The sequence below is a fragment of the Pedobacter sp. UBA5917 genome (assembly GCF_002432345.1).
GTDB lineage: Bacteria > Bacteroidota > Bacteroidia > Sphingobacteriales > Sphingobacteriaceae > Pedobacter.
The window spans coordinates 1-45,841 of record NZ_DJDT01000288.1; the positions used below are offsets into that span (position 1 = coordinate 1).

24 protein-coding genes are annotated in these 45,841 nt (G+C 42.5%); 8 read left to right on the forward strand and 16 right to left on the reverse strand.

Annotated features, from left to right (window positions below):
• Together B2V92_RS19975 and B2V92_RS19980 are read right to left on the reverse strand one after the other, a co-directional pair.
• The coding region (locus B2V92_RS19975; protein ID WP_293311543.1) for a TonB-dependent receptor at positions 1–3,028 on the reverse strand (3,028 nt) is incomplete at its 3' end.
• 200 nt (positions 3,029–3,228) lie between these two features.
• A complete protein-coding gene (locus B2V92_RS19980) occupies positions 3,229–4,383 on the reverse strand; it encodes a FecR family protein (protein ID WP_293311545.1) in 1,155 nt (384 codons plus the stop codon).
• 134 nt (positions 4,384–4,517) lie between these two features.
• Between B2V92_RS19980 and B2V92_RS19985 the strand changes: the two genes are divergently transcribed.
• Positions 4,518–5,096, forward strand: coding sequence for an RNA polymerase sigma-70 factor (locus B2V92_RS19985; RefSeq protein WP_293311547.1), 579 nt, complete (start codon positions 4,518–4,520; stop codon positions 5,094–5,096).
• Between the two features lie 58 nt (positions 5,097–5,154).
• Here the strand turns inward: B2V92_RS19985 and B2V92_RS19990 are convergent, their stop codons facing one another.
• Together B2V92_RS19990 and B2V92_RS19995 are read right to left on the reverse strand one after the other, a co-directional pair.
• Positions 5,155–6,129 carry a metallophosphoesterase gene (locus B2V92_RS19990; protein ID WP_293311549.1) on the reverse strand — a complete coding sequence of 325 codons (975 nt, stop codon included), beginning with the start codon at positions 6,127–6,129 and terminating at the stop codon, positions 5,155–5,157.
• Between the two features lie 359 nt (positions 6,130–6,488).
• Entirely contained in the window at positions 6,489–7,364 is an 876-nt protein-coding gene (locus B2V92_RS19995; RefSeq protein ID WP_293311551.1) for a transglutaminase-like domain-containing protein, read from the reverse strand.
• A 189-nt stretch (positions 7,365–7,553) separates the two neighbouring features.
• Here B2V92_RS19995 and B2V92_RS20000 point away from each other — a divergent pair, with 189 nt between their 5' ends.
• The 6 genes from B2V92_RS20000 (at position 7,554) to B2V92_RS20025 (ending at position 18,187) form a co-directional block, all read left to right on the forward strand.
• Positions 7,554–8,606, forward strand: coding sequence for a sensor histidine kinase (locus B2V92_RS20000; RefSeq protein WP_293311553.1), 1,053 nt, complete (start codon positions 7,554–7,556; stop codon positions 8,604–8,606).
• Positions 8,603–9,316 (forward strand): LytR/AlgR family response regulator transcription factor, encoded by a 714-nt coding sequence (locus tag B2V92_RS20005; RefSeq protein WP_293311555.1) that lies wholly within the window; start codon positions 8,603–8,605, stop codon positions 9,314–9,316. The genes B2V92_RS20000 and B2V92_RS20005 overlap by 4 nt, the downstream gene beginning before the upstream one ends.
• A 783-nt stretch (positions 9,317–10,099) precedes the next feature.
• Positions 10,100–13,336, forward strand: a complete 3,237-nt coding sequence (locus B2V92_RS20010) for a SusC/RagA family TonB-linked outer membrane protein (protein WP_293311557.1) — start codon at positions 10,100–10,102, stop codon at positions 13,334–13,336.
• A gap of 10 nt (positions 13,337–13,346) precedes the next feature.
• Positions 13,347–15,362 carry a SusD/RagB family nutrient-binding outer membrane lipoprotein gene (locus B2V92_RS20015; protein WP_293311559.1) on the forward strand — a complete coding sequence of 672 codons (2,016 nt, stop codon included), beginning with the start codon at positions 13,347–13,349 and terminating at the stop codon, positions 15,360–15,362.
• Positions 15,363–15,397: 35 nt separating this feature from the next.
• The gene (locus tag B2V92_RS20020; RefSeq protein WP_293311561.1) at positions 15,398–16,669 is read left to right on the forward strand and encodes a glycoside hydrolase family 99-like domain-containing protein; all 1,272 of its coding nucleotides are present in this window, start codon (positions 15,398–15,400) and stop codon (positions 16,667–16,669) included.
• Positions 16,670–16,723: 54 nt separating this feature from the next.
• The gene (locus tag B2V92_RS20025; RefSeq protein ID WP_293311563.1) at positions 16,724–18,187 is read left to right on the forward strand and encodes a BACON domain-containing protein; all 1,464 of its coding nucleotides are present in this window, start codon (positions 16,724–16,726) and stop codon (positions 18,185–18,187) included.
• A gap of 165 nt (positions 18,188–18,352) precedes the next feature.
• On the opposite strand, the gene B2V92_RS20030 is transcribed toward B2V92_RS20025, so the two are convergent.
• The 8 genes from B2V92_RS20030 to B2V92_RS20065 all read right to left on the reverse strand — a co-directional run bounded on the left by B2V92_RS20030 (position 18,353) and on the right by B2V92_RS20065 (position 36,291).
• Positions 18,353–19,897: an SGNH/GDSL hydrolase family protein gene (locus B2V92_RS20030; RefSeq protein WP_293311565.1), complete on the reverse strand. Its 1,545-nt coding sequence runs from the start codon at positions 19,895–19,897 to the stop codon at positions 18,353–18,355.
• 194 nt (positions 19,898–20,091) lie between these two features.
• Complete coding sequence (locus B2V92_RS20035) at positions 20,092–21,366, reverse strand: glycoside hydrolase family 71/99-like protein (protein ID WP_293311567.1); 1,275 nt, start codon at positions 21,364–21,366, stop codon at positions 20,092–20,094.
• 254 nt (positions 21,367–21,620) lie between these two features.
• On the reverse strand, positions 21,621–22,607 hold the full coding sequence (locus tag B2V92_RS20040) for a BT_3987 domain-containing protein (RefSeq protein ID WP_293311569.1): 987 nt from the start codon (positions 22,605–22,607) through the stop codon (positions 21,621–21,623).
• Positions 22,608–22,636: 29 nt separating this feature from the next.
• Positions 22,637–24,427: a RagB/SusD family nutrient uptake outer membrane protein gene (locus B2V92_RS20045; RefSeq protein ID WP_293311571.1), complete on the reverse strand. Its 1,791-nt coding sequence runs from the start codon at positions 24,425–24,427 to the stop codon at positions 22,637–22,639.
• Between the two features lie 20 nt (positions 24,428–24,447).
• Entirely contained in the window at positions 24,448–27,555 is a 3,108-nt protein-coding gene (locus tag B2V92_RS20050; RefSeq protein ID WP_293311573.1) for a SusC/RagA family TonB-linked outer membrane protein, read from the reverse strand.
• Positions 27,556–28,946: 1,391 nt separating this feature from the next.
• Complete coding sequence (locus tag B2V92_RS20055) at positions 28,947–30,185, reverse strand: PQQ-dependent sugar dehydrogenase (protein WP_293311575.1); 1,239 nt, start codon at positions 30,183–30,185, stop codon at positions 28,947–28,949.
• A 13-nt stretch (positions 30,186–30,198) separates the two neighbouring features.
• Complete coding sequence (locus tag B2V92_RS20060; protein WP_293311577.1) at positions 30,199–32,952, reverse strand: glycoside hydrolase family 2 protein; 2,754 nt, start codon at positions 32,950–32,952, stop codon at positions 30,199–30,201.
• A gap of 147 nt (positions 32,953–33,099) precedes the next feature.
• The gene (locus B2V92_RS20065) at positions 33,100–36,291 is read right to left on the reverse strand and encodes a glycoside hydrolase family 2 TIM barrel-domain containing protein (protein WP_293311578.1); all 3,192 of its coding nucleotides are present in this window, start codon (positions 36,289–36,291) and stop codon (positions 33,100–33,102) included.
• A gap of 225 nt (positions 36,292–36,516) precedes the next feature.
• Between B2V92_RS20065 and B2V92_RS20070 the strand changes: the two genes are divergently transcribed.
• Entirely contained in the window at positions 36,517–40,644 is a 4,128-nt protein-coding gene (locus B2V92_RS20070; protein ID WP_293311580.1) for a hybrid sensor histidine kinase/response regulator transcription factor, read from the forward strand.
• Between the two features lie 81 nt (positions 40,645–40,725).
• Here the strand turns inward: B2V92_RS20070 and B2V92_RS20075 are convergent, their stop codons facing one another.
• The 4 genes from B2V92_RS20075 to B2V92_RS20090 all read right to left on the reverse strand — a co-directional run.
• On the reverse strand, positions 40,726–41,610 hold the full coding sequence (locus tag B2V92_RS20075) for a helix-turn-helix transcriptional regulator (RefSeq protein ID WP_293311582.1): 885 nt from the start codon (positions 41,608–41,610) through the stop codon (positions 40,726–40,728).
• A 285-nt stretch (positions 41,611–41,895) separates the two neighbouring features.
• On the reverse strand, positions 41,896–43,113 hold the full coding sequence (locus B2V92_RS20080; protein ID WP_293311584.1) for a basic secretory protein-like protein: 1,218 nt from the start codon (positions 43,111–43,113) through the stop codon (positions 41,896–41,898).
• A 229-nt stretch (positions 43,114–43,342) separates the two neighbouring features.
• A complete protein-coding gene (locus tag B2V92_RS20085; protein ID WP_293311586.1) occupies positions 43,343–44,089 on the reverse strand; it encodes a succinate dehydrogenase/fumarate reductase iron-sulfur subunit in 747 nt (248 codons plus the stop codon).
• Between the two features lie 16 nt (positions 44,090–44,105).
• Positions 44,106–45,841 (reverse strand): fumarate reductase/succinate dehydrogenase flavoprotein subunit (locus tag B2V92_RS20090; protein WP_293311588.1); only part of this gene is annotated, 1,736 nt, incomplete at its 5' end.

Consider the following 45,841-nt stretch of genomic DNA (forward strand, 5'->3'; position numbering starts at 1 on the left):
CGCTCTGCAGGTAAAAACTCGATACCCTTGAGTTATTGTTCGGATCGCTCGCAATCAGGCGCGGCAGGGTATTACTGGTACCCGGACCGGTCCACCGGCCCAATGCTTCTGTTTCCATATTGTAGTTGGAAATAAAGAAACCATCGGTATAATATTTATAGGCGGCATTTATTTTATTGCCATAAACGCCAGAGAAAAAGGCTTTAAAATCAAAACCTTTATAAGTTGCGCCAACATTAAAGCCATAGGTTAATTTAGGTATCGGAGAACCGAGAAAAGTCTGGTCGTTCTGGTCGATCACGCCGTCGCCGTTCAGGTCTCTGAAACGGATATCGCCAGGGGCGGTGCCGCTCTGCTGCGTCGCATGGCTATTCACTTCTTGTTGGGTCTGGAAAATGCCATCGGCCACATAACCATAAAAAGAAGCCACCGACTGACCTACCTGTGTAAGCTCTGTTTGACCAGGTTTAATATTACCACTATATAGTTTTATACCGGTTTGGTTCAATTCGAGTACCCTGTTTTTAATCGTTGCGAAGTGGAAACCGGCGTCGAGGTTAAAATCATCATTAACCTTACCGGTATAATCCATCGAAAATTCGACACCCGAATTCTGCATTGCACCTGCATTACGCAGAGGGCTTTGGGTAAAACCCGAAACAGATAATATGTTCAGGTTTAACAGCATATCCCTGGTTGTTTTATTATAAAAATCGAACGAACCGCTCACATGATCGCCAAATAAACGGTAATCGAAACCGGCATTCCATTGTTTCACCTGCTCCCACTTCAGATCAGGATTTTCCAAACTTCCGGGACCTGCAGTAGGTTGCGAAGTAGCCGGTACCCCAAATGCATAATAACCGGTATTTATCCTGGCCGAATAATCGTAGTAGCCAACAGGCGCCTGATTTCCTACAACGCCCCATCCTCCCCTAATTTTCAGGTAAGCCAGCACATTGTTTTTCGGAAAAAAGGATTCGTTGGTTAAAAGCCAGCCTACCGAACCGGATGGGAAATTACCATATTTGTTGTTGGCCCCGAATTTCGAAGAACCATCGCGGCGGAAAGTAGCGGTTAAGAAATATTTTCCTTTGTAATTGTAATTTAAACGGCTTAAATAAGAAAGCAGATCCCAACGCTGTTGGTTGCCACCAACTACCTGGTTGCTGATCCCGCCATCAAGGTATTGCAGATAAGGATCGTTGCCTGGTTGGCCCTGGTTTGATCCGTTGAGGTAATTATAGGTAAACTGCTGTGCCGAAATACCCGCAAGCACATCAAAATGATGATCGTTATTTACGCTAAACTCATAAGCTATCGTGTTGTCCCATGTCCAGTTTGTAGCCTGGTCTTTCTGCTGGTAAACGCTCGGGTTGGGATTATTAAAGTTTGGCGCCACATTAAAACTCGGGGTAAACCTTTTGTTATCGCTGAATTTCAGATCTACACTGTATGATGATTTCAATGTTAAACCTTTTACAGGCTTATATTGAGCATAAACATTGCCCAATAAGCCCCACTGGTTGTAAGGATTATTATCGGATATGTAATGGATCCTGGCCAGGGGATTAATGATATCCGAATATTTGGTTGCGGTAAAATTGCCGTTCTGATCTTTCACAGGTATTGTAGGATCGAGTGCAAGTGCATCATTGATGATATTCCCTCCAAAATCGGTTGCCACATTATGCGATCTCGATTTATTAAAAGCCAGGCTCTCTCCAAATTCGAGCCCTTTTTTAGGCGTAAAAGTGAGGTTATTAGATAAATTAACCCTCTTGTAATCAGAACCTATAATGGTTCCATCCTGATCTAAATAACCACCACTTACACGATAGGTAGAGGTTTTACTGCCGCCGCTGATCGATACATTATAATTTTGCATACGGGCGGTACGGAACAGTTCTTTCTGCCAATCGGTGGTTGAAGTATAACTCGAAGGCGGTCCCGCAAAAGGTGATGTACGGCCGGCATTGGTATAAGCTTCGTTATTGAGCATCACATAATCAGCAGCACTTACCATATCAAGGGTTTTACGCACCTCTGTTGCGCCCTGATAAGTACTTAAAGTAATTACCGCTTCGCCATCGCTGCCTTTTTTCGTTTTCACCAAAATTACCCCGTTTGCACCCCTCGAACCGTAAATGGCCTGTGCAGAGGCATCTTTTAAAATATCGATGGATTCGATGTTTGCAGGATCGATAATATTGATATCGTTCGAAGTAAGCGGAATTCCATCTACCACATATAAAGGATCCGAATTATTGATCGAAGTTAAACCGCGTATACGTACCTGGGCAACCGAACCCGGAGCGCCTGAATTTTGGGTAATCTGAACGCCTGCGGTTTTTCCCTGTAAGGCACCCTGAAGGTTAACCACCGACTGATCTTTTAATTTATCGGCTGATACCGAAGATATGGCTCCGGTAATGTCGCCTTTACGCTGTGTTCCATAGCCGATAACCACCACTTCATCAAGTGCAGATGGTTTGGTGAGCATTACAATAGTAAGCTCTGAACGTCCGTTCAGTTCTACTTCCTGACTGGCAAATCCGAGATAGCTAAAAATCAATACCGAATTTGGATCGCTTACCTTTAAGGAGAACGAACCGTCGGGATTGCTTACCGCCCCGCTATTGGTTCCCTTTACTTTAATGGTAACACCCGGCAAACCAACACCGGCCTGATCGTTTACCTTTCCTTTTACAATCACTTCGCGGACTACAGAAACAGGCTTTAATTTCACCACTACCGTATTCTGATTGATGGTATAGGTAAGCACCTGGTTTTCGAAACACTTTGCCAAAACTTCCTCTACGCGGGCATTCTGGAGCGAAAGGCTAACCGGTTTGGCCCGCTCGAGCATATCGCTATCGTAGAGAAAGTTGTAATTGCTTTGCTTTCTCAATTTCTTAAAAATGCTCTTCAAGGGGGCATCTTTTACCGAAATATTGATACTTTGTGCGAAACCAGACGCACTAACCTGCAAAAATGAAGCAGTCAACAATATGACTATCAATTTCATAATGAGCAATAATTTATAGAATGACCGGAAATTCCGTGTGCATGCAAATGCACCAATATTTTTATACATTTGGTTAAGGTTAAATTAATAATTGATTGTACGAACTCTTGATTATGTTGCCTTATGCCGAAAGGCTTTAAACCGGATGCACTCCACTGCATTCGGTTTTATTTTTAAGGACAACATGATAACCCGTATTTTTATGGTTTCACGATGATCCTCCTTTCCTTGATTTCAAAGTGGACAGAACCGGTTAATTCAAGTGATTTTAATACCTGCGCTACATCTTTAAAGCGCGAAACAGTACCTCCAAAATTGGCCCTTTTAAAGTTTGGCGGAAATACGACCTCCACATCGTACCACCTCGAAATGCGTTTCATAATGGTATGGATATCTTCGTTATCGAAAACAAAATAACCCTCTTTCCAGGCTACAGCTTCTTCGGCATCAACTTGGGTAACATCAATTGTCTCCGATCCATAACCCAATTTGCCCTGTTCGCCGGGTTTTAACATTACCTTTTTATTGTGTGCAGTTAACTGAACAGAACCTTCTAATAAGGTCGTTTTAATGGCATTTTCATCTTTATAGGCCATGATATTAAAATGCGTACCCAAAACCTTAACATCAAGATCGTTTACATTTACCCTGAATGGCTTTGTTCTATCTTTTGCTACCTCGAAATAGGCCTCGCCGGTAAGCTGTACCATACGCTCATTTTTGGTAAAATTGACAGGGTACCGCAGTGTTGAAGATGAATTTAGCCATACTTTGGTTCCATCAGAAAGTACCAGCTGATACTGCCCGCCACGCGGAATGGTAATGGTATGGTAATCTACAGCATTGTTATTGGCACCTAAATCAGCTATTTTACTGTATTGTAGCAGGCCATCTTTCACTTTATTGATATCTATGCCATTCTGCGCAGAAAGACGGCCGTTTTTTAAACCGTCAAGCGTGATTACATTACCATCGGCCGTTGTTAAATAGGCTTTATTACCACCAGGAATGATTTTTGAAGTTTTGGTTTTAACCACATCTACAGGTTTTGTAACCGCAGTTTTTTGTAGGAACACAACATATATTGCGGCAGATAGGATAACCAGAAAGATTGCAGCAATTTTTAACCAATGCAGACTGCGTTTTTTGGCAAAAACCTCCTGATCGGGAATACTGTTTCTCAGTTTTTCCTTTAAAACAAGGTAAAGTCTTTTCGTATCAGCAGGATCCGGAAGCGCTTCTGCAAACCGGATTTCTTCGTCATGATGCGATTGCAGCATTTCGATTTCTTCTGCTGTACAGTTCCCTTCCAAAAACTTTTCGTACAGCGTTACAAACTCTTCTTTGTTCATCATTCAGATAAAATATTTGGTCTATATGATATAAGTACCAAAACCAGCCGCCTACACCCATACTTTTGTAACATTTTTTTAAAAATCTTTATTGGGCCTTTATTTTCAAATATTTTTATAGTTTTAGCCGACCAAATATGCATCCATCCCATCAAAGCGATTCCGAACTCTGGTTATCCGTCAGAAACAATGATGGGAAGGCATTTAATGTGCTTTTCGACCGGTATTGGCTAAAACTTTATAAAGTAGCACTGCAGCAGTTAAAAGATGAGGATGCCAGTTTAGAAATCGTACACAATGTTTTTGTGAGTTTATGGAGCAGACGCAAAGAACTGGAAATAAATTCGCTGCAGAATTTCCTGTTTATTTCGATTAAATACCAGATATATAAAAGTTTGAGGCCGGGTAAACTTTCAATCGTTTATAAGGCAGATGTAAGTGAAGACAGTTTTTCGACAGCTGTTAACCTGGGGGATTTAAAAATCCAGGACAGCGAACTTCAGCAAAAACTCAATCGCTCGCTTAACGAGTTACCGGGCCGCTGCCACCAGATATTCCGCCTGAGCAGAATAGAACATTTTTCGAATAAAGAGATCGCAGAACGTTTGGGGATCAGCCAAAAATCAGTAGAAAATCAGCTAACCGTTGCCCTGAAACACCTCAGGCATGCTTTTAAGGACATTGCTTTTTTGATGTTTATCATCCACCGCCTGTAATTGATGTTTCGTTAAGAAATCAGGCTAAAAAACACTTCACCTATTTCAGAACCGCCCGTTATTTGGTGAGTTCGGTTTCGTACAGTACTTTCCCATCTTCATTTATCGCTTTCACGTTTAATTTGTTATGGGCCACAGAAAAGTACATAAAACCATGTGTTGAAGCTTCGAATTTACTGTATTCTACACCAGAAGTAACCGAGGTTAACTCAGATCCTGCACCGGTAATAAACTGATGGGTAAACCCCTGTGGTTTAATGTGCTGTAGCGAATGATCGTGTCCCGATAAATAAACATCTACCTTATGCTCCTCAAAAATATCAGCCATGGTTTTCCTGAGCGTTAAAGTATCGTAGTTTTTAATGCGCGGTCCAACGGTATAATAAGGATGGTGCCCTACTATTATTTTCCATTTTACATCAGCCGAAGCATTTTTAAGGGTATCGTTAATCCAGTTTAACTGTTTTGCTACATAATCTTTCTTTTCTTCGAACAACATTGGGTCGGTATCGATCATTAAAAAAAGTACCTTACCCATGCCTTTTTTCAGGACCATTTCCTTAGCATAATAAGTGGCGGGCATATTCCACCGGCGGCTTACCTTGCTGTAACGCACCTGAGCCTCGGGGTCGGATAAATGATCGTGATTGCCCAGAACCGGGTACCAATCGCATTGCAAAGAATGGGCAGTATATACATTTTCGAAAGAATAATGCCAAAGGGGATCATTTTCGCTCACTACACCTTTTGGATAAAAGTTGTCTCCTGCCGAAATCACAAAATTATTCGGATGCTCCTTAGCCCATACGCCCATCTGTGTAGCCACTTTATCCTGATCGTATTCGCCGTTCCGTCCCCAATCGCCAATGGCCATAAAGTGCATCTGGTAGCCATCTGCCTGGTCTGCCCCAGCAGCAACATCATCGCTTGTTAAATGGGTTACCTGGCTTTCGGCAATTGCGGCTATAGGTTGGATCAAAGTTGCACCTAAAGCGGTGAGGGTGGTATTACGGACGAAATCTCTACGTTTCATGAATGTTTGTATGGAACGCAAAATTAGCTATCCACACATTTCGGCCATGATATGAAATGATTAAGGAATTGTAAAGTGGCACCAGGCTTTTTTGCTAGTCATCGGCCCGGGATGATAATTTCCAAAAGAAAACGTCATCTCGACTGAAGCGTCCCGAATATTCGGGAGAGAGATCTGCTTTGATAGATCTCTCGACTACGTTGCACTCCGCTCGAGATGACGGTAACCTAGGTAATGGTCTTCTTAAACGACTCTGTTAATTATATTGATTTTTATACAATAAATTATTCCTCGAAATGACGATGTTTTTTTGAGGTTGTACGCAAGACAAATCGAAAAACTTAATTAATACCTCATCCTCAAGGCTTTTTCCAAAACAAATTAGCATTGGCCGTATGGTAACAAACCACACTATCTTTACCCGTTTGCTGGGTTTCGATAAATGTAAATGGCGGCTCTACGCTTTTATAGGGAAGTAACTCCACATATTCCAATTTACGGCCATCGCGCGTTTGCGAGTTATATTCGCTGTTTAAAGGGCATATCATGCGGTACAGATGGGTGCCCATAAACTGATCGAGATATTCCTCTTTTTTGGTTGGGATATCATGGTAATTTGCCGTTGGGTTCATTATAATCGGTTGGTGCTTAACCAAACGTTCGCGTACTTCGGCAATGCTGAGCAGGTTTCCCTTTTCATCTTTCAGGTAAACATTATCCTGCGGATCTACATAAATCCATTTTTGTAGCGATGGCATATAAACCGTATTGATTACGTGTCCGCCCTGCGGCTGAGGATAGCTATTGGAGAAACAAATTACCACACGCGAGGCATAACCCATGCTCAACAATATCTCGTTCATAGAAATTGCCAGTCCATAGCAACCCTGCGCATAATGTTTGGTTTGGTAAGTTTCGATAATATTATCGGCATTCAATACTTTTAAATTCCTTACATCCTCATGCGGAACAAGTTTGTGGAACCAGGCCAGCAGTCGGATTACCCGATCTACATCACTACCTTTACCGGCAATAGAATCAAGACGGTATTTTAAACGCAATTGGGTTAATGGCTCGGCATCGGCTTTGTGATAGGTAAAATCCGGAAAGGTTTGCGGTAAATCATCATTGTAAGGCAAGGTACGCTGCAGGGCAGTGAGGGTATCGACCGGTGTTTGCGCATAGGCAACTATCTTTAACGAAACCAATATCAATAGGATCAAAATCTTTTTCATAATACATTTTTTTCAGACAAAAAAAGGGGTAAAACCAATACGTATTTTTCTTTTTAGACCAGGACCAAATTTTCGGGCTTCGATAGGTGGTTTAATGCCTTAAAGCCTTTATATACCGGTTTCACGGTAACCGATTGCCTGTTGACGGTTGTTAGCGGTAATTACGGACTGAATTAATTAAATTTGTACATGCCCCATCAACGCCGCTTTCCACTTAAAACTGTTTTAGCACATCTGCTGTTCTGGCTGGCCTATATTATTTACCAGGGTGTTGTTTCCGATTGGCAGAATACCGACGAATTTAAATTTTCCCTTACCTGGCATGTGGGCGGGCTTCCTATTGCCGTTGCCATACTGCTCACCTATTTTAACCTTTATGTGCTGTTACCTGCATTTTATTACAGGCAAAGATACCTGTTATACGCACTGGCGCTTTTGGCTACGCTGTTTTTTGGTGCTTTGTTAACACGGCTAATTACCCACCTTTTTATATTATCGTGGGAGGAAGTTCACGATCCGGAGCGTTATGCGAAAGAGGTAAAGCAATTTTGGATTCCCAGCCGTATTTTACGTTTGGCTATTCAATATTATCCGGTTGTTGCCGTGATGATGGTTTTTGAACTGATGCAAAGATTGATCAACCGGGAAAGGAAATTACGTGCCATTGAAACAGAAAAATTAACGGCCGAAATGGGTTTCCTCAAAGCGCAGATTAATCCCCATTTCTTTTTTAATACGATGAACAGCCTTTACGGGCTAACACTTACACAGCCACAGGAAGCCAATAAACTGGTATTGCGTTTATCGCAGATGATGCGCTACCTGCTCGATCAAACCAGGGCCAGCCAAACTGAGTTAAGCTCCGAAATTGTTGAACTTGAAAATTACCTGCAGATTGAACAGATACGTTTTGCCGACAGGCTCGAATTATCTTTTCAATCGTCGGGCGATATTGCAGGCAAAAAGATCATGCCTCTGGCATTGCTTCCCTTTACAGAAAACGCTTTTAAACATGGTATTGAGCAAGGGAAGGACTGGATATCCATCAATATAAAAGTAACCGGAAATACCCTGTATTACCATGTACAGAACAACAAACCATTCCATAAACATGGTAACAGTACCGGCATTGGTCTGAATAATTTACGCCGCAGGCTCGAACTCACCTATCCCGGTAGGTTTGAACTGAATATTAACGATGATAACGATCTGTTCGAAGCATCGCTGAAAATTGAGCTATGAAAAAGATAAACTGTCTGATTATTGACGACGAAAAACTGGCGCGTGATATTTTGCAGGAGTATGTATCGCGGGTGGATCAATTGAACCTGATTGCCACCTGTGCTGATGGAATGGAAGCGTTTAACATCCTGCAGAAACAAAAAATAGATCTGCTTTTCCTTGATATCAACATGCCTAATCTGGGTGGTTTCGAACTGCTTAAAACAGTTGCCAATATACCTCCTGTTATCCTTACCACGGCCTATCGCGAATATGCACTGGATAGCTATCAGTTTAACGTAATCGATTACCTGCTAAAGCCTATCCCTTTTGATCGGTTTCTGAAAGCCATAACCAAGCTTAATAAATTAGCTGTATTGGCCGAGCCGGTAACAAAAGAAGAAAGTATTGTTACACCGGCACCGTTTATCTATGTACGGTCGGAAAAGAAAATGATTAAAATACCACTTCATGATCTGTTATATATCGAGGGATTAAAAGACTACGTGCAGCTCCATTTAAGTGATAAAACCATTATTACCTATCAAACCCTCACCTCTTTCGAAGAACAATTATCGAATGAATTGTTTTTACGCGTGCACCGTTCCTATATTGTAGGTTTGCGGCACATCAGTGCATTTACGTCGCGGAATATTGAAATTGGTAAGCGCGAAATACCTGTAGGCGAATCGTATGTGCTGCAAGTAGGGCAAGCGTTAAAATCCGGGTAACAGCGGTTTTAATTTCGCAGTACCACATCAAATCTGCATAGGATAATTATTATACTTTCTTTTATATCCTCTCCAAATGCTACCTGTTCGGGCTGCAGGAAAAAACATATTCCTGAATACAGGTGATGCTTTACTGCCCTAACCCTTTCAGGTCTTCCAAAAAACACAGCTATCCGATCGAGACAAAAGAGTTTTTTTCTAAAAAAACAAAAATCTCATATCAATCTTGATTTTAATGGAGCCAAACCCTCCAAATTAATATTTTATTAGTGTTTAATTAATTATCTGCCGCGTAATTTATAAAAGATTAAAGCGTGCCTATGCGCTGATCTCAACAAATTAACCAAATATTTAACCTGCTAAACCACACGCTGTATGATGAAATGATACTTTCTCTCCGGGCCAACCTATCTATCTTCATAACCAATATTTAAAGATAGTTCGCCGGAATTACAAAAATAATAACCGCAGCCCCCGCGACGTAACCACACGGGAAACCCTGCATTTAACCAGATAAACTAACCTTTATGAGCATTACCAAAGCATTCATTTTAAAGCGGCATGCCTGCTTTTCACCGGCATTTTTATTTTCGGGATTAAACCCGGGAATGAACTGCCAGATCACACAAAATTTACCTCTTGCCTCCTTTCAGGCCCCTGAGTTATCGGCTACACCACCTATCGCGGCACTGGCGCCCCTTAATCCGAGCACTTTTAAGAATCAATGAGATGAACATAAAAATTTACAAGTATAACCTGATGGTGCTGCTAATCCTATTTTTCATGGCAGCACGCGCACAGAACAAGCAACTCAACATTACCGGTACGGTATTGGACAATACCAACCAACCTATTGTTGGCGTTTCGGTAAGTGCCGTTGGCGTAACCAATTCGAAAACTACCCAAACCGATCAAAAGGGAAAATTTAAAATATCAGTACCTGCAAATACCACTTTAAGAATAAGTTACATTGGTTTTATTACCCAACAGATTGTAGCCAGATCAGAAACAGAATTAAGGATTGTTTTACTCGACGATTCAAAAAACCTGAGTGATGTAGTGGTTACCGCTATGGGCATTAAACAGGAAGCCAAATCGCTCGCCTATGCCCGGCAGAGCATCGATGTATCTTCGATGACCGAGGCCAGGGGAAGCAGTTTACTGGATATGTTATCGGGAAAGGCCGCAGGTATGCAGATTGTACCGGGCGGTGGTCCGGGCGCTTCAACCAGGGTGGTAATAAGGGGCAACAATTCCCTTACCGGTAATAACCAACCCCTGTTTGTGATCGACGGTATTCCGGTGCTGAATAATTCGGGAGAAAACGGCGACCTCGATTTTGGCAGTCCGGTAAACAGTATCAACCCGGATGAAATCGAAAATGTGGAGATTTTAAAAGGCGCCAATGCCTCTGCACTTTACGGATCGGATGCGGCAAACGGTGTGGTGCTGATTACCACAAAAAAGGCCGGCCGGAAGCAGGGTCTTGGAATCAGCTACGGATTTAATGCCATGCTTGGCAACCTGTACAATTTCCCAACCCTGCAGAACATTTACGGGGCCGGGCAAACCGGTCAGTTTAAAAGAGAAGGGATAAATTACTATAGCAATTCGGGTAATGGCGTAAGCTTTAATCCCGATCTTCCTTACGGAATATGGAACCCCAATATGGGTAACCAGGATCAGCGCTCGTGGGGAATGCCCATGCTCGGATTTAATGTGGTGGGCCGGAACGGACTTGTAAAAAGCTATATCCCCCAGCCTCAAACCATTGAGAGCATGTACAAAACCTCCAATTCGATCACCAACAGTTTTTCTATTGATAAACTCACGGATGCCATGAGTTTCAGGCTTTCGTATACCGGCCAGAGCGCAGACGACATCCTGGAGAAATTCAATTTATTCGACAGGCATAACCTTAACGTTAGGAGTACGGCCAAAATTACCGATTACCTCGATCTGGATGCCAACATCAGGTATACTTATGAGAATATGGACAACAGGGGTTTCCGTAACAGTTCGAACAGGAATCCACTGTATGTAATTGCCAACCTGCCAAGGGATGCCTCTTATCAGGAACTTGTTCCATGGAAACAAAATGGCGGTACGCCGTTCAACTTTAATGGTTTTACAAACCCCTACTGGCTTTTAAATGAAACATCGAACCAAGACAGTAAGAACTTTTTAAATGCCAGTCTTACGGCAAACATCAGGCTTAACCAGTTGTTCAGGCTCAGGCTTACCGCAGCTACCGATTTACAGCAGTCGAAAGGATGGGATTTTACCAACCTCTACACGCCTTTTGATATCGATGGCGAATATTATAAGTGGAACAGGCTTTCAACAAACAATAACTACAATGCGTTACTTTCCTTCAATAAAAAACTCAATAAGGATTTTAACATCAATTCAAATGTTGGGGCCTCAATACAGACCATCAAAGCCGACCGGATGTCATCAAGGGCATTTATGCTGATTACCCCCGATCTGGCAAGTTTGGCCAATGCAAAGGGCATTATCGGCTCAGTTGAAGAACCAGAGGCAAAAAACAAACAGGCCGTTTTCGGCATGGGCAATTTAGGGTATAAAAACTGGGCATTCCTCGAAGCAACTGTACGTAACGAATGGTCTAGTGCCCTGCCTTCAAACAATAATTCCTATTTCTACTATTCACTTGGTAGTAGTGTAGTGCTAACGGATGCATTTAAAATCAACAAAAAAGTATTATCATACCTGAAATTAAGGGGCTCTTTTGCGCAGGTGGGTAACGATACCGGTTTCGACAGGCTTTATAGCGGTTATTTCAGAAATGAAAACGGTTCTTTTCTGGGTATTCCTTTTTTTACCGGAGAAGAAGTACTTAAAAATAACAGGCTTAAACCCGAGCAAACACAATCGTGGGAGTTTGGATCAGAGCTTAAACTCTGGAACGGACGTGTAAATGCAGATGTTACCTATTATAGCAAAAGCACAAAAAACCAGATTGTAGAAGCCGATGCCATATCAGCAAGCGGTTACCGCAGGGAAATCCTTAATGCAGGCGAAATCCAAAATTCGGGTGTTGAGGTAAGCCTTAACATCAGTCCGGTTAAAACAAAATTTTTCAGTTGGACCACTACATTAAACTGGGCGCAGAACAGATCGAAAGTTATTTCGCTGGTTGACGGCATCAGCAGGTATGAGATGGGCAGCGGCGACAACATCAGGCTTTATGCAGAAGTGGGAAAACCTTATGGCGTATTTTATGGCAACGATTATAAACGGAATGCCGATGGGGCCATATATGTTGGCGTAGATGGAAAACCAAAGTTTTTACCCGATCAGTATTTAGGTTCCATACAGCCAAACTGGATCGGGGGATGGCAAAATACCTTCAGGGTAGGTCCGGTTGATATGGGATTTATGATCGACTTCCAGTCTGGCGGCAAAGTATGGTCGTATACCGCTTTCAGGGGTGGTATTGATGGAAATACGGTACAATCATTGGACGGGCGTTACGACGACCTGATCTCGCAGCTGATTTTAGGTGAAAACGGCGATGAGCGAAGAGGTTTCCTTCAACCGGGAAATACCGTTAAACCGGGAGCCGATTACCTGCAGAACTATGTACGTTACCCTGATGGTTCGCGCCCGAAAGGCGTTCAGCTCGGCAACACCGTTTACGATCCTTCTGTTGGCGCATTCTGGGCGGATAAACCTTCGATGGCCTGGGTATCGCCAATGGACCACTGGACGCATAACAGTGCTTCGAGCGCGGCAAGATACATTTATGATGCTTCCTACATTAAATTAAGGGAGGTTACCATTGGTTACACTTTAAAAAGCTCATGGTTTAGAAAAACCCCTGTTAAAAGTGCGAGGGTAGCGCTGGTAGGCCGTAATCTGGCCATATTATTCCAGAATACACCAAAAGGCCTCGATCCACAGGCTACATCCACAACAGGTAACGCACAGGGTTTTGAGCGGGGTTTCAGTTTACCAATGTCGACCTGGGGATTTGATGCTAAACTATCATTTTAAAAATATTACGATGAAAAAAATACTTTATATACTGGCTTTCGTTTCCTTATGTGCCGCTTTTCAAAGCTGTACCAAGGATTTTGAAGAGATCAACACGAATAAAAACAAAGTTTACAACGTAGATGTGAACGATATTTTTGCGGGCACGGTTTCGCGTACGATGAGGCTGATCCAGGATGTTAACTACAATAAACTGATCAATTTTTCGAGGTATGCGGTGGTGGGTTTCGCCACCAACCCCTCGCAGGATATGGGTGATAATTATTTTAACCAGTTTTATGTTGGCATTATCCGTGATATACTTAAAATGGAAAAAGACTATACCGGGAAACCTGAATTTGCCAATCGTTTGGCCATGGTAAAAACCTGGAAATCTTATCTCTTTTATATGATGGCCTCTATGTACGGCAGTATTCCGATGAGCCAGGCGCTTGCCGATAGCGAGCAGAGCAAAAGGGAATATACTTATGATACCGAACTCGAAATATATACCCAGATACTGAAAGATTTAAAGGATGCAAGCGCAATGTATAGGGTATCATCAAGCTATCCGAACGATGTTTTGATGCGCGACCCGGTATTTGGCGGAACTGCTTTCGGCAAATCAGACATTTCAAAATGGCAGAAATTTACCAATACGCTCAGGTTAAATATCGCGCTGCATGCGCAGAACCTATCTATGGATCTGGCCAGAACCCATGCAACGGAAGCAATGGCCGACGACTCAAAATTAATTTCTTCGCTCGATGATATGGTAAAACTGCAGTGGGGATCAGACGAATCGATGAGTGCATCGTATTACTACACCAGGTTTATCAAAAACGCGACGAATTTCAGTGAGATGACCTACCCTGCCCTGGGAGAATATTTTGCTATATACCTGTTTTCGTACAAAGATCCCCGTTTGGGTGCCTATAGCCTTAAAGGTAACCAGCTCTCTCCGATTAAAGTAAAACCCTTTCTCTACACAGATACGCTTACCAGAAAACACCTCAACTTTTGTACAAAAACCGATTGTCCCAATTTCGCACTGCACCAGGCAGATGGTCTGAACCCGCTCAGAAGCGATTCTATCCTGGTTGATTACTCAATGCCTTATGTTCCGCTTACCGAACTGAACAGCTTGGCAGCGGGCTGGGAATGGGCTTTTATTCCAGGTAAAGATTTCCGCTATAACGATCCATTGGCCAGCAGGAACAGTCCGTACAACCTCTCGTTTGTACAAACCGATTTTGTAAAAGAAAATGCCAGCATGATCTTACTGAACTGGGCCGACAGCTATTTTCTGAAAGCAGAGGCCGAAATGCTTTTTGGTTCGGAAGGTAAGGCCATGCAAAATTATGAACTGGGTGTACGTGCCTCTTTTGCACAATATAACCTGCCAGGTGCAGATGAATACCTGGGCCAGAACGGTGTAAAATGGAATACCGATGGAAAAGGTTATGCAGACAGAAGGTTGTTATACCGCGCAAATATCCGTGGTAAGGGTGGCCGCGACAACCACCTTGAGCAGATTTACAAACAAAGGTACATTGCCGATTATTTAAACTGCCTGGAGGGCTGGAACCTGGAGCGCAGAACAAGGGTATTACGCTTTCCTCCTTTTTTTGCCAATGGTGGCGCCAGCGATGTAGAAGGCTATAACTCGGCCTACAATTACTGGACAGAGCGTTTTATCTATCCGATTGTTGAGCAGAGTAAAAACAGAGATGCCTATTACAAAGGGATCGAAAACCTTAAAGCAATTAGCCCGTATTACCGGGGCGATAGATGGGGCGACAACGTGTATACAACTTTAGGTTTCGCAAAACTAAACCCCGACCTGATTTTTGCCGAGCAGCTTTATGGCGGTAATAAAAAGATCAGGCCAAATTGCGAGTATTTTAATAAAAAATATGGCAAAACCTACGAAGAAGTAGTTGCGACAGCAAAAAGCATGACAGGCGAACCGAACGATAACCTGGCCCTGACCAAAGCTTTTGATTACTCGTTCAGGCAGCTTCTGATCACCTACATCCCTAAGTAAAAACAAAGAATAAGATTATCCATATCGAAATAATCATGAAGAAAATAATGACTTCAATCCCCCTACTGGGATTACTATTAGTGACTTTGGCCGTTTCCTGTAAAAAAGATACAGGGCCATCGATAGACGATTACCCACTGAACTACGAGATCCCGAAAGTTGCGGTTACCAGCAATATACCTGTAGGTGCCTACATTTACGAGCCATCGGGCATTTTGATCACCGATGAGATTAAATGGACAAGGATTACTGAAAAATATGATGCTGCAGCCGGAAAAATAGGGCCTTATGTAAAACCTGAACTCGGCCGCTATGACCTGAGGCCAACAGAAACCGGAGCACTGAACATGTCGAAAATTGTTGAATGGGCAAAGTCGGCAAAAATAGATTTCCTGATCAGTCCTGCAGTAAAGGAAAACCCGGGCGCCATGTTCCCCAATAACCTGAACGGAACCGACTCGCTAATGGTTAACATGCTTGCCGAACACAACTTCAACCTGCCATCGGTAAACATGGGCGAACTTAAATACGCCATATCGGTGGATATTAATAATTTTAGTGCCGGCCTCAGCAATAACCTGTTGTTAGAAACGGCACCGGCAACCGTATACAACATCAACGGGCAAAATATATCAGTTAGCCGCGAAGACAGGCTTTACAACTTTCTAAAACGCATTTCCCTTTATTTTAAGGATGAAACCTATTATCATTTTCAGGGCCGCCCGGTACTTGTATTACTTGGTGCAGACAGGCTATATACTGAAAACAGCAAAAAGGTATATGACAATATCCGTAAGGTGATAAAGGAACAAACTGGGAAAGATGTGTATATCATTGCCCGCCAACCCCAATGGACACCATCGGCCCGTTTTGAATACTTTTTTATGCAGGGCAAAGCCGATGCGGTTACCATGGATAACATGTGCAATGTGGGCAGTGGAATTAACGGCTGGGACAGAACATACCTGTTAAACCGCCTGATTAACGAAAACTATAAGCTGAACAAAGATTATCTGTCGAAAAATTTCGGTATCGATTTTATCCCATCGGTTTCTCCATCTTATACGGCAAACATTAATAATGCTACCCCCGATTATAATTATCCTGCCATCAGAAAAAACGAAGCAGATTTTAGGGAGCGTTGCAATGTGGCCAAAATGAACCTCGGCAACAACCGTATGGTACTTGTAGAATCGTTTAACAACTGGCAATGGGATTCGCAGATTGAGCCAACTGTAACAGACTACGGCGAAGGTTATGGAACGAAATACCTCGATATCGTGCGCGACGAATTTAAAGTGAAGTAAGGCGATTGTCCAAATAAACTTAATCAAATCAAACCGTTCAACTATTTAGAAGTTATGAAAAGAACATTGATATACGGCCTGGCAATGCTGATGATTGTTTTGACCAATTGTTCAAAAGATAAAAACCAGCTGCCCGATAAGCCTACACTCAACATTGAAAGAGATGTATACGAGTTTTTAAACACCAACAAAACCGGAAATTTCGCGGTTTCCATATCCGACAAAAGCGAATGGAATATAGAAACCCTAACTACCCAAACCTGGATCACTGCGGCAAAAAACGGAGACCAGGTAGCCCTTACGATGGAAGAAAACCCTAGTTTGTACGAAAGGGTGGCCAAAATAAAAATTGTTAGTGCAGATAAAACACTGAGCAAAATTATTGTAATTAAACAACATGGAAATACACCGACCATTATTATCGACAAACCGACCTTAAAGCTTAAAAACCAGGCAGACAATGGCACGGTTGTGATTAACAGTAACATGAACTGGTCTTTAAGTTCTGATGCAGACTGGTTAACCTGGGAGATAAAAGGAGGTGAAGTGAAATTAATGGCAACAGCAAATCCCGAAGCCGGCGAACGTACTGCCGTGGTAATCATAAATGCAGAATCACCTGTTTTCAACAAATCCATTACCGTTACACAAAAGGGAACGATTGAATTCGAAATCGACAAGAAAAACCTTCAGTTTAGCAGGGATGGCAGCAGTGAAGTAATTACCATCGAAACCAACCAGCAATGGAGTTATGATGTGAGTTTAAATTCGAGCTGGTTTACGGTGCAGCGCGATGGCAACAAACTAACGGTTACAACAGTCAAAAATAATTTTGTTGATCTCAGTGGAACCATAACCATTACCTATGGCCTTGTAAACGTAGTTGTTCAGGTAAAACAAACCGGTATAGCCATTGGAAATGAACTCGACAGGCAGGTACTGATCGCTATTTACGAAAGTATGGGCGGGGCCAATTGGTCGGGCACCAAGTGGAATATTACGGCACCGCTACAGGAAGCTACGGCAGCTACAAACTGGAACGGGATAACGGTTGCCAAAGTAAATGGTGTAGACCGCGTAACCAGGATAAACCTTGCAGCGAGGAACCTTAAAGGGCCAATCCCTCCTGCTATCGGTTATTTAAGCGAACTGATCTTAATTGATATGAACAACAATAACCAGCAGTTAACCGGTACCATCCCACCATCGATGGGCAACCTGAGAAAACTGACCAGTTTAACCCTGAGCAGGTCTGGTTTAACAGGCACCATTCCGGTCGAATTTGCAAATCTAACAGCCTTAAACCTGCTTCAGATGCATACTTCTAACTTCATAGGACCTATTCCTGCCAATGTTTTCAGCAAAATGCCCAACCTTACTTCAGTGGAATTAAAGCTTAACAAATTTACCGGAGATTTACCGGCAGATATGTTGACTCATCCAAAATTTAGCAGTTGGAATGCCGCCGCTAATATATGTCCGCAAAATGCCGGATTTGGTTTTACAAAATGTCCATAACCGGATAAAAGGCAATTTCCTTACAGAAATAAGATGGATAAATTGATAAACCGCCCAGGGATGAAATTCCCTGGGTGGTTTGTTTTAAAAGGCATATCAAACAACTTTTATTGATAAGCTTTAAAGTTGTTTATCCATTAAGTTGTTAATTGCAGGCATTTGGTTTTAATGTAATATCCTCAATGCATCAATCCTAGTTGTTATACCTGCAGTTTTAGCGTGGTATATCCTAAACCAGTTTATGGCACTTAAATTTGGCGTTCCTCCGGTTGTTACGGCAGTAGCAAAGGTTTTGGTGATATGGTTCCAACCATTTGTTAGCGGACCAATATCCCAGCTATATTCATTTACATCTGATGTGCCCCCACTTCCAATTTCAATCTGGTTTGATGCCGAAAATTTGGTTACATCCGATACGTAATACCAAAAATCGATTGACCCATTTGCCACAGTTACATTGGGATTAATTGCGGTAAACGAACGTTGAAATTCTAATGTGCCACTACCCACTGATTGTAATGAAGCGCTACCCTCTTTTTTATCGGTACCGTTTATGCTGAGCGCATTCCCTGATGTCCAGCCTGTAACGGCATCTGCATTATTTACCAAAAATGATGATCCGGACGACAGATATGGTGCAATATAGGGTTTTAGTAAACCTGCAGCCTTGGTATGGCCTGCTACACTGGGGTGCACACCGTCATTGAAATCGACCGACGGATGAGGCTGGAGCCAGTTGGCTGTATTAATATAATGCACAGCATTATCGCCTGCGGCAATACGTAAATTAACAGCTGCCTGAACCGATGCTGCTTTTACCCCGCTGAAAGGGCGGAGTGCAAATATTTCGGCACTGGCAAACTTCGTACGGATATTGGCAAGAAAATTTAAGTAGCTGTTCTGAAAGGTAGCATCGGGCACACCTGTGCTGTTATCGTTCTGGCCTAAATTGATAACCACTATTTTGGGTGTATAAGTGGTAAAATCCCAATTTGGTGATGAAGGATAGGCCAAAGACTGCGATTTAAAGTACTGTACATCCATACCGATTTTGGTCGAATTTACACCATAACCATTTACCAAAGCAATGCCGGGATAAGCAATTTGCGTATGTTCGGCATTCAGCGATTCGGATACTACCCATGCATAATCTGATACGTTGGCCTGTGCATCGGTATAACCGGCAGTTATTGAATCGCCGATATATTCTACAATATCTGTAGAAACAGATGGTGCGGAGGTAGCTGCACCGGTATCGAGCACCAGTCCACGGAAGTTAAATACATAATCATAATCCTTTCCCTGCGCCACAATTAAACTATGGGTACCTGCTAACAAAGAAGTAGGTGTGAGGTTTATGGTTCCGCTAGCCCCAATAAAGCTGATCCAGGCACCGCCGTCAATTTTAGCATAAAAATTACTGGTATTGCCTACTTTTATTTTAACTGTGGTACCTGTAAAGTTAACCTTAATATACGCACCGCCCCAGTAGCTCAGGTATTGGGCAGGATTACTAAAATCCCAGCGGCCAAAATATTTAATATTTGGATCGTTTATACCTACATCGAACGCTGCGACAGTTGGCCCATCTGCCAGCGCAGAAACCATGGGCTTTTCAGATGAAAAAACCCCGGAGGATAATTCATTTTTCGAGCAGCCAACGGCCGTTAGTCCGAAAAGTATTAAAAAAATAAATATTGTTTTTTTCATTATTTCAAGATGGTTAGATTAATATCATATTTCATTATCGATGGAATTTAAATAAAACAACAGATAATAAGTTTGCGAAAGGGGGCGTACCGGATGAGACGTGCATGCACTGGGGAAAATTTTGTGGGAAAACGTCCCTAATTTTCAAACAATAGTCCTCCCTTCCGCGTCCTTACCGTATCAGGAGTTTATTCCTATAGGTGCGATGTTGGGTGGGTAGCGGTAAGCGGAATCTGGCCTTTTATCATTTTTGCACCATCACGCGTTAGCCTGAGGTAAAAATCGGAAGAACAGGCCACACCATCGGCATCCAGGGTAAGGAAATACTGATTGCTGGGTTTCATGGAAGCATTTTCTGCAGCCTTGGCAATTGCGGTACCTTCGTTGTATTCGTCAAACATGGCTACCTTTACATTTGGAATATTGTTGTTCCTGATGTTATAGAATTGCCTCCAAAGAAAATCTCCATGTAAACGCGGTATCTCATTTTGCGGTCCGGTGTGCCAGTTAGACCACGCAAAACCTGGAAAAGCTACAGGCTGATAATCCTGGTTATGCGAATTGCAATATGCAAAATCTGCGCTAAGTGTGGGTACATAACCATCGGCTCCGGTTATCCCGTTCATAGAACCAACTGTCCACGGCTGGATCATATTGGCCTGATTATAAGCACTGATATTGGTTGCATCATTTCTCCAATCCCTTTTAACACCGATGATAACATAACATCCCTGGTTTTTAAACCAATTGATCACATCTGTCCATACCGCGTTATTACCGGGTCTCCCGGAAACACCTATCCCCCAAATACTTACAATAGGTTTACTGTTCTGTCTGGCATAAGCTGTTGAAGAAGTATGTGTTTGCATACGGGTGGTCCAGTCGCTTTTGATTTCGGATTGAAAATTTGTCCAGCCGGAGATATCGTATTCAATAAAGAATTTACGCCCGTAGGTTTCGGCAGCAGCCTTTACCATAGGTACATTTCCATTGCGCCAATTCAGATCACGCGGATCGGCAGCAAGGGCACTGCCAAAGCGTTGAAGCGCAACGCAATCAATTCCATTCTGCTGCATCCACAGAAAATGGGTATTTACCACCTGCTGCGAATAGGATGTAAATAATTTAGCAGGCAGACCGTTGCCAAGGTTGGCAAAGCCCGTTTGATAAGTGGTTGTATACTCCCTTACATCAGGCCACATTTCAACATTGATATGCCCGGGAGAAGGTGGATTTGGTCCCCAGGTTTTCCATGAATTAAATGGCGAACCATCGCCAAGGCAACCGAACCAGGCCTGATAACCTACTACCAGTTTGCCTACCACATCACCCGGAGGAGAAGCTAACGCTACTTCAGACTTAATCTTCGAAAGGCTGTCGTGAACAACCACATCATCTACTTGTGTTTTTGAGCAACCTACTGCTGATAAAATAACTGCAGAGAGTAGCATTAAATTAATTTTTCTCATTGATCAGATATATATTTGGTTAACACACCAATATCGGTGTGAAATCCAAAATAGAACCGACCAATTAACAAATGATAAATAAATAATTAATAAGTCATCTATACCAGATTAATAATCAATTTCATGTCTGCTATATCATCATTTTTGGTTGTTTTGAATGATCATCCCAATTCAAAAAACCGAAATCACCATAAATTTAAAAAGAGGGCCCTACCGGCGATGGGACCAAATACTATACCGGCAAGGCCACTCTTTTAGAAGGCGTACAACTCAGCCAAATGGGTAACATTCGACCCATAAGATGAATTGACTGTGATTTTAAAATACCTGGCCTGTTTGTTAAACGCTGATGGAAAAAAAACAGACTGGAGTGCCTGGGTATTTGCCAGGTTCAATGTTCCATAATCTGTCCAGGTTACGTTATCGGTACTCAGTTTCAGGTTAACCTCGTTCGGTTTTCCATTATCGTTACCCTGTCTGGCCAGAAAAGACAATCCATGGAAGGTTTTGATTTCTCCCATATCAATGGTTAAAAAATGTGGTGGCGAAGCGGTTCCATTCTGCCATTGCGAATGCCAGAATGTGGTGTTTACGCCATCCAGTGCAAAAACAGCCCTTCCGTTATTTGGACCTTCACCGTTTGCTTCCTGTGAGGAAAAATCAACGATATTGAATTTAGAACGGTCGAAATTCGGGTAATCTGCCAGATCGGGTAAGGCTGTTACCACATAGTAAACGGTTTTGAGTGCCTCACGTACTTTTACGCCCGTGCTCGATAAAGTTATCGGCAACAGATAGGTGGTAAAAGCATTCATGGCACCGGTTCCGGTGGTTTTAAAATTTACTTTTAATGGTTCTGTAGCCAGTTTTCCTTTCGGGATTACCGAGCTGGTTGCAGATAACGTATAGGCACTGGCCGGCAACACCTGGTAATTTGTTTTATTGGCTGTATTGTATGCGGCAACCAATGCATTATCAACAGCAAACGAAACCGGCACATCTGCATCGGGATAGCCATAACCGCCATAATCAGCCCCAAAAACAACGGTTTGCACCAGATTATCCTTCACTTTCAGATTGGTGGTAACGGGGCCGTTTACGCCCTGCGGCATGTAAACATTGATATAATTTTCCAATGGCTGATCGGGAAGATCAACATTATCCTTACAGCCGTACCAAAAGGCTGAGCTTATTAATCCGAACAGGAAAAACAGCACTTTATATTTTCTATGAATTATCATATAGATCAAATTTTGATTAAAGGAAAAAATTACCAGCCCGGGTTCTGAACAACCAGTTTAGATCTGTCCATTTCATACTGCCTGATCGGAAAAAAATACGATGCAGGGAAACGGAAAAGGTGCTGGCTTGCCACTACCCTTTTGTAAAAGGTATCGTCATTTTTGTTTACATCCATGCCATGCATATCGCCCATTACCTGTGCTACTATTTTCCAGCGCCTCACATCAAACCAGCGGTGCGATTCGAAGGCCAGTTCTATCCTCCGCTCCTGCCATATCCGGATGCGTACATCGGCCTGACTGCTGGGAGCGGCTAAATTTGCACTTCCATACTGCGGAATACCGGCGCGTTCGCGGATCAGGTTCAGGTATTTTAAGATATCAGCATTACCGGGAGCATATTCGTTTAATGCCTCAGCATAGTTTAAATAAATTTCGCCCAATCTAAATAATGCCAAAGTGCGGTTTGCCTTAGCCCCGTTTCCACCCGAACCATTATTGGTTGCCGGATTAACATTTTTTCTTACCAGATAACCCGTTTTGGTAAAATCGGTAGCATGGCCGCTTTTACCGCTTCCGCCTAAAAACAAAAATGAAATCGGTGCTGCAGCAGCCATGTTACCACCTTGAAATATGGCATTATTATAGGTTACCGAAGCATAAAAACGTGGTTCGCGGTTTACATACATATTGTAAACTTTAACATTGTTCTGTGTGGTAAAACCCGTTTCGGAATAGAGGGCAGATTCGGTGATGGTTTTACCATCGTTCATAAAATAGGCATCAACCTGCTCCTGTGTAACACCAACACCGTTCCAGCCACCGGCCTGGCGCGGCATGCTGTTCGTATCGTAACCCGGCAAATCGTTGGTTTTCCGGCAAAATATCTGTTCGGCATTCCACTGCTGGGTAAATATGCCCATATACGATTGTAACGGATCGCCATTGGCGGTTTTATACAAACTATAAAGTCCCAGATCGATTACAGCCTTGGCTGCATCGGCTGCTCTTTTCCATTTCTGAACATCGTAAGTCTGGTTGATTAAAACTTTACCATCCTTATTTTTAAAGTTGGCAAAATCAGCATTGCCGTTAAATTCGGGGCTGGCAGCATACAACAATACCCTTGATTTAACTGCCAGTGCAATCCCAACGGTTGCACGGCCAAATTCGTTATTACTTGCCTGTCCGTTGCTTGAGGGCACATTGGGTAATACAGCAGCAGCTTTGTCGAGTTCGCTTACCACATAATTCACACATTCATCGTAACTATTACGCGGAAACTGCATTTCGCTGGCCTCCACATCTACGGGAATTTCGGTTTCGGGCATTAAAACCACCGGACCGTATTGGCGCATCAATAAGAAGTAGAAATATGCCCTTAAAAAACGTGCTTCAGCTTTATATTGATCGATTAACTTCTGACCATTCAATGCCAGTATTTCTGCGTTTCCATCTATGTGGTTCATAAAATAGGTTGCAGATCGGATACCCTTGTAATAATATCCCCAGCGGTCGAAAAGTGCATTACTGGCCCCGAGGTTACCGATATTGAGGCTATAGTTCGAATATTTGGACCAGGTAATGTCCATTTCATCCGAATTTCCTTCCCATGGTGTGTTTTCCCACACGTTCGATACATCATCTACATAACTGTATACGTTTGCAAGGTATTGCTCCGAAGGGCCCTTTTTCTGAAAAACCGATTCGATGGTAATCCTGTCGTCAGGTACCTGATCGAGGTATTTCTGACAGCCGGAGCCCACCAGTAATGATGCAACCATCATGGCCATGCCAATTTTTATATTTTTATTTTTCATGTCATTAAAACTTGAGATAATTATTTGAAAGTACATTTAACGCCCAGGTTGTAAGTTTTTAACAAGGGATAGTTTGCACCCTTACCATCGCCCAACTCTACATCCCAAAGTTTGAATCCGCTGGCCGTCCAAAGGTTATAGCCGATAAAGTAAAGGCTTAGGTTAGACATACCCGTTTTTTTAAGCCAGTTCGCCTTGTTGAAATCGTAACTCAGTTGCAGGGTCTGCAAACGCAAAAAGGCTCCGTTTCTTACCCACCAGGTACTGTTTGCATAATTCATATTATCGTTACCATAGGTTAGCCTTGGGTACATGGCATTCTGGTTCTGATTTTCAGGGGTCCACCTATCAGTAATCTGTGCCAATAAATTGCCACGTTCGCCACCCTGGCTAAAAGGCTGTAAACCATCTCCATTTAAACTCACATCTACATTACTGATGCCTTTGAACCAGGCCGAAATGGCAAAGCCCTTCCAGTTAATTGTTGGGCCGAAACCATATACAATTTCGGGTATTGAGCCATAGCCAATCGGGCCCTGATCAAAGCCATCGATCCGTCCGTCGCCGTTTAAATCCTTGTATTTAATATCACCGGCTTTGTTGGTACCGGTTTGGTACGGGCTGTTTGCCACATCTGCATCACTGGTAAAAAGACCAAGTGCAGTGTAACCAAAACGCTGACCGAATTTGCGGCCAATGCGCTGTTGCCATGGATATGGCCAGGGAGCGTTTGCATCATTGATAATCATAGCCCTGGTCCAGGTTAATGATCCCCTTAAACCCAGCTGCCAGTCGTCGCCAATGCGTTTATTATAATCTATTGTTCCTTCAATCCCACGGTTATGGATTTCGCCAAGGTTTGCATAAGGAAGTGTTCTCACCCCTACATATTCGGGCACATCGCCACGCTGGCGGAAAATTGCGGTCCTGAACTCCTGAAAAACATCTGCAGTAATCGATAAGCTGTTGTTAAGTGTTTTCAGCTCAAGCCCAATGTTCTGTTTAGTGGCTTTTTCCCAACTCACGTTTACGGCATAATCGCCGATATCATATCCATTAATATTCTGGTCAACACCGTTGCCGAAAGAGTAATTGCCGTTACCACCATTAACCGTTGCAATATAACCGAAACGGCGGCCACCAATATCGCTGTTACCTACCTGCCCCCACGAGTATCGTATTTTAGCAAACTGGAAGATATTTGTTAATGGTTTAAAGAATTTTTCCTGTGATAATACCCAGCCCACACTAAACGCCGGAAAAAAACCAAAACGTTTGCCTGGTGCAAATGTTTCTGAACCGTTATAGCCAAAATTAACATCAGCCAGGTATTTATCGTCGTAAGCATAAGTGGCCCGGCTGGCAACCCCAAGGTAGCGGTAAGGGATGGAGGCAATAAAATCGCCCGCAAAAGCATCTTCCCTATCCTGTGCATTAAAAATAGCCATTGCCCCTACGGAGTGTTTTCTGAAGTTGCGGTTATAATTCAGCTGGGCTTCTGTAGAAAATTGCCTTGTACCACCATTGCTCCTTTCGTAACCCAGAAAACTGGTCCCGTTCGAAACCTTATCAAACAGCAGGGCATTGGTTATGGGGTCTCTGCCTTTGGCCAGGTAACCATCAACTGATTTGGTACGCCTGATGGTGTGGGAGTTATAATTATCGAAAGAGAACATAGCCGTTGCCGAAAGCCCTTTCAATACCATACCCAGATCCTGCGTAACCCTGATATTACTCCATAACTGGCTCCTGAACTCGGTTATATAGCCGCTTTGGGTTAACAGGGTGTAAGGATTGGCAATATCACCGGTCCTGATGGCTGAATTTAACCCATTTGAATATACTTTTGGTATCAGAATTGGCGGCATGATATAGGCAGAACCCCAGATCGATTCATTTGAGCTCCCCGGGTAGTTACCATTGCTGATCCATCCCGATGCACCAAAATCAACTTTTGTGGTTTTGGTAACCTTTAAAGTAAGGTTGGAAGTAAAATTATAACGGGTAAATTTTATGGCCGAATTGTAACTGGCCAGTTCATCCGTTTTAAATAAACCTTCTTCATCATAATAACCCAGCGAAAGATAATACTGTGCATTTTCCGAACCTCCATTGGCATTTACCCTGGCACGGCGGTTCTGCCCTGTTTTGTTGAACAGTTCATCAAACCAGTTTACATTTGGATACAGATCAGGATCTGCGCCTGAGGCTGTTTTATTGATCCTGTCGGCCGAATATTTAGGATTTGGATCGTTGGGATTACTGCTTTTATAGGCTTCGTTGGCAATCTGTAAATAGGTTACACCATCAGCAAACTTTGGGATTTTGGTAAACTGTGTGATCCCCTGATCGTATTGCAGGTTAATAAGCGGTTTACCCAGTTTGCCTTTTTTGGTTTCGATGATGATTACACCATTGGCGCCACGCACACCGTAAACAGCCGTAGCAGAGGCATCTTTAAGGATACTGAAACTGGCAATATCTTCGGGATCCACATTGGCAAATTCGCGTTGAACACCATCAACCAATATTAGCGGCCCACTGCTGGTAAAGGTTGAAATACCACGGATGTAAATTTCGGAATTGTCGTAACCCGGCTGGCCACTGCGTTGTACACCGATAATCCCGGCAACACGGCCTGCCAGCACATTGGTAAGGTTGGCCACCGGTTGTTTCAGTTCTTCGGCTTTTACCGTACTGATCGCACCGGTAAGGGTTACTTTTTTCTGCTGGCCATAGGCTACAACAACCACATCATCGAGTCCGGTTTCAGAATCTTTCAGGGTTACATTGATCGTTGTATGGCCACTTATCGGTACTTCCTGCGTGATATAACCTATAAAACTGAATATCAGGCTGCCATTAGTGCCATTAACACCAATGTTATAGGTACCATCTTTTTTTGTTGATGCGCTGGCTGTTCCGTTTTTAAGTTTTACCGATACACCCGGAAGCGGTTGCCCTTTCGAATCGCTTACCTGTCCGGTAATCTGTAGCTGTTGTGCCGATAATACATTTGTAAACAGCAGTAAAATTACCACAGCAGAAAGTATTTTCAGGGCATGGATTGTTTTCGGCTCCACATGGAATGATTTTCCACGGCGGGAAGCCATATCACTTTTATACATTTGGTTAGGGTTAAATAAATAATTGTTTGGAAATTGGTTACGGGATTATGGCTTAACGTTATCCGGTATCTGGTTCTTTGACTCCGACAAAAGCCTGCTCCCTATTATTTAGGATAAATTATCTGATCAAAATCGCCTCCTTCCTACTGTAGTTAACATTTGGTTCCATGTATTTCAAAAAAGCAGGTGTAGGATGCTGACAAAACAGTTGCAAAAACGATATCTGGTTCAGGTTTACCGATCCATGTAAATGAATGGTATTTTTAGATCCAAAAACGTTTTTTATTTGATAGTGGCTCATGTTCTATTGGTTAGCAGGGTTGGTTAGTCCCCTTTGTTGTAAAATATCCCCTCAGTATTTTACTTTAGCCGACATGGCACACGAGATTTTGCTTTAAAAGAGCTGCCAGAAAATACCAGCAGCCCGATTGTTTAAAATCAATTGTGTGTTATCGGTTTTAAAATTATTTTCTTATCGGTACCTCTACATTTTTGCTAATACCAAAAGTTTTTACAATTGGCGTTTGAACAAAAAAGCACAGATGATGATGGTTATTGCTCTATTTGGTTGATACAAATAACCTGAAATAAGACCTTTGGGAGATTGTCCAATCATTCATATTTTTTGACAGATTGTACATTTATGAGCTAAAAAGAAGGGTTATTTGGTGGAAAAAGCTGTTTTTGCCCTGGCTTTATTGGAAAACACAGCGAAGTGAGGTACTACCACCCTCTTCACTGGTTCAATAAATATTTCTCAGCATATAAGATATTTGAGGAGCATATAAGCTCACAGGTTCTGATATAGTAAAGGCATTAAAAATAGAGGCATCACTGGCAAAAGGCTATTCACAGCTCTTCACTGGTCTTAGCGTCTCGCTAAGACCTTACTTTTTGCTACACCAGTCCAGTCAATAAATATTTTTCACCATATAAGACATTTGAGGAGCATATAAGCTCACAGGTTCTGATATAGTAAAGACATTAAAAATAAATGGAACACTGCAAAGGCTATTCATAGCTTAGATGGTCTCAGGTGACTTAGGTGGTCAATAAATGTTTATTGGTGTAGTAGCCGCCGAAATTGTTTTTTGCCAAGAACTCACAGAAAAGCACGAATTTATTTTTATAAAAAAGTAGTTTTTCACTCCTTCACTGGTCTTAGCGTCTCGCTAAGACCTATTATTTTCACCATATAAGACAGTTAAAGGCATTTAAGCGTACATATTCTGATATACTAAAGGTATTAGGAATAAATGGAGCACTGCAAAAGCGTTACTCACAGCTTAGGTCGTTAATTAAACAGCGTAATCTTTATTTTTTATGACCACCTGAGACACCTTAGCTCACCTGAGTTTTACATATTTCTTAATTTTAAAACCTATTAGATCTTATCGTTTGGTAATTTTATACACCGTGCCGTTCTTATTCTCCGGCCCCGTATCGGTATTGGTTAACACATATAATTCACCTGATGGATCTTCGCCGAAAGCCGTGATTTTGGCATTCTCGGCAATGTTTAAAAAAGATAATTTGCCACGTAGCCATTTGTTGCCTGATGACTCCAGGTAATATCCCCTGCCCGTCCAATCGGCAAAAATATATTTTCCTTTAATCTCTTGGTTTCTGATACCATTATACACATAACCACCTGTTACCGAAACGCCTTCGCTATGCTGGTATTCAGTAATTGGCGCAATCATTTCTTTGATGTTACAGCCTTTATCAGGATTATAACAGTGTGTGCCTTCCATTAGTCTCCAACCATAGTTTCCTCCTTTTTTAACAATATCAACCTCTTCCCAGGTAGATTGACCTACATCGCCGGCAAATAATTGCTTTGATGCACGGTCGAAAGAAAAACGCCATGGATTTCTGAAACCATAGGCCCATATTTCGGGTTTAATATCCGGTTTACCCACAAATGGATTATCTTTTGGTACTTTATAGCCCGATTCGGTGTTGATATCAATCCTTAATATTTTGCCGTGCCAGGTATTCATGTCCTGCCCGTTGCCAATTTTCCCATGTTCGTCACCCTGACCGCCGCCATCGCCAAAAGAGACATACAGGTAACCATCAGGTCCGAACTGTAAACATCCCCCGTTGTGGTTCCCGTCTGGTTCTTCGATGGTTAAAATAATGCGCTCGCTTGCAGCATCAATCTGCCTGCCACTTGCTGCCAGTTTATATTCGGCGAGTACCCCGGTGTGGTTCGATTTCTGAACAGAAGGAACGCTGTAATAGAGGTATATCTTTTTGTTTGTTTTAAATGCAGGATGTAAAGCGATACCAAGTAAACCACGTTCTTCGTAACCGCGATTAAGTTTCACCAGCTTATTTTTCAGATCGATTAATGGTTCTTCCAACAATTTTCCCTGCTGCACAACCCTGATCTTGCCCGATTGTTCGGTAATCCATGCCTCGTTGTTATCCGGAAAAACAATGGCGGTTGGTGCCTGTATACCTGAAGCAAACACCTCTACCCCAACTGAAATACCGGAAATTTCGGCCGTTTTTTTAGCTGGTGCTTTCTTTTGTACTGAGGCTGGTATGCCAGCCATTAAAACGCAGGCCATAACTATTACCGATAGTTGTAAAGCAGTATCTTTAAATATCTTTTTTTTCATTTCTATGTGTTGTTTAGTGGGTAAAATCGAAAAGCAGTGTACCGCTAAAAGTTTTACCATCCGTTTTATTTTTCTGGCTCTGTGGTCCCATTGATGAAGCCGCCTGGAATTTGGTACCTATGGCACTTATTCCCTTTAAAAAACCGATGCTTCCATCCGGAAATGCAGGTTCTACGTTGTTGTTGCTCAATGCAGCAGCCTCGCGCGCAGGGCGGTATAGCTGCAGGTAGGTATCGCCATCGGCTATATAAACCTTAAACGGCGCTTCCTTATTTTCTATCACCACCCAGTTTACCTCCGAGTAATAACCTTTAAACTCCGGATATCCCCATGTTTCGCCCGTAATCGAATTGTTATAATCTTTATGCCAAAGCCCAAACTGAGGCCCTTTTAACCTGTTTTTCCATACCCGGTAAGGCCCGCGGCCAAGGTATTTCACTCCGGTTATCTTATCCTCCGGGTAATTGAAGGTAATGCCCATAAAATCGGCATCGCCCTGCTGGTTAAAAGTATACTCGAGCTTAACCAGTTTACCCGGTTCAAATGTCCATTTGGCATGGAGATTCCCCTGCCCCTGATAGTCTGATTCAACAGTTGTTTTTTGTCCTTCGGTTTTAAAGCTGAAGTTTTTCAAAACGGTATTCACTCCTGCCAATAGTGGGCCTTTAGACAATGAAATGGTGGTTGCAGACTTTATTACTTTCTCCAGATAACCTGTTGTTTTATCAAAATAATAGGTATTTCCGTCCTGTTTAACCAAAAGTGATTGACCGTTTTCTTCGGTTTTTACCGATAAACCGGATGTTGTTTTTTCCTGTTTGCCGGCGATGGATTGTGCGGTACTTATCGGCCAGCTCCAGGTAAATATTTCTTTTTGATCCGGTCCGTAAGCAGTTAAATATAAGGCATTACTCTGCGCCCATGTTGCAGGTAAATTAAGGAAAAGTGTTCCCTTTGTACCAGGTTTAAGGTTTGATGTAGCCGTTCCGCTTGCCACTATAGCGGCTTTTGTTTCAGTAGCAACCGCAGCTGGAAAATTAAGCAACTTCCATTTAAAGGTGCATTTATCCAAACCTGTAAAGGCAAACCTGTTGGCAATGGAAATCTGGCCATTAAAATTTTGATCTATTTTTGGAAGATCAACAAAAACTGGTGACCATATTTCTTTTATCGCATAAAAACTGCCTTCTTTTTCGCGGTGAGGCCCTACAATCCCATCGGGTGCATGGTTGCCGTCGCCATCATATATGTTATTTTTATCCGTCCGGATGACGTTTTCATCCACCAAAGCCCAGATAAAACCACCCGCAGCATGTGGATGGACGAGTATCTGGTTCCAGAAATCATCAAGTGCTGCACCGGCACCACCATCGTAAAGGGCATGCATAAACTCTGTAGGGAAGAAAACCTCCTGGCCCGATGTGGCCGCCTTAACCATGTAATTGTAATCGGGATAGTGTTTGGTATCGGTTCCGTTAAACTTTTCCCAGGGGTGGATTACGGTACGTTTTTGCGGATCGTAAAGCGCATAATCGTTATCAAGATCGGTATTAAAACCACCTTCGTTACCATTGGCCCAAAAAATAATGGAAGGATGGTTTACATCCCTGACCACCAGCTCTTTCACCAACCTGTGGCCAACTGTATTATCGTATTTGGCCTGCCAGCCCGTAAGTTCATTGATCACATAGAGGCCGAGCGAATCGCAAACATCCAAAAATTCGGCATCGGGCGGATAATGCGACATGCGCACGGCATTCATATTCATCTCTTTCATTAGCTGTACATCCATTAAATGCACCGCTTTGCTTAGCGTACGTCCGGTTTCAGGCCAGAAACTATGCCGGTTAACCCCTTTGAGGATCATTTTAGCACCGTTTACATAAAAACCATCACCATTACGCAGATCGAGTGTGCGGAAACCAAATTTTTGTTTGATCTGATGGAGGGTATTTTGCTTATTCTTGATTTTAACCACCACCTGATAACGGTTCGGGAACTCCGAACTCCACAATAAGGGATGCGAAAAAGCTGATTTTAAATGCTGTGTACTATCTGTAGGATCGGCTTTTATGGAAAATGCCTTTCCCACATTTTCACCATTCAATTTCTTCACCTGTGCCTCAATTACATCACCAGTGCTTAAGTGCTGCGCATAAACATCGAGCGCGAAAGAACCATCTGCCCTGGCATTAACCGCTACCCTTTCGATAAATTTATCGGGAACAGTTTCGAGGTAAACCGGCCTGAAAATACCGCCGAAAACCCAGAAATCACTTTTCCTTTCCGCATTATTGATAGAAGTATTGGCCGACATCTTATCTACTGTAACTTCGAGCAGATTCTTGCCTGCGGGTTTTAAAAGCTTGGTAATATCATATTTAAAACGGTAAAAACCTCCCTGATGTACCGCTCCGGCGAGTTGCCCGTTCACGGTAACCTTTGTATCGGTCATAGCGCCTTCAAAAACCAGGAATACCTTTTTACCGGTTATTTTACCTGTTGAAAATTCATGGCGATAAATTCCCTGCTCTTTGGCTTTGTCTTTATCGTGGCCATAATTATAACTTCCAAATCCCTGTAATTCCCAATTGGATGGTACGGGAATTTTGGTCCACACGCCACTTTTAGGACCTGCGGTACAATAAAAATCCCATTGTTTGGTATGATCTTTATCTGTGCCGGAAAGATAAGTTTTGATGGTTTCCTGCGAAAAACCCTGGTAGCTAACCAGTACAAGCAAAAACTGAAGTATTTTTTTGATCATGATATATTTGGTAGTAGAATGTAACCATATCCGGTTCGATCGGATTTGGCGTTTACAAGATAACTCAATTTATACCAGCGTAAAACCAGTTAACTACTTTGATACAATAGCGGGCCTATAAAATGATAAGCCCGCCTATTGTTTTGATTATGGTTTGCCAGTTAATAATATCTGGTAGCTAAAAGAGGTTGGTTTTGCATAAACCAGGTAAGGTTCTAAAGGTTTTGGTCCGCAGCCCCACGAGCCTACACCCAGCGTTTTATGGCTGATGCACAATACCGTACCCTTGCTTTTTGGCAGGTCTATTTTGTACTCTACATTTTCCATTTCCTCATCACTGTAGGGTAATGTGGCTACCTGGAAGAGGTCTTTTCCACGTTTAATGGTTAAACCCGAACCGTTTTCGCCAGTAATATTTGCCCATCGTACATCCTCATGGTTTCCGCTTTCCATTGGTTTTTCATAAGGGGTCATCTGGTTATTTACGCTGCTGGCATAATGACCGATATCGAAACCGCTTTTTCTGTCTGCGTAGTTTTCCATTGGTCCGCGACCCAGGTAGTCGATTTTGTTTAAATCCTGGTCAAGAAACAGGCGCACACCTATTCTGGCCAGTATCAGTTTTGGGTCACTAAAATCAACATCATTTTCGGCATTGATCAAGCCATTGGCATTAATGGTGTATACCACGCGGTGATGAACGATAAAATCCTGTTTACCCGTTCCGGTAAGGTTGGCTTTAATTTCGATCATACCGCTGCTTAGCTGTGTGGCTTTAACTTCGTCGGTTACCCAAACGATAGATTTAAGTCCTTTTTTCTCCCAATCGGGATAGGCCCACATATCATCTTTACGGTGCGGGGCACGCCACAGGTGTAGCATCGGGCCGCCACCGGTTTGAAGCATATTTTTACCGCCCTTCTCCATTTTGGAGAAAGTGCCTTTCGTTTTATCAAATTCGAGCGAAAAGCCGTTTCCTTTGATCTGTATGTTCTCTTTCGAGTCGTTAAGACTTAAATTACCCGAAATTTGAGGTGTTGCAACCGGAACAGCAACCGGCAGTTCAAATTGTTGTGAGGCTACTTCATATCCTTTTTTTGCCCAGTTTTTATCACCCGATAGTTCAAACGAAACCCTCACAAAATATTCGGCACCTGCTTTGGGTTTTAGCGAATACGGGATTTTGATGTCCTTTTCTTCACCGGGTTTAATCGATCCTACGGTGAGCACGCCAGATGAAATGGTGCTACCATCTTCGGTAAGTTCCCATTTTCCGTTTAAAGCATTCACATTGGTAACCTGATAGCGGTTTTTTAGGGTTACTACACCATTTTTAAGGTCTTTCTCCCTGATGCTGATCCATTGGTAAGCATGTTTTAGCTCAGGAAAGTGTGGTTTAAGCGACCGATCGGAAAAAACAACTCCTTTATGGATAAAATACTGATCGTTGGGATATTCCCCAAAACCACCACCGAATGCGGTAATCGGGTGTTTGCGATCGCGGTTATTGTAAATCCCCTGATCTTGCCACTCCCAGATGGCGCCGCCCAATAAAGCAGGGTATTTATCAAAAAGTTCGTTATAAATATCAACCGATCCCATCGAATTGAACATGGCGTGCGCATACTCGCAGAGGTAAAAAGGTTTATTAAGTGTTTGATCGTTGGCATGGCGTTCTAAACTTGCCACATCGGTATACATCTGGCTATCAATATCCGCCGGATTACGGCTCCCGATCCCAAAACCTTCATAGTGTGTTGGCCGGGTAGAGTCGATATCTTTAATGGCCTGTAATGCGGCCCTGAAATTTTTTCCCCCGCTACCGTTTTCGTTGCCTAAAGACCAGATCACTACCGATGGGTGGTTTTTAAAGTTTTCGGTATTGGCCACATTCCTGTCGATAATTGCGGCTTTTATCCTGGGTTCGTCGTTAAATTCGTTCATCGCGCCATGGCATTCTACATTGGCCTCAGCAACCAGGTAAATCCCGTATTCATCGCATAACTCGTACCAGCGTGGATCATCAGAATAATGACTGGTGCGCACGTGGTTACAGTTAGCCTGTTTAATCAGCACAATATCTTTTATCATCTGCGCTTCTGTTACCGCGTGGCCAACATCAGGCCAGTTTTCGTGACGGTTAACGCCTTTTAACTTAATGGCCACACCATTTACCAAAAACTGCCTACCTTTTATTTCGATCTGACGAAAACCTGTTTTGGACGATAGAATTTCTACATCTTTATTTCCTTCTTTAAGTTTAATTACCGTGGTATAAAGTCTTGGTGTTTCAGCTGTCCATTTTTCCGGATTGTTTACATTAAACTTCAGGCTCACCGTTACCTCTTCGCCTGGTTTTAAAGCCGGAACTGTTTTTTTATCCGAAGATCCTGCAAGCAATGTTTGACCGTTATAAAGCGAGGCATCAATAGTCCTTGCTTTGCTTATTGTTGTACCATAGTTTTTGATTTTTGTAGAAATCAGTACCTCTGCGTTTTTAAACTGCTTATCGAGGTTAGTTTTAACAAAAAAATCGCGGATATGTTGTTCAGGGGCACTCCAAAGGGTAACATTCCTAAAAATGCCGCTCAAACGCCACATGTCCTGATCTTCCAGATAACTACCCGTAGTGAAACGGTAAACTTCAACCGCCAAAGTGTTTTTGCCTGCTTTCAGGTATTTTGTCAAATCGAACTCTGCTGCATTGCGGCTGTTTACACTATATCCTACCTTGCGTCCGTTTACCCAGATAAAAAAACCGGCGTCTACCCCATCAAATGTGATAAAGATTTTCCGGCCTTTCCAGGCAGCCGGCACAGTAAAATCGCGGCGGTAACTGCCCACCGGATTTCGTTCCTTATAGGCCGTAAACCGTTCGGGAGGTGTACTCATTACCCTGGGGAAATCCTTTTGGAAAATGTAGTTAAAATTGCTGTAGTATGGCGTACCATATCCCTCTACCTGAAAGTTAGATGGTACCTTGATCTCTTTCCAGCCCGAAACATCGTAGCTCGGTTTGTAAAAATTAACAGGGCGTTTCTGCGGCCAGTCTACCCAGTTAAACTTCCACATGCCGTTTAAACTTGTGCTGAATGTAGATGCATGCCTGTTGGCGGCAAGTGCCTGTTTTAAATCGGGATAAGGCATTAGCGTAGCGTGTGCGGCTTCCTTGTTAATGCCGATATTCTCGGGATCTTCGATTTCTTTTGGTACCGAAGCGGTATCCTGTTTGGATAAAAAATTACCTTCCTTATGTTGTGCCTGCACGCCGTTTGCGTAACCTAAGGCAAATAGCAACAGGATTTTAGGGAGGGCTCTGTAAATAAATGGTTTACTCATTGTGGTTTGTTTGTGCTGTGTGTTGATATATATTGTCGGAAAAATCGATCGGATGACTGATATTTATTAAATTTATCGATCACAAAGAACTTTAATTAATCGCCACAGCAGATTGCCGAATCATACATATTTTTTGACATCCTGTACATTTGTTATCCGCAGCTATAGATAAATCAACATATAAGATCATTTTTGCTATATGGTATGCTTATTAAAATCCCACGAATGAAATTGTTTAAAAAATTAACAGTTTCTACCTTAATATTCTTATCGAACTTTGTTGCAGGTGATCAGGTTTTTGGTCAGGCTTTTTCCTATAAATTCAACTACCTTACCGTTGATGAGGGGCTTTCGCATACCGATGCCAATGATATTGCGCAGGATAATAAAGGTTACATCTGGACGGGTACCAATTTTGGATTAAACCGTTTTGATGGCTACGTAAACAAAAAATATTACAACAATAACCTACCCTTACAAAATGCCTACACCAACCGCATACGTTTTGTATATCCCGATAAGGGAGGAAAAATATGGCTCGGTACCGAGGGCGGTCTGCAGTACTTTGATCCCGCTACCGAGCGGTATGTAGCCGTTAACGAAATCAATAAAAACACCTCACCCTACCTGGCCCAGATCATCAGGCCGGCGGAGGATAAACTTTACGGATTGTTTGACGGTAAATTAAAGTGTTACACTTTTGATCAAAACAGTCTCATCCCCTTAAAAATAAACATGCCGGGGGCAGTCCGTTTTTGGGAGATGGTGCCGGATAAAAATGGGAATACCTACCTATCCAGTAACAAGGGCATATGGATGATGGATAAGGATCTACGCTTCCACCAGTTATCGGTAAATGGAAGAACAGACCAGGATTTCAAAGCAATTTATCTCGACAATAACCATAACCTGGTTACCAATTTCTGCGATACGCTCCTGTTAACCAAAAGGAACAATGGCGGGTTATATGCTTTATCGGTAGCTCAAAAATTTGTAGACAGGCATGTGCATGATGTTAAAAACATAGCCCAAAACGGAAAAAAAGATTATTGGCTAAATACCGGACGCGGATTGATCAGATTGGATCAAAATTTCGGTTTTATCCAAACGGTAAACAGCCAAAGTGCCCAGTTCAGCCTCAATTCGAGCTATTTAAACAGGGTTATTATCGACCGCTCGGGCTGTTTGTGGTTAAGCACTTTCGGTGGCGGTGTAAATTACTGCGATCTTAACGAAAAACTCTTCCATACCCTGAAAAAAGACCCTGAAAACAGTAATTCTCTTTCAGGAAATTATGTTCGATCTGTATTTACAGAAGGGAACAACCTTTGGATCGGCACCATGACCAATGGATTAAACCTGTACAACCTTAAAACAGGGCGTTTTACCTTTTACAACACCTATAATTCACCAATCAGACTAAAAAATGACGCGGTAACCTCTATTGTAGCCGATAAAAATAAAAACCTCTGGATCGGTACCAACAATGGCATCGAAATATTAAATCCTGAGCGCACAAGCCTTGTAAAACCCGCAGGCTATGAACATTTTCCCAAGTACGTAATCGAAACCATTGCCGTTGATTATTTTGGCAATATCTGGTTCGGTAACCACATTGATAAATTTGGTGTTATCGTTAAAAACGGTCAAAATGTTTATCAGGTGAAATATTACGGGGAAGGTTATTTTATCCATGCCGATCAAAACCGTCCACAGCTTTTTGTTTCGAGTACAAGAGGACTAAAAAAACTGACCATAGATGCCCAGGGGAACATCACCAAAACTACAGTGTACAGGGGCGGTAATGCTAAAAACACCTTAAGTTCCGATTACACCTACCCAGTGGCAAAAGAGAACGATAATACTTATTGGGTAGGTACAATAGGTGGCGGTTTAAACAGGCTTTTACTAGGCAAAACCGACAATAATTACTCCATAAAGATATATGGCAGCAAATACGGTGTGTTTAACGATGTAGAAAGTCTGGAAATTGATAATGAAGGCAATATCTGGATGGGTGGCAATGGGTTGGAATGCCTGAATCCAAAAACAGGTAAACTGGTAAGGTATGATAAAAATGATGGTTTACAGGGTAACAGTTTTAAGGTAGGTTCTTCATTTAAGGCAACTGACGGACGCCTGTATTTCGGCGGGATAAGTGGCCTGAGTTATTTTTATCCAGGGGAGATCAGGTCAAACCCGATAGATGCAAAACCCATTCTTACCGATATCCTGATCAACAACCAAAAATACAATAGCCAGAACCATACTGCAGAGAACAGTACCATTGGTTATGCCAAAGAAATAAAGATTGATTACCGCCAGAACAACTTTACCATTTACTTTTCTTCCATGCATTTTGCCAATCCGTTAAAATGCAGCTACAGGTATAAGCTGATCGGTTTTGACAGCGACTGGAAATATACCGATGGTAAAAACCCGAGCGCTGCTTACAACAACCTCGATTTTAAACGTTATACATTTGTACTGCAGGCCAGCAATAACGACGGGGTGTGGAGTAAGTTACAGGCAGAAACATCGATTTTGATTACACCTCCATGGTGGAAATCAACCCTTGCAAAACTGCTCTATCTGCTGATGGCCCTCTCTGCCCTCTCTGCCATTTACATTTTCCAGGGCAGGTGGTACCGTTTAAAAAGAGAAATTGCCGTACGCGAGGTAAACGAGAACAAACGCGAAGAAATGCATAAACAGCGTGAGGAGCTTTCGGAGCAGCAACTGGTATTTTTCACCAACATTTCGCACGAACTGCGGACCCCGCTTACGTTAATGCTCGGACCTTTGGAAAACCTGATCAGGGGTAATCAGAATCCAGTTTTGGAACACCCCTATCATTTAATGTTCAGGAATGCAAAACGCCTGCTCAATCTGGTTAGCGAACTGGTTAATTTTAGGAAAGTTGCCGATAAAACCATTAAACTCCAGGTAGAACCTGTTGAAATAGATCATTTTCTCACCGATCTGGCAAAAGATTTTGAAATACTGGCAGAACAGAAACACATCCGTTTTGAAACAAGCGGCCTTAAGGCAAAAGAAAATCTAAAAGGCGTTATCGATAAACAGGTCCTCGAAAAAATATTGCTCAACCTGTTAAACAATGCTTTTAAATATACGGTTGATGGTGGCGAAATATCATTTGGCGTGTTTTATGATATCCTGGATTTTAAGCCACATTTTGGAACAGGTTTTCAGTTGCTCCACCCACAAAGGGCCACTAATTACATTTATTTTAAGGTACTCGATTCGGGCATCGGCATATCGCCGGAGTCGATCACCAAAATTTTCGACAGGTATTATCGGATCAGTACCGAACATTTGGGTTCGGGTATAGGCCTGGCTTTGGTAAAAAACCTCACCGAACTGCATAAAGGCGATATTTATGTGTACAGTGAACGCAATGAGGGGACCGAAATTATTATCGGTATCCCATTTGGGGAAGAAAATTATCAGGAAGAGGAAAAGCTGTTATCGGATCAACCGGTTGAAAACAGGCTTGAAGTAACCGATATCCCAATGTTATTGCACATAGCAGAAAACAGACCGGATAAGCAGCGGAACGAAGCCCTTGCCAATAAGCGCATTTTATTGGTTGAAGATAACCATGAGCTAAGGCAGTTTTTAAAACAGACTTTAGAAAATAAATATACGATCCTCGAAGCTGAAGATGGAAAAAAAGGACTTGAACTGGCCACCGAAACCATTCCCGATCTGATTATCAGCGATGTAATGATGCCGGAAATGGACGGGATAGAATTTTGCAGGCTCACCAAAGAGAAATTCGAAACCAGCCATATCCCTTTTATCATTCTTTCGGCAAAAGACGCCCTTGAAGCAAAAATTGAAGGAATGGAATCGGGCGCCGACTTTTATTTTTCAAAACCCTTTAGCACCGAACTTCTGTTGTTAACCGTTCAGAATATATTTGAGCAGGCCGAAAAATTGAAGGAACGTTATACCAAAAACTACCTTGCAGAGGCAACTGAGCTGGTGCATACCGAAAAAGATAAGGCTTTTATCAATCAGATTTTAAACCTGATCGAAAGTAATATCAAAGACCCTAACCTGGATGTAGATTTTTTATGTAACCACCTGTTTATCAGCCGGACCAAGCTTTATCAAAAAATAAAAGGTGTTTCCGATCAGTCTGTTGCCGAATTTATCAGAACCATCAGGTTGAAAAAAGCGATACAGATGATGACACACGAAGACATTGCACTTTACGAGGTGGCCGAGCGTATCGGTTTACAGAGCAGTTCCAACTTTTCGAGGGCATTTAAAAAAGAATATGGGAAATCTCCGTTACAATATATACAGGACCTGAAAAAAATATAAATAATCTGCGTGTTTTATGCCTACAATCACAGGGATTCACAAATATATTAAGATCTGATTTTCAACTTTTCGGTAACGTTGTTATAACTTTTGTTTTACCTGTTTGGGTGTGTCCCTATATTTTTGTTTAAACGAAACTATAAAATGTGCAGGAGTTTCGAAACCCACTTCGTAAGCAATTTCGGTAACATTCTTATCCGAATTTACCAATAGTTCGTAGGCTGTTTCCAACCTGCGCTGCATAATCCATTTGCCCGGGTTCATTTTAAAGGTTTGCAGAAACCTGCGTTTAAAGGTCGACAGACTGCAATTGGCGAGAAAGGCGTATTGTTCCAATGAAATATTCTCCCTATAGTTACTTTCCATCAATGGTACCAGATCAGGATTTAGATGGGTATCAAGGTTTCTCAGCTGCATTTCAAAATGATGTCCTCCCCTTGCAGTAATCAGCACCTGGAAAAGTTCACGTATTTTTATGGGCAGCAGTGCGCTTAAACGCTCGCGGTCTGCACCCTGGCACAAATAGGATTTAAGCTGCAAAGCGAGGGTATTCATCAGGCCATCTTCGGTAAGTAATGCGATGTCCTCATGCGTTTCTACCGAATTAACTGCATTTGCCCCATTTGAGCATCCATATATGGATTCAACCTGTGAGCGGAGCCATGAATCTGAAAAAAAGATCAAAATTGCTTCATAAGCACCATCCTCTCCATCAAATTTATCGCTGATCAGGTAAGATCCTTTTCTGATAAAAAAGCCCGATCCTGAAGGTATAAGGATTTTACTGCCCTGGCCCAAAATTTCTTTCTGCCCCTTTAGTACAATACTGATGTGATCCATGTGCACGCACATATTTGCCCGGCTGATTTCCTCCTGCTGCAGGTAATGCATTAAAAAGATATCCCCGTTCCACGATAACACCTCTCCACTTTCCTTAATTATCCTGCCACAGTTCAGATCATTCATTTTATCTACAATTTAAGCCATATACAATCATCATCCCTTAAATACCGATACCACAATGCATCATTCAACAATTTTACTACCAGGGGCAGTCGCAACAAATGTGAAAATTGAAAAGTGAATTAACCATGGATAAAATTTCCATTGTAATGGATAATTATTACATTTTTTAATTTCTTCAACAGCGGTAGATAAATCGATAGGGTTGTTTTGGGAAGGATGGGCGATTAAACACAAAAACCCCAGCTTGGCTGAGGTTTTTGTGTAGGGCAATAAAGTGGCTGTTATTTACAGCGCAGGATTTGTCTTATAATCCTGCCACAATTGATCTACGGTTTTGCCATTGGCATTTGTAGACCAGAAAGTATTAACATTGTAGGTACCATCCCTCATTGCTTTATCAAGTTTGATAACGATACCCTGATAACCGTGGTTTTCCAGCCAGGCAAAAAAACGTGCAGTAACGCGGTAAGCATCTGTATAATTCTGATTTGAATTATAAGCCGGCAACGACCAGTTGGCCCCGGCGTTGTCATAACCAAAAATGTACCTTACATAATCTGCAATTCCTTCGGTAATCCATCCGGTATTGGGCAGGTTAAACTTGTAAGACTGTACAACGTGCATCATCTCGTGGGTTACCACATCAATATCTTTAGGGTTATTGGCAAAATATCGCGGATCGTAACGGATAACAGAACCACCGTAAGTTGCTGCCACGCCCTGATAGGCAGAATCGATCACAAAAACCTGTGTTTTAGGTGCATCGATATTAAAAGTATTGGCCATCCTTTGGTAATTGGCTTTAAACACAGTAATGAAACCTGCTTTTGTTGCAGCACTGAAAGTGCCTGTCTTATCTGTAAAAATTAACGTATTTGCGCCTTCAACCACTGTTTGGAGTGTATTGTTTGGTGCTACTGTCTGCTGGTTCTGCGGCACACTGAATAATTTTATTTCGGCCAGCTGGAAGATAGGATTGGTTTGGCCAAATAAGACCTTAACATTAATGCGGTAAAATTTATAGGCATTATTGTTAACAAAATTATAAGTTTTACCCTGTTTACGCAGTGGGAACATTTCATACTCACGGTGATCCAACTCTGTCCAGGTGGTACCATTTGTTGAAGCCGTAATGGTCCAGTTTGACGGATCCCTTTCGCTGGCATCGTTTGCAGAAGTAAGTGTGTAGGCTGCAACCTGGGTATTGGTGGGAAACTCAAACTGCATATAAAAACTGGATTGATGGCTGAATATCAAAAATTTGGTCTCGATGTTATTATCAATAACTTTTGATGAACCTTCGGCAGCATCCTTCCCGCCTGTGTTTTCTGTACTAACAGTAAACTGTGCCTGGCCGGTTACTTCGGTTCTCGCAGTTACATTGGTAGCTGCCCTGGGTTCGGGGTTTTCTGTGTCGGTATGGTCTTTTTTACAGCTTGATAAAAAGACAGACGTGCCTAAAAATACATAGGCGAACAATGTGGTTTTGTTTAGTAATTTCATAAGATAAATTGGTTAGTGGTAAAAGTTTTTCTTAGATCAATAATACTAAAAGGTTTTAGTAAATCAAATAGAGAAGAAATAATTTTTCTTTCAAGAAAAACACATTGTATTACTTATTTTAATATAGAGTAGTTAATACCAGTAATAAATAGCAGGAAAACCAATTTTATTTCACGCATTTGAAAATCCAAATTTCCGGATTAAGCTCAAATTTGGAGGAAAATAACCATTACTTATTCATGATCAAAGCTTTGTTATATTCGGCATTCATGCGGGCAATATGCAGTACCGAAATCTCCTGTGGGCATTCTACTTCGCAGGCCTCTGTATTGGAACAATGCCCGAAACCTTCTTTTTCCATAGCATTTACCATTTTAATTACCCTACCCGAAGATTCCGGCTTGCCCTGTGGGAGTAAAACCAGGTGCGATACCTTGGCGGCGGTAAAAAGTGCAGCACTCGAGTTTTTACAGGTGGCTACACAGGCGCCACAACCAATACATGCGGCAGCATCAAATGCGGCTTCGGTAGTTTCGTGCGCAATTAAAATACCATTTGCTTCAGGCGCCTGACCAGTTGAAGCAGAAATGTAACCTCCAGACTGGATAATGTGATCAAAAGCAGAACGGTCTATTTTAAGATCACGGAGAATAGGGAAAGCAGCTGCCCTGAAAGGCTCTATGTAAATGGTTTCTCCATCTTTAAAGGTACGCATGTGCAACTGGCAGGTTGTGGTTCCACTCAAAGGGCCATGCGCACGGCCATTAATCATCATGCCGCAGGTACCGCAGATCCCTTCCCTGCAATCGTGGTCAAATTCAATTACCCTTTCTCCTTTTTGGATCAACCGCTCGTTTAACAGGTCGAGCATTTCCAAAAACGACATGTGTGCCGAAACACCGTCTACTTCATAATCGGCCATAAATCCTTTTGATGTGCTGTGCTCCTGCCGCCAAACTTTGAGATGTAATTTCATAACATTTACCGATTAATTATTTATAACTTCTAACTGTAAGTTTTACAGCTTCGAAACTGAGCGGTTCTTTATGCAGTTGCTGTTGCTGATCATGGCCTTTCCACTCCCATGCCGATACGTAACAGAAATCTTCATCATTACGTAAGGCCTCGCCGTCTGCAGTTTGATATTCCTCCCTAAAATGGGCTCCACATGATTCTTCACGCTGAAGTGCATCGTAACACATCAGTTCGCCCAATTCTAAAAAATCAGCAACCCGTCCGGCCTTTTCAAGCTCAGCATTTACCCCGTCATCTCCGGTGATTTTCAGGTCCTGATCAAACGATTTTTTCAGTGCCTTTATTTCGGTTATGGCCTGTTCAAGGCTTTCTTTAGTGCGCGATAGGCCGCATTTATCGTAGAGCAGTTTTCCAAGGGTTTTATGAAAATGATCTGCAGAAAGATGCCCTCCGCGGTTTAAATAATGGTTAAGTTCTTCCCGAACTATTTTTTCAGCTTCTGCAAATGCAGGATGGTCAGTTGTTACAGCCTCACTTTTAAGTTGGTCGGAAAGATAATTTGGAATGGTGTAGGGTGCAATAAAATAACCATCCACACAGGCCTGGAGTAACGAATTTGCGCCCAACCTGTTTGCGCCATGATCAGAGAAATTGGCTTCTCCCAATGCAAAAAGCCCCGGTATGGTGGTCATAAGATCATAATCAACCCATAGTCCGCCCATGGTAAAGTGTGCCGCAGGAGAAATGAGCATAGGCTCCCGATAGGCATCAACACCGTTTATTTTATCGTACATCCTGAAAAGATTACCGTATTTCTCTTCGATTTTGGCTTTTCCCTGCTCTTTTATTGCTTTTGAAAAATCAAGACATACGGCATTTTTCATAGGTCCGACACCACAACCTGCATCAATCCGCTCTTTCGCTGCCCTCGAAGAAATATCCCTTGGCGAAAGGTTGCCAAAAGCAGGGTAACGCCTTTCCAGGTAATAATCCCTTTCATCTTCAGGAATATCGTTTGGTGTTCTTTCATCCCCAGCTTTTTTCGGCACCCAGATGCGGCCATCATTCCGCAGCGATTCAGACATCAAGGTTAGTTTAGATTGTGTTTCGCCAACCTGGGGTAAACAGGTAGGGTGAAACTGTATCCAGCTTACCCCCGCCATAAACGCCCCTTTTTTATGTGCCCTCCAAATGGCCGAAGTATTGCAGCCCATGGCCAGGGTCGATAAATAATAAACTTTACCATAACCTCCCGTGGCCAATACTACCGCATGTGCAGCATGACGCTCGATTTCGCCGGTCTCCAGGTTGCGGGCAATAATGCCGCGTGCTTTTCCATCTACCAGAACCAGATCGAGCATTTCGTGGCGTGTATATGTTTTTACTTTTCCTGCCGAAACCTGCCTCATCAACGCCTGATAGGCCCCTACCATTAACTGCTGACCGGTTTGGCCCCTCGCATAAAAGGTACGCGAAACCTGTACGCCCCCAAAAGAGCGGTTATTGAGGTAACCACCGTATTCCCTCGCAAAAGGAACACCCTGTGCTACAGCCTGATCGATAAGTGCAAGCGAACACTCTGCCAGGCGGTAAACATTCGCCTCACGTGAGCGGAAATCGCCACCTTTAATGGTATCGTAAAACATGCGATAAACGCTATCGCCATCATTTTTATAATTTTTTGCCGCATTAACCCCACCCTGTGCCGCAACTGAATGTGCCCTGCGGGCAGAATCCTGAAAACAGAAACATT

What these genes read in the sequence shown, in the direction of transcription:
- B2V92_RS19980 (WP_293311545.1), bottom strand. Translation starts at nt 4,383, where the DNA reads ATGATGAACAAAGAAGAGTTTGTAACGCTGTACGAAAAGTTTTTGGAA.
- B2V92_RS19985 (WP_293311547.1), top strand. Translation starts at nt 4,518, where the DNA reads ATGCATCCATCCCATCAAAGCGATTCCGAACTCTGGTTATCCGTCAGA.
- B2V92_RS19990 (WP_293311549.1), bottom strand. Translation starts at nt 6,129, where the DNA reads ATGAAACGTAGAGATTTCGTCCGTAATACCACCCTCACCGCTTTAGGT.
- B2V92_RS19995 (WP_293311551.1), bottom strand. Translation starts at nt 7,364, where the DNA reads ATGAAAAAGATTTTGATCCTATTGATATTGGTTTCGTTAAAGATAGTT.
- B2V92_RS20000 (WP_293311553.1), top strand. Translation starts at nt 7,554, where the DNA reads ATGCCCCATCAACGCCGCTTTCCACTTAAAACTGTTTTAGCACATCTG.
- B2V92_RS20005 (WP_293311555.1), top strand. Translation starts at nt 8,603, where the DNA reads ATGAAAAAGATAAACTGTCTGATTATTGACGACGAAAAACTGGCGCGT.
- B2V92_RS20010 (WP_293311557.1), top strand. Translation starts at nt 10,100, where the DNA reads ATGGCAGCACGCGCACAGAACAAGCAACTCAACATTACCGGTACGGTA.
- B2V92_RS20015 (WP_293311559.1), top strand. Translation starts at nt 13,347, where the DNA reads ATGAAAAAAATACTTTATATACTGGCTTTCGTTTCCTTATGTGCCGCT.
- B2V92_RS20020 (WP_293311561.1), top strand. Translation starts at nt 15,398, where the DNA reads ATGAAGAAAATAATGACTTCAATCCCCCTACTGGGATTACTATTAGTG.
- B2V92_RS20025 (WP_293311563.1), top strand. Translation starts at nt 16,724, where the DNA reads ATGAAAAGAACATTGATATACGGCCTGGCAATGCTGATGATTGTTTTG.
- B2V92_RS20030 (WP_293311565.1), bottom strand. Translation starts at nt 19,897, where the DNA reads ATGAAAAAAACAATATTTATTTTTTTAATACTTTTCGGACTAACGGCC.
- B2V92_RS20035 (WP_293311567.1), bottom strand. Translation starts at nt 21,366, where the DNA reads ATGAGAAAAATTAATTTAATGCTACTCTCTGCAGTTATTTTATCAGCA.
- B2V92_RS20040 (WP_293311569.1), bottom strand. Translation starts at nt 22,607, where the DNA reads ATGATAATTCATAGAAAATATAAAGTGCTGTTTTTCCTGTTCGGATTA.
- B2V92_RS20045 (WP_293311571.1), bottom strand. Translation starts at nt 24,427, where the DNA reads ATGAAAAATAAAAATATAAAAATTGGCATGGCCATGATGGTTGCATCA.
- B2V92_RS20050 (WP_293311573.1), bottom strand. Translation starts at nt 27,555, where the DNA reads ATGTATAAAAGTGATATGGCTTCCCGCCGTGGAAAATCATTCCATGTG.
- B2V92_RS20055 (WP_293311575.1), bottom strand. Translation starts at nt 30,185, where the DNA reads ATGAAAAAAAAGATATTTAAAGATACTGCTTTACAACTATCGGTAATA.
- B2V92_RS20060 (WP_293311577.1), bottom strand. Translation starts at nt 32,952, where the DNA reads ATGATCAAAAAAATACTTCAGTTTTTGCTTGTACTGGTTAGCTACCAG.
- B2V92_RS20065 (WP_293311578.1), bottom strand. Translation starts at nt 36,291, where the DNA reads ATGAGTAAACCATTTATTTACAGAGCCCTCCCTAAAATCCTGTTGCTA.
- B2V92_RS20070 (WP_293311580.1), top strand. Translation starts at nt 36,517, where the DNA reads ATGAAATTGTTTAAAAAATTAACAGTTTCTACCTTAATATTCTTATCG.
- B2V92_RS20075 (WP_293311582.1), bottom strand. Translation starts at nt 41,610, where the DNA reads ATGAATGATCTGAACTGTGGCAGGATAATTAAGGAAAGTGGAGAGGTG.
- B2V92_RS20080 (WP_293311584.1), bottom strand. Translation starts at nt 43,113, where the DNA reads ATGAAATTACTAAACAAAACCACATTGTTCGCCTATGTATTTTTAGGC.
- B2V92_RS20085 (WP_293311586.1), bottom strand. Translation starts at nt 44,089, where the DNA reads ATGAAATTACATCTCAAAGTTTGGCGGCAGGAGCACAGCACATCAAAA.